Genomic DNA, 57671 nt, shown 5'->3' with positions numbered 1-57671 from the left:
CAGCGGCGCGCCGCCGACCATCTGGATCAGGTCGCCGATGTCGTCGGCCGCCCGCGCGAAGCCGGTGACCGGCAGGCCGATGCCGCGGCGCGACAGCAGCTGCAGTGCGCGCAGCTTGTCGCGTGAGCGGGTCACGGCCACCGATTCGTTCAGCGGGAAGGTGCCCATCATCTCGAACTGGCGCAGCACGGCGGTGCCGTAGAAGGTGATCGACGCGCCGATTCGCGGGATCACGGCGTCGAACTCGCCGAGCGTATCGCCGCGGTAGTGGATGGTCGGGCGATGCGAGGCGATGCTCATGTAGCAGCGCAGCGTGTCGACGACCTTGACTTCATGGCCGCGCTCCTCGGCGGCCTCGACCAGGCGCTTGGTCGAGTAGATGCTTCGGCTTCGGGAAAGAATCGCGATGCGCATGGTAGGTCCTGTCAGTCGAGGCGGGGCTTGCCCTGCAGGAACGCCCGGGCCGGGTACACCAGTGCGTGGTGTTCCATGGCCGTGCGTCCCAGCAGCATTCGGTACCTCATCTTCTCACGGTCGGCCAGGGTGATGTCGACCTGCCAGCGCGCGTGGCCGATGACGATCGATGTTCGGATCGTGAACCGCTGCTGACCCTTCCCGGAGCTGGAGCGCACGCGGCGGGTGCCGACCAGTCGGGCCTCGCAGGGGTGCCAGCCGTCGGGCTCGGGGTGGCCGGTGTAGACGTTGAAGCGGACCCGATCCTGGCCGTCGACGCTGAAGGTCTCGATCGCCTCGGCGTGCAGGGCGCAGCTCTTGGCGCCGGTATCCACGCGCGCACGCAAACGGTGGATACCGAGTTCCGGCAGCGCCACCCATTCGCAGGCGCCGATGATCATGGTCGGGGATTCGTGGGTGCCGATCACGTGAAGTGCTCGTCGAGGTAGCGATGGATCTCCTTCTCCACCGCCGGTTTGAGAAACGAGGCAAAGAAATCCAGCCGCGCGACCACGTGCACGCACTGCTCATCGACCTCGATGTGGCCGTCGCAGCCGCTGCGCTGGAAGTGCAGTACGTCGCCCTCCCAGCCGTAGTCGACCGAGAATTTCTCGGCAAGGTCCCGGGCCAGGTCGTCGGCGACCTGCTGGGCCTGCGCCAGGTCGTACTTGTGTTCCTTGCGGATATCGATCGTGCTCATGGGCGAAGTGTACCGTCAGGTCCGTCGGAAACGCGAACGAACATCGAACGCCCGTTCTGGCCGAGGCGCAGAGAGATTCACGAGCCAGGGAACGAGGCGACGGCCGCTCCGGGCGGCCGGCCCGTTTCCCTGCACCGTCTGCAGTGGAATGGCCCGACAGGCGTCATCTCAACGTTGTTGGAGTGCCGCGAAACGCCCCTACAAGCTGATTCGCGGCGGCACCAGGACGCTGGCCAGGATCATCCCGGCGGTCAGGGCCACGGCGATCATGCCGGCGAGGAAGGCGGTTTCGAGCCCGGACAGGATGTCGTGGCCGACGACCGAGGCAAGACTGCGCATGCCGATGCTGCCCGGTACGAGCAGGATCAGGCCCGGCAGCTGCATGACCGAACCGGGGCGGCCGGTGATGCGGGCGAACAGGTTGCCCGAAATCGCGACGAACAGTCCGCCGAGGAACGCGCCCATCACCGGCGAACCGGTCAGACTGCCGAGACTGGAGGCGCCGAACGCGATCATGCAGGCGAGCAGGATCCAGATCCAGTCGCGCAGGAAGGCCTGGAACAGCGCCACGAAGCCGATCGCGGCCATGCCGAAGCCGATGAACAGGACCCCCGGCGGCAGTGCGGAGGGCTCGACCAGCGCGACCGGACCGACCAGCGCCTGGCCGGCCGCACCGCCGGCGGCCAGGCCGAAGCTGAGGAAGGCGAACACCATGATCGTCGCCGCCAGCCGGGCCGCCCCGGCGACCAGGTGACCGGTGGCCAGTTCGCGGGTGGAGATGGTCAGGTCCATGCCGGGGATCAGCGCGATCATGCCTGCGATCACGGCGGGCATCAGCGCGGTCCGCTCATCGAAACCGCACCACAGCGTTCCGGCGAAGGTGACCAGGAAGGCCGCGACCGGCGCGATCAGCCGAGCCAGGTCCGGACCGCGCCGGAGCAGCAACACGCACAGACCGGTCACGCCGCCGAGTACGCCGGCCGTGATCATTTCCCGGAGCCCCCCGCCGATCAGGGTGCAGGCGCCGGCCGACACGGCCATGAAGGCGGCCAGCAGCGCAACGCCGCGGTAGGTCGGTGGCCGGGCGTCGATTTCGCGCACCTGGCGGTCGGCTTCGATCGGGTCGAGTTCGCCGGAGGCCAGCTGCTCCATGATGGCGGTCAGCTCCGAGAGCTTGGCCAGGTTCGGATCGCCGGGCTCGACCCGGGCCAGGTAGACCTGCTGCCGGTTGCCGTCGCCCAGCGAAATCATCAGCGCGGTGGGGGTCGAGAAGAACTCCGCGGTCAGTCCCAGCCGGTCGGCCATGACCTGCATCGCGGTTTCCAGCCGGTGCGAGGGCGAACCGGCATGCATCAGCGCCCGGCCGAGGTTCAGCACCAGGGTCGCGTAGGGACTGGACTCGAACGGCTGGATGTCGTCGTTGCCGAACGGGCGGGTGGGCTGCATCGCAGGTCGACGTCGGATCGGATGTGGGTCGGATCATACGTCACGTCTGCGCAACGCGCCGCCTCATGACCGCTACCATGGGTGGAACCCCAGCCAACGGCCGCTCGCCATGAAGCGCGAAGACATCGATTTTCCGTCCGAACACGAAGCCCTGCGCGAAGATGTCGGCACGCTCGGGCGGATGGTCGGCGACCTGCTGCTCGAGCAGGGCGGCGAGCGCTTGTTCCAGCGCGTCGAGGCCGCCCGCGAGGCGGCCATCGTGCGCCGCGCCGGCGAGACCCACCCGCCGTTGCTGGAGGCGCTGTGCCGGTTCGACGATGCGGCCGCGGCCGCGGCCTTCGCGCGCGCCTTCTCGGCCTGGTTCCGGGTCGTCAACCTGGCCGAGCAGGTGCACCGCATCCGGCGCGGCGCCGATCACTCGGTGGCCGGCGAGGTGCAGGCCGAGAGCCTCGAGGCGGTGCTGACCGGCTTGCGTGATGCCGGTCGCAGCTGGGACGAGGTGGCGCCGACGCTGGACACGCTGCGGATCGAGCCGGTGCTGACCGCGCACCCGACCGAGGCCACCCGCCGCTCGATCCTGGAAAAGGAGCAGCGCATGGCGCGCTACCTGGTCCAGCGCATGAACCCGCGGATCGGCGCGCGCGCCGCGGCCCGGCTGATCGACCGCGTGCAGATGGAGATGACGATTGCCTGGCAGACCGCCGAGCAGTCGGACCAGCGCCCGACGGTGGCCGACGAGGCCGAACATGCCCATTACTACCTGGCCAACGTGTTGTACCGGGTTGCCCCGGTGCTGCACGAGAACCTGGCCGAGGCCGTTCACGCCGTCTGGGGCGTGGACCTGCATCCGTCGGCGGTACCGACGCTGCTGCGCTTCGGCTCCTGGGTCGGCGGCGACATGGACGGCAACCCCAATGTCGGGCCGGACACCGTGCTCGATACGCTGGCCGAACAGCGCCGTCAGGTCATCGGCAACTACCTGCGCGAGGTCCGACGGCTGAACCGCTTGCTGAGCCAGACGGCTCGTCGGGTGAGCGTTTCCGAGGAGGTGTCCGAGCGCATCGCCGCCACGCGCGAACGCCTGCCGGAGGTCTTCGAGGCCATCCCGGCCCGGCATGCCGACATGCCGTATCGGGTGATGCTGTACCTGGTCGAGGCGCGCCTGGAGCGCACCCGCGACGATGTCGAACACGGCTACGCCACGCCCGAGGCCTTTTCCGACGAACTCGAGGCGATCGCCGCCAGCCTGCTCGGGCACCGCGGCGAACGGGCCGGGCTGTTCCCGCTGCAGCGCCTCATTCGTCGGGTCGCGATCTTCGGCTTTCACCTTGCTGCACTGGACCTGCGCGTGGATTCCGGCGATCTGCACGCGGCGGTGGCCGAACAGCTCGATGAACCCGACTGGCCGGAACGCGATCCGGACGCACGGCGCGCGGCGTTGGTCGAACGTCTGGCAGGACACGACGATGCGGTCGCCGCGGGCCGGCACCCGGTGTTCCGGCTGCTGGCGGCGGCCGCCGAAGCTCGCCGCCGGTTCGGGCGGCGGGCGGTGGAAACCCTGATCGTCAGCATGAGCCGCAATGCCGACGACGTGCTGGCCGCGTGGTGGATCGCTCGCCGGGCCGGGCTGGAGGACGGCGCGATGGATTTCGTGCCGCTGTTCGAGACCGTCGCCGACCTGCAGGCCGCCGAAGGAGTGATGCAGGGCCTGCTCGCGAGCCCGCCGTGGCGCCGGCTGCTGTCGCTGCGCGACGATCGCCAGACCATCATGCTCGGGTATTCCGACAGCAACAAGGACGGTGGGCTGGTCGCTTCGCGCTGGTCGTTGCAGGACGCGCAGCGCCGGCTGACCGAGGCCTTCGCCGAGGCCGGCATCCGGCTGACCCTGTTCCACGGCCGCGGCGGCAGCATCGGCCGGGGCGGCGGCAAGACCCATCGGGCGATCCTGGCCGCGCCGCCGGGCAGCGTCGGCGGACGGCTGCGGCTGACCGAGCAGGGCGAGGTGATCCACCGGAAGTACGCGCTGCGGCCGATCGCGGTGCGCAACCTCGAGCAGATGACCGGCGCGGTGCTGCAGGCCAGTCTTCCAGGTGCCGGGCACGGGCCGCTGCCGACGACGTGGTGCGAGACCATGCAACGGCTGGCCGAGCACAGCCGGGACGCCTACCGCGCGCGGGTCCATGACAGCGAGGATTTCGCCGAGTATTTCCGCGCGGCCACGCCGATCGACGTGATCGAGCGGATGCGGATCGGCTCGCGCCCGGCTTCGCGCCGGCCCGATGCCGGCATCGGCGGCCTGCGCGCGATCCCGTGGGTGTTCGCGTGGGGCCAGAGCCGGCACGCGCTGCCGGGCTGGTTCGGGCTGGGCAGCGGTCTGGAAGCGGTGGCCGACGAGGTCGGGGAGGACCGCCTGCACGAAATGCTCGACGGTTGGCTGTTCTTCCGCACCGTGCTCGACGATGCCGAGATGGCGATGGCCAAGGCCGACCTCGACATCGCGGCGCGCTATGCGGCGCTGGCCGGTGCGGTCGGTGAACGGCAGTTCCCGGAAATCCGCGCCGAGTTCGACCGCACCCGTGACTGGATCTGCCGCCTGAAGGGCCAGGCCCAGTTGCTCGACGGCGATCCGACGCTGCGCCGCTCGATCCTGCTTCGCAACCCCTACGTCGATCCGATGAGCTATGTGCAGGTCGACCTGCTGGCGCGCTGGCGCGACGGCGGCCGGGAGGACGCCGCGCTGGAGCAGGCGCTGGTCACCACGGTGCACGGAATCGCGCAGGGCCTGCAGAACACGGGGTGACGGGTCAGGGACCAGGGCCGAGTGGGGCCGTGACAGTGCCGGACGGACTCGTCCCTTGCCCCTTTTTCCTGGTCCCCGGCTACGCCGGTGCCGAGCCCTTGAAGGTACCGAGCACGACCACGGTCTTGCCCGAAGCGCGGAGCATGCCTTCCTCTTCGAGCGACTTCATCACCCGGCCGGCCATTTCGCGCGAGCAGCCGACGATGCGCGACAGTTCCTGGCGGGTGATCTTGATCTGGGTCCCTTCCGGGTGCGAGACCGCGTCGGGTTCGCCGCACAGGTCGATCAGCGTGCGCGCGACCCGGCCCTGGGTGTCGAGGAAGGCCAGGTGTTCGACCTTGCGGCGGGTCTGCAGCAGGCGCTGGGCCAGCTTCGCGCCGATCGCGGTCATGACTTCCAGCGCGTGATCCTTCAGGTCGCCTTCCAGCAGCTCGCGCAGCTGGGCGTAGGAAATCTCGGCCAGCTCGCACTTGGTCCGGGTGCGGACCATGACTTCGCGCTTGCCGGGCCGCATGAACAGGCCCATTTCGCCGATGAAGTCGCCGGGGTTCAGGTAGCTGAGGATCAGCTCCCGACCATCGTCTCCCTCGGTCGAAACGGTGACCGAGCCCTCGACGACGTACCACATGGTCTGACCGTTGTCGCCCGGGCGCATGACCGTGGCCCGCGCCGGAAAATGCTGGCGCTTGCAGTGATCGAGGAAATGATCCATCGCCACACGATCGACCGGGTAGAACTGGAAATCACGCATGCGTACATCCTGAAGACGAGTCGATGGGCGCTGCTCCCCGCGCCACGGGTACCCATTATGGAAGGACGGTCACGCTTGTCAATCAGGCCCGATCCTATCATCGGTGCCCGCCGAGTGACCATCGAGCTTCGATCTGGGGGATAATGGGCATCCGGGCTTGCTGGCCCGTTCACCCCGCCCGATCGAAATCCGGTTGCCCAATTATGGCAAAACGTCGCATCCAGCTGCACGGTTTCAACAACCTGACCAAGGCGCTGAGCTTCAACATCTACGACCTCTGCTATGCCACCAACGAGGAGCAGCGCGAGGATTACATCGCCTACATCGACGAGGCCTACAACGCCGAGCGATTGACGCAGATCCTGACCGATGTGTCGCAGATCATCGGGGCGAACATCCTCAACATCGCGCGCCAGGATTACGACCCCCAGGGCGCCAGCGTGACCATCCTGATCGCCGAGGGGCCGGTCGAGCCGGGCACGACGATCACTTCGGCCGCGCCGGGCCCGCTTCCGGAAACGGTGCTGGCCCACCTCGACAAGAGCCACATCACGGTCCATACCTACCCGGAAAGCCATCCGCACGACGGCATCTGTACGTTCCGGGCCGATATCGACGTGGCGACCTGTGGCGTGATCTCGCCGCTGAAGGCACTGAACTACCTGATCCACAGCTTCGAGTCCGACATCGTCACGGTCGATTACCGGGTGCGCGGATTCACCCGCGACGTTCGCGGCCGCAAGCACTTCATCGATCACAAGATCACGTCGATCCAGGACTACTTCAGCCGCGACACCAAGAATTCCTACGAGATGATCGACGTCAACGTGTACCAGGAAAACCTGTTCCACACGAAGATGTGCCTGAAGGAATTCGAGCTGGACAACTACCTGTTCGGGCTCCACGCCGACGACCTGCCGATGCAGCAGCGCCGCAGGATCGAGCGCCGGTTGCGCAAGGAAATGCAGGAGCTGTTCTACGGCCGGAATCTCTGAGCGTCGATCCGGTCCCTGCCGGGTTGCCCGGCGCTCAGACTCGGTAGGCGACGGCCTTCATCAGGTCCGCGGTCACGGCCATCAGGCCCTGGACCGGCCGCGGCAGGCGGGCCGCGCCGGCCTGATGCGCCAGTTCGGCATGCCGGGCTTCGTCGATCTTCATCTGGGTCACGATCGCGCGCGATCGCTCATCGGCGGCAGGAAGCCGGTCGAGGTGCGACTCCAGATGGGCTTCGACCTGGCGCTCGGTGGCTTCGACGAAGCCCAGGCTCCAGCGATCGCCGGCGGCACCGGCCAGCGCGCCGATCGCGAACGAGCCGGCATACCACAGCGGATTGAGTCGGCTGGGCCGGGCGTCGAGTTCGCGCAGGCGATCGGCGCACCAGCTCAGGTGATCGACCTCCTCGTCGGCGGCCTGCTGCATCTCGGCGCGGACGCCGGCGGTGCGCGCGGTCGCCGCCTGGCCGGCATACAACGCCTGGGCGCAGACTTCGCCGGTGTGGTTGATCCGCATCAGGCCGGCCACGTCGCGGCGCTCGTGTTCATCGAGCTCGGCTTCGGGCGCATCGGCGCCGGGGCGGCTGCGTTCGGCGGCCGGCGCGGGCGCGAAACTCACGCGCAGGGCCTGGTCGAGGTGGCTGAACAAGCGATCGATCGGAGAGCTGGTCACGGGCACGTCCCGATGTTGGAATCGAGTTTCGATTCTAGCGTGGGGCCGTCAGCGGCGGTTCGGCGTCGGCGACGGTTTGCTACCATCTGCGCTCGGACGATTCGGCACCGACGACGGCCTGCCCGGATCGCGGTGTTTCATGAACGATCCTGGCGGTGCGGCCGCCGTTCATCCCGGAGGAAGACACGTGAATCGTACCCCCCGCTTTTCGCTTCGCGCACACGGTCCCGCGGTCGTCGTGCTGTCGGCGCTGATGCTTCCGCTGCCCGCCCTGGCCGACTGGACCGGGTCCGGCGAGCTGGGGCTGGTCTTCGCACGCGGCAACAGCGACACGGAAACCATCAACGCCAAGCTCGGGCTGGTCTACACGCAGGACCGCTGGAGTAACGAAACCGAGTTGAGCTACCTGCGATCGGAGAACGAGGGCTCGCTGGACGCCAGTCGGTTCCTGGCCTCGAACCTGACCCGCTACGACCTGAACGACCGCAGCTACCTGATCGGCTCGGCGCGCTACGATGCCGACAAGTTCTCTTCGTTCGAATACCAGGCCTCGGCCGCGCTGGGCTGGGGCTATCGCGTCCTGACCGGCGAGACCCACGTCCTCAAGATCGAGGCCGGGCCGGGCGTGCGCTTCACCGAGGCGCGCGACAGCGGCGACTCCGAGACCGATTTCATCGGCCGCGGGGCGGTGGACTATCTGTGGAACCTGTCCGAAACCGCCAGGCTGGAGAACAAGTTCCTGGTCGAAACGGGCGCTTCGAATACCTTTCTCGAAAACGACCTGGCGCTGACCGTGGCGATCAACGGGGCCTTGTCGCTGAAGACCGGCGTCGCGGTGCGCCACAACACCGACGTGGAGCCGGGCCGCGACAACACCGATGTGCTCAGCACCGTCAACCTGGTCTACAGCTTCGACTGATGGCGACGGCCCCAGCGATGTCCTATTACCGCAAGCATCTGTTCTTCTGCACCAACCAGCGCGAGCCGGGCGCCGACCGCCCGTCGTGCCAGCAGTGCGGTGCTGCCGAGATGCGCGGCTGGCTGAAGGCGCGGGTCAAGGCGCTGGACCTGGCCGGGCCCGGCGGGGTGCGGATCAATACCGCCGGCTGCCTCGACCGCTGCGAGCTCGGCCCGGTGCTGGTGGTCTACCCCGAGGGCGTCTGGTATACCTACATCGACGAGCAGGACCTGGAAGAGATCCTCCAGTCGCACGTCATCGAGGGCCGCCCCGTCGAGCGACTCCGCCTGCCCGACGACCCCGGCGCCTGAGCCCGGTCGCCCGACGATGCCGATCCGCGCGCTGCCCGAGCATCTGGTCAACCAGATCGCCGCCGGCGAGGTCGTCGAGCGGCCGGCCTCGGTGGTCAAGGAGCTGGTCGAGAACAGCCTCGACGCGGGCGCGCGCCGGGTCAAGGTCGAGATCGAGGGCGGCGGTCAGCGCCGGATCCGGATCACCGACGACGGCCACGGCATTCCGGCCGAGGAGCTGCCGCTGGCGCTGCATCCGCACGCGACCAGCAAGATCGAGCGGCTCGAGGACCTCGAGGCGGTGGCCAGCCTGGGCTTCCGCGGCGAAGCGCTGGCCAGCATCGGATCGGTCGCCCGGCTGTCGCTGGCCAGCCGCGCGCTCGGCGCCGACAGCGGCACCCGGCTGGTCGCCGAGGGCGGTCGCCGCGAACCGTCCGAGCCGTGCCCGATGCCGCCGGGCACCGTCATCGATGTGCGCGACCTCTTCTTCAACACCCCGGCGCGGCGCAAGTTCCTGAAGACCGAGCGGACCGAGTTCGGTCACATCGACGAGTGCATCCGGCGGTTGGCGCTGGCCCGGATGGACTGTGCCTTCGAACTGCACCACAACGGCCGCGCGGTCCGCCGGCTGCCGACCGCCGACAGTGACGCGGCCCGCCAGCGCCGGGTCGAGGACGTCTGCGGCAACGGCTTCATCGATCATGCGCTGACGATCGAGGCCGAGCACGACGGGATGCGGCTGACCGGCTGGGTCGCCCGGCCCAGCTTCTCGCGCAGCCAGGCCGACATGCAGTTCTTCTTCGTCAACGGCCGGCTGGTCCGCGATCGGCTGGTCACCCACGCCGTTCGCCAGGCCTATTCCGACGTGCTGTATTCCGGCCGTCACCCGGCCTACGTGCTGATGCTGGAACTGGATCCGGCGCGGGTCGACGTCAATGTCCATCCGCAGAAGACCGAGGTCCGGTTTCGCGACGGCCGGACCGTCCACGGTTTCCTGTTCACCAAGATCCATCGTGCGCTGGCCGAAACGCGGGCCGGTTCGGACAGCGCGCAGGCCGGCCCGGCGGCCGGACGGGTCGATCTGCCGGCCTACGGCGCGGGCGGCGGTCAAGGCGCCGGACGGCTCGGCGAGGCCGGGCAGGGCGGGCTGGGGCTGCCGGTCGCCGAGGCCATCCAGCGCTATGCCGAGCTGGCGCGTCCGGCCGCCGGCGGAGAGGGCCCGCGTCCGCTGCCGGCCGACGGAGGGACTGCCGAAGTCCCGCCGCTGGGCTTCGCGCTGGCCCAGGTCCACGGCATCTACGTGCTGGCCCAGAACGCCCGCGGCCTGGTCCTGGTCGACATGCACGCCGCCCACGAGCGGATCGTCTACGAGCGGATGAAGTTGGCCTGGGCCGAGGACCGGATCCGGTCCCAGCCCTTGCTTGTTCCCGAGACGCTCGCGGTCTCCGCGCGCGAAGTCCGGGCGCTGGAGCAGCACCAGGACTCGCTGCACCGGCTGGGCTTCGAACTGCAGCCGGCCGGGCCGGAGAGTGTGCTGATCCGGGCCGTGCCGACGCTGCTGGCTCGGGCCGACGTTCACGCCCTGGTTCGCGATGTCCTGGCCGACCTGGTCGAACTGGGGGATACGAAGCGGGTCGAGCAGGCCATCGACGAGCTGCTGTCGACCGCCGCCTGCCACGGCTCGGTGCGCGCCAACCGGCGGCTGAACCTCGACGAGATGAACGCGCTGCTGCGCGACATGGAGCGCACCGAGCGCTCCGACCAGTGCAACCACGGCCGGCCGACCTGGGTCGAGCTGGACCTGCAGCAGCTGGACCGCTTGTTCCTGCGCGGGCGCTAGCCCGCATTATTCATGAATGAGCTCGCGCCCTTGCCTGGTCCTTGTCCGCACAGCGAATCTTTCTCGCTCGGAAATACAGCATGGTAGTCCGCTCGGTCGGAAAATCTCCTGTGCGAACGATTCCCGGCGCAATCATCGCGGCGATTCATGATTGATGCGGGCGAGTGGGCCATGCGGATCGTTCGGTAACGCTCGGAGCCGCTGTGCCGGTGCGAATCAAGGCGCGTTCCGCAGGAAATGGCCGCTTCCTTGCCAGGAAACGCAACGCCGAGTCGCGCCGGCAGAGTGGCTCCCGAAGGGCCGCCGCACGAGCACCGTGGGCTGCGTTCCGCTCGCTTGAATCGGCTACGGCCCGTCCTGCACTCGCGTGCCTTGCCCACCGCGCTCGTGCGGCGTCTGAGTGGTACCGAACGATCCGCATGGCCCACTGGTGCACCCCGCCACTCATCGTGTGACGTATGGCGTGCGCCTGAATCGACAGGGCAAGGCGCGGCCCGCAGTGAATGGCAGCGTCCTTTCCAAGAGACGCAAGGCCGCAATGTCGGTTCAGGCGCGCTCCTGGAAGGGCGAGCCGGAGCGCCTTGATCTGCGGCGTTCTTTCCCCGGGACAGGACGATGCCATTCCCTGTGAGACAGGCCTTGCAGCCAAACGCTTTCCGATTTGCCATACGTTACACGACGAATGGCGGGGTACACGGGGACGACGATCGGCTCAGGGCGTGTCCGTGGCCTGTTCGTCGCGGGTCGGCGAGGCTGTCGCTCCCGGTCCGGCGGGCTGGCTTGACGAATCCTCGTTGTGGGCGATCAACGGATGGCCGCGCTGTTCCATCCAGACCAGGATCTCGTAGAAGGTCCGGATGTTCTCCACGTAGCTGTAGGCCTCGTAGCCGCGCGCGTAGCCGAAGCGGGTCTGCGAGAAGAAGCGCTCCTGGGTCAGCAGCGGCAGGCGGTCGCGGACATCGACCCAGCGGTCCGGGTCGCCGCCCTGGGCCTCGGTCAGCACGCGGGCGTCTTCCAGGTGGCCCAGCCCGATGTTGTAGGCCGCCAGCGCCAGCCACAGTCGGTCGGGCTGCTCGATCCGGTCGGGCAGACGGTCCATCAGCGAGACCAGGTAGCGGGCGCCGCCGAACACGCTCTGTTCCGGGTCGCGCCGGTCCTCGATGCCGACCTGGCGGGCGGTCTGCCGGGTCAGCATCATCAGGCCGCGCACCCCCGTGCGCGACACCGCGTCCGGATCCCAGTGCGATTCCTGGTAGCTGACCGCGGCCAGCAGCCGCCAGTCCAGCTCGGTCCGTTCGGCGGCCCGTTCGAACAGCGGCCGGATCGCCGGCAGGCGCTCGCGCATCTGCTGCATGAAGTTGAAGGTGCCGACCGGCTCGTAGTTCTCGACGTGGCTGTAGTAGCGCTCGCGCAGGTCGGTGATCAGCGGCCCGCTGGGATCGCCGGCGAAGAACTCGCGCATCGCCTGGACCAGGCTGTCGTCGTCGCCGAGCCGGGTGGCCCAGGCCAGCGGCTGCGGCGGGCCGATCTCGAAGGCCGGCCGAACGGCAGGGAAGTAGCGGCGGTTCAGGTCGAGGATGTTCGAATCGAGGATCGTGAACTCCAGCTCCTCGTTGCTGATCGCCTCGAGCAGGTCCTCGATGCTGGCTTCCGGAAAGACCTCCCATTCCACGCCGTGATCCCTGGCCATCGGCTCCAGGAAGTGGGCATAGCTGGTGCCGTCCAGAACCCCGAGCCGGCCGTCGGCGAGGTCGGCCGGCTCGCGCGGTCGCCGCGAGCCCCGTCGGTAGACGACGACCGGTTCGACCTGCTCGTAGACCGGGCCGAAGCGCAGCTCGTCGAGCCGGTCCGGTGAACGCGACAGGTTGGCGGCGATGAAATCACCGCGGCCGGCCTGCAGGGCGGGTACCAGCCGCTCGATCGACGGCAGCACGACGACCTCCAGCGGCAGGTCCAGCGCCCCGGCGAAGGCACGGGCCAGGTCGTATTCGAAGCCGGCCTCGCCGTTGGGGCCCAGGTAATAGGTCGTCGCGCCGTTGATGGTCAGCATGACCAGCCGGCCGCGCTCCTGGATCCGCTCCAGCTCGCTGCGCGGGTCGTGCCCCGACAGCGCCGCCAGCAGCACGGCCCCGGCCAACAGGCCGCGCAACAACGGCCGGCCGCGCAGGACGCGCAGCACCGGGTACGCGTCGTCGTAACCAGGCGAGTCGAGCACTGCGGACATCCGGCCTTCCCGAGGGCATGGAATCGGACCTCGTTATACTGCAAGCCGCCGCGGTCGTGAGGCCGGGACGATCTGCTAGACTGTCGCGCTTTTTCGCGGACGCCCGAGGCAAGCCGGGTGCCCGCCCGCGGCGGGCCGCCCGTTACGCGCGGTCCACGCCGCCCACCTCCAGGACCTGTCATGACCACGCCCATCCGAACCCGTTTCGCTCCGAGCCCGACCGGCTACCTGCACATCGGCGGTGCCCGGACCGCGCTGTTCTGCTGGCTGGCGGCTCGCGCCACCGGCGGCGAATTCGTCCTGCGCGTCGAAGATACCGACCGCGAGCGCTCCACCGCCGAGTCCGTCCAGGCCATTCTCGACGGCCTGGCCTGGCTGGAGCTCGATCCCGACGAGGGGCCGATCTATCAGTCCGAGCGCCTGGCGCTGTACCGAGAGACCGCCCAGCGCCTGGTCGACGAGGGCAAGGCCTACCGCTGCTACTGCTCGAAGGAGCGCCTGGAGACACTGCGCGAGGAGGCGATGGCCAGGGGCGAAAAGCCTCGCTACGACGGCCGCTGCCGCGACCGAACCGATGCGCCCGAGGGCGTCGAGCCGGTGCTGCGCTTCCGCAATCCCGACGAAGGCACCGTGCGCTTCACCGATCGCGTGCGCGGCGAGATCGAGATTGCCAATGCCGAGCTCGATGACCTGGTCATCCAGCGCAGCGACGGCACGCCGACCTACAACTTCGCCGTGGTCGTCGACGACCTGGACATGAAGATCAACCTGGTCATCCGCGGCGATGACCACATCAACAACACGCCGCGCCAGATCAACCTGTACCGCGCGCTCGGCGCCCCGGTGCCGGAGTTCGCCCACGTGCCGATGATCCTCGGCGACGACGGCGCCCGGCTGTCCAAGCGCCACGGCGCGGTCAGCGTGCTGGCCTGGCGCGAGCAGGGCTACCTGCCGGATGCGTTGGTCAACTACCTGGCCCGTCTCGGCTGGTCCTACGGCGACCGCGAACAGTTCTCGCGCGACGACCTGGTCCGGCTGTTCCGGATCGAAGACGTCAATCGCAAGGCGTCGCGCTTCGACACCGAGAAGCTCAACTGGCTGAACCAGCACTACCTGAAGACCGAACCGGTCGCGCGCATCCTGCCGGAGCTGAAGTGGCATTTTGCCCATCACGGCCTGGATCCGTCGCGGGGACCGGCGCTGGAAGACCTGCTGACCGTGCAGCGCGAGCGCTTCGAGACCCTGGCCGAGCTGGTCGAACAGAGTCGCGCGTTCTACGCCGATTTCGAGACCTTCGAGTCCGGCGCGGCGAAGAAGCACCTGCGGCCGGTGGCCGCCGAGCCGCTGCAGGCGGTCCGCGATCGGCTGGAGCACTGCACCTGGGAGGTCGACGCGCTGGGCCGGGCCGTTCACGACACCGCCGAGTCGCTCGCCGTCGGCATGGGCAAGATCGGCCAGCCGCTGCGCGTGGCGCTGATGGGCCACGGCAGTTCGCCGTCGATCGACCAGACGCTGTGGCTGGTCGGACGCGGGCGGGTGCTGGACCGGATCGACCGGGCGCTGGCCTTCATCGAGGAGCGCGCCGGCCAGACCGGTTGAGCGGCCTCCGGTGATCCACCGGCCCGGACCGGTCTCGAGCCGAGGGGACAGGACCACGCCCGTTCGCGAAACATCCCGGTCCGTCGGGCCGGTCGCGGCGGGCTGCGTTAGAATCCTGCTCATGCAGCCTGCCGATCACGTCATCGAAGAAATCGAGCAGCGCTGCGCCAAGGACAGCCTGCGGCTGACTCCGACGCGCAGACGCGTGCTGGAACTGGTGCTGGCCGCCGACGGCCCGGTCAAGGCCTATGAGCTGCTCGACCAGCTCAAGGCCGAGCAGCCCTCGGCCGCTCCGCCGACCGTCTACCGCGCCCTGGAGTTCCTGCTCGAGCACCATTTCATCCACCGGCTGGAAACGCTCAACGCGTTCGTCAGCTGCTTCCACCCCGAGCACCGCCACCAGGGACGCTTCCTGATCTGCGAGCACTGCGACTCGGTCATCGAGCTGCCCGAACGGGTCGCCACGCCCGAGCTGGAGGCGTTCGCCGCCCAGCAGGACTTCGAGCCGACCCGCCAGGTGCTGGAAATCTACGGCCGCTGCCGCGACTGCCGGAACCGCGGCACCTGAGGGCCCGCCTGGCATGTCGCGCCGCGAGAAGCTCTATCACCTCCACGACATCCTCCGGCAGCGCCGCACGCCGGTGTCGCGCCAGCAATTGATGGAGGAACTGGGTTGCAGCCAGGCCACGCTGTACCGCTTGATTGCCGAACTGCGCGACGTGCTCGGCGCGCCGCTGGAGCAGGACCCGGACACCCGGTATTTCTTCTACGACCGCTCGCTGGCCGGCAACTTCGAACTGCCGGGGCTGTGGATCAGCCCGGAGGAACTGCAGGCGCTGCTGACCGCTCGCCAGATCCTGGCCAATGTGCAACCGGGCCTGCTGCAGGACGAGCTGGACATGCTGCAGCAGCGCATGAGCCAGCTGATCGACCAGGAAGGCATCGATTTCTCGGCCCATCCCGAGCGCATCCACATCCGGCACGATGCCGGTCGCCCGGTGCCGGGCCGGCTGTTCGAGGACCTGCTGCGGGCGCTGTTCCAGCGCCAACGGCTCAGGATCCGCTACCACGGCCGCCGCCGCGACGAGGTCAGTGAGCGGACCGTCTCGCCGCAGCGGCTGACCGCCTACCGCGATCGCTGGTACCTCGACGCCTGGTGCCACGATGCCGATGGGTTGAGAAGCTTCGCCGTGGAGCGCATCCAGGCGCTGCAGCCGCTCGAGCAGGCCACCGTGGAGCTCGACGCCGCGGCGCTGCGCGATCATTTCGACGGCGCCTACGGCATCTTCTCCGGGCCGGCCGAACACCGCGCCCGGCTCCGCTTCAACGCCGAGGCGGCGCGCTGGGCCGCCGACGAACAATGGCATGCCGAGCAGCAGGCCGAGCGCGCCGCGGACGGCACGCTGGAGCTGAGTTTTCCGTTCGGCTCGAGCCGCGAGCTGGTCATGGACGTGCTGCGCTACGGCGCCGACGTCGAGGTGCTGGCACCGGCGTTCCTGCGCGAGCAGGTGGCCGACGCGGCCCGCCGGCTGCGGGCGGTCTACGACGCCGCGTCATGATCGTGCCGCGCGCCCGACCCGGAACTGTCATGGATCGGTCATCGTCGCTTGGTCCAATGCCCAGGAGGTTCACGGCGTGAGCAACAAGGCGATGGAAAAGAAGGTTCTGGTGGTCGAGGACGACGACGCGATCCGCGACATGATCGTCTTCAACCTGAAGCGATCCGGCTACGAGGTGATCGAGGCCGGCGACTGTCAGACCGCGCGGGTCCGGATCGCCGATCATCGGCCGGACCTGATCCTGCTCGACTGGATGTTGCCCGACACCAGCGGGGTCGAGTTCGCGCGCAGCCTGAACCGCGACGAGTTGACCCGCACCGTTCCGGTCATCATGCTGACCGCGCGCTCGACCGAGGACGACAAGGTCCGCGGCCTCGACAGCGGCGTCGACGACTACATCACCAAGCCGTTCTCGGCCCGCGAGTTGCTGGCCCGGATGCGCGCGGTGCTCCGCCGGGCCGCGCCCGAGGGCGACAGCGACGAGGTCGCCGCCGGCCAGCTGGTCCTGAATCTCGCCTCGCATCGCGTGCTGGCCGATGGCCAGCCGGTCGAACTCGGGCCGACCGAGTTCCGCATGCTGAAGTTCTTCATGACCCACCAGGATCGCGTCTACAGCCGGTCGCAGCTGCTCGACCACGTCTGGGGCGGGGGGGTCTACGTCGAGGAGCGGACCGTCGATGTGCACGTACTGCGCTTGCGCAAGGCGCTTGCGCCGTTCGGTTTCGACAAGTTCCTGCAGACCGTGCGCGGGGCCGGCTACCGGTTCTCCCCGGAGGCGCCGGGCGCCTGATGCGCACGGCCTGGCTGACCGAATTCCTGTTCCTCGGCCTGTGGGTCGGGCTGGCCGGCCTGGTCTGGCTGCTGTTCGGCGGTGCGTTCGGCTGGTGGCTGGCGGTCGCGCTCGCCATCACCGGCCTGCGCCACATCCGCCAGATGCAGCGCCTCGAGGGCTGGCTGCGCAGCGGTCGCCAGAGTCAGCCGCCGCAGTCCTGGGGTGTCTGGGGGGAGGTGTTCGAGCACTACTACCGGCTGCAACGGCGCTACGCCAAGCGCAAGAAGCGACTGGCCCGGGTCATCCGGGAGTTCCGCGAGTCCACCGCCGCGATGCCCGACGGCACGCTGGTGCTGGACGCCGACTGGCGGATTACCTGGTTCAACAGCGCCTCGGTCCGGCTGCTGGGGCTGGCCGGCAACCGCGACCTCGGCCAGCCGGTCACCAGCCTGCTGCGCGCCCCGGCCTTCGACGCCTACATGCGCTCGGGCGATTTCGGCCGCCCGGTCGACGTGGCTTCGCCGACCCAGCTCGGTCACACCCTGTCGGTTCGCATCGTGCCGTACGGCAGGGGGCAGTACCTGATGCTGGTGCGCGACATCACCCGGATCCAGCGGCTCCAGAACATGCGGCGCGACTTCGTCGCCAACGCCTCGCACGAGCTGCGCTCGCCGCTGACGGTGCTCGGCGGCTATCTCGAGCACCTGGCCGAGGACGAGGCCGTGCCCGAGATCTGGGACGGTCCGCTGCAGGAGATGCAGGTCCAGTGCACGAGGATGGCCACGCTGGTCAACGACCTGCTGGAGCTGTCCCGGCTCGAGACCGATTCCCCGGGCGAGCCGGACGAACAGCCGGTCCCGGTCCCGGACCTGGTGCGCCGGATCGTCGCCGATGCCGAGGCCCAGGCCGGCGGCGAACGCACGATCGAAGTCGACCTCGACGAGTCCCTCGGCCTGGCCGGCATCGAAAACGAGCTCTACAGCGCCTTTTCCAACCTGGTCTTCAACGCGGTCCGCTACACCGACCGCGGCGGCCGCATCCGCGTGCGCTGGTACCGGGATCGCGACGGAACGGCCCGGTTCTGCGTGGTCGACGACGGCATCGGCATCGATGCCAGGCACCTGCCGTTCATCACCCAGCGCTTCTATCGCGTCGACCCGTCGCGCAGCCGATCGCAGGGCGGCACCGGGCTGGGTCTGGCGATCGTCAAGCACGTGCTGCAGCGCCACGACAGCCGCCTGACGGTCGAGTCGGAGCCGGGCGAGGGCAGCGAATTCTGCTGCGTGTTTCCGGCCCATCGGACCCGGGGCCTGATCGACGCCGAAGGCGCGGCCTGATCCGGTATCCTTAACCGCACTGTCATTTTTCTGCCACATACTTCGCCGGCGCGTGGATCACGCGTCCCCGCGGGCTTCGATGCGTCATCAGGTCGTCATCGATGACCGCTACGTTTCAGTCATCCAGACTCATGAGGTCAACCGTATGAATTTCAGGCAGATCAGCATCGGGCTGGCGGCTGCGCTCGCCCTGTCCGCGGCCCCGCATCTCCGTGCCGAGGTCGACCCGGCGCTTCCCGACTACGAGCCGGTCTCCGGCGTGTCCGGCAACCTGTCGTCGATCGGTTCCGACACGCTGAACAACCTGATGACCCTGTGGGCCGAGGAATTCGCGAAGATCTACCCGAACGTCAACATCCAGATCCAGGGCGCCGGCTCGTCGACCGCGCCGCCGGCGCTGACCGAAGGTACGGCCAACTTCGGCCCGATGAGCCGCCTGATGCGCTCCAACGAGATCCAGGAGTTCGAGGAACGCTTCGGCTATCCGCCGACCCCGGTCGGCGTCGGCATCGACGCGATCGTGGTGCTGGTCAACAAGGACAACCCGGTCGACTGTCTGTCGATTCCTCAGATCGACGCGGTGTTCTCGGTCAGCCGCCGCTGCGGTGCGCCGAACGACGTGTCCCGCTGGGGCGACCTGGGCCTGGAAGGCGCCTGGGCCAACCGCGACTTCACCCTCTACAGCCGCAACGCGGTGTCCGGGACCTACGGGTTCTTCAAGGACAATGCGCTGTGCGGTGGCGACTTCAAGCCGGGCATCAACGAGCAGCCGGGCTCGGCCTCGGTGGTGCAGGGCGTGTCGGAGTCGCTCAACGGCATCGGCTATTCCGGCATCGGCTACATGACCGCCAGCGTCAAGATGCTGAAGGTCGCCTCCGAGAGCGGTGGTGCCTGCGTCTACCCGGATGCAGAAACCGCGGTCACCGGCGACTACCCGCTGGCTCGTCTGCTGTACGTCTACGTGAACAAGCCGCCGACCGCGCCGCTGAATCCGCTGGAGCGCGAGTTCTTCCGGTTGGTGCTGTCGCGCCAGGGCCAGGAAGTGGTTGCCCGCGACGGCTACGTGCCGCTGCCGGCGCCGGTGGCCGAGCGCATCCGCGAGCAGCTCGGGCTCTGACGGCCCGACGCTGATCCGAACGGTGCGGCGCGCCCGATCGGCGCGCCGCTTTTTCGAAGGTCCCCCTCGATGAGCACACCCGGTTCGCCCGTTCTGACCCCGGCTTCGAGTTCGCTGCCCAGCGCCGAAGCGATGGCGCGTCGTCGCCGGCGGCGCTATCTTGCCGACGGTGCCGCGCGCTGGATGGTGCGCGCCGGCGGCGGCGGCGTGGTCGTGGCGCTGACGCTGATCTTCGTATACCTGTTCAGCGAGGTGCTGCCGATGCTGCGCGGCGCCGACGTCGAGCCGGTCGCCGGCTACAGCGTCGCGCCGCGGTTCGACGGCGAAGTCGCCGGCATGATGCTGGAGCGGTACGACGAGCTCGGCATGCGCTACAGCCGCAGCGGTACCTTGAGTTATTTCTCGCTGGCCAGCGGCGAGGTGCTGCAGCGGGTCGAGCTGGACGTGCCGGACGGCACGGAAGTCACCACCGTGGCGATGGCCGAGCCGCGCGCCCGCCGGGTGGCTTACGGCCTGTCCGACGGTACGGCGCTGGTCGTGGACCACGAGATCCGGCTGGATTTCGAGGGCGAACAGCGCCGGGTACTGCCCGACCCGCAGTTCCCGCTCGGCGAGGATCCGCTGGTGATCGATCCGCAGGGCCGGCCGCTGGTTGCTCTGGCGGTGCAGAAGGCCGGCGAGGACACCGGCATCGCCGCGCAGACCGACGACGGCCGGCTGCTGCTGGTCCGCTTCCGTACGCGCACCTCGTTCTTGACCGGCGAGACCGAGGTCAGTCGCCAGGCCTGGACGCTTCCCGAGCTCGAGGGTCGGCTCGACCTGCTGGAGCTGACCGCGAACCTGTGGACCCTGATCGGCGCCGACCGCAGCGGCCGGCTGCTGTATTTCGATATCTCCGATCCGGCCTCGGCCGTGCTGCGCGATGAAGCCCGGGCCGTCGAGGGCGGCGAACAACTGACCGCGCTCAGGATGCTCAACGGGACCTTTTCGTGGATCATCGGCACCTCCGAGGGTCGGCTCAGCCAGTGGTTCCTGGTCCGCGACGAGAACCAGGACGCCGGGGACAATGTCTTCCGGCTGACCCGGGTCCGCGACTTCGAGCAGCACCCCGGCGCGATCACGCGGATCCAGCCGGAGTACACCCGCAAGGGCTTCGCGGCCGTCGACGATTCCGGGGCGCTGGGGCTCCACTACGGCACCTCGGCGCGGACGATGTTCCTGGAGTCGATTTCCGATGCGCCGCTGGTCTCGGTCGGCATCTCGCCGGTCGACGACAAGCTGGTCGTGGAGTCCGCCGACGGCCGGCTGAGTGTCCACGACGTGCGCAACAACCATCCCGAAGCGTCGCTGAAGGCGCTGTGGGGCAAGGTCTGGTACGAAGGGCGGGGCGGTCCGGACTATGTCTGGCAGGCCTCGTCGGGGGCCGACAGCTTCGAGCCGAAGTTCTCGCTGGTCCCGCTGACGATCGGCACGATCAAGGCGGCGCTGTTCGCGATGCTGTTCGCCACTCCGCTGGCGATTGCCGGTGCGATCTACACCGCGTACTTCATGGCGCCGCGACTGCGCGGCTACGTCAAGCCGACGATCGAGGTCATGGAAGCCCTGCCGACGGTCATCCTCGGTTTCCTCGCCGGCCTGTGGCTGGCGCCGTTCATCGAAAACCACATCCCGGCGGTGTTCACCGTGCTGATCGGCCTGCCGGCCGCGTTTCTGGGGATGGCCTGGGCATTCAGCCGCCTGCCGCGCGCGATCCGGCTGCGGATTCCGCCGGGCTGGGAGGCGGTGATCCTGATCCCGGTCATCGCGCTGGTGGTCTGGGGCCTGGTCCAGCTCTCGCCGCTGATCGAGATCTGGTTCTTCGATGGCTCGATGCGGCAGTGGTTTACCGACATCGGCATTACCTACGACCAGCGCAATGCCCTGGTGGTCGGCATCGCGATGGGCTTTGCCGTCATCCCGACGATCTTCTCGATCGCCGAGGACGCGGTGTTCACCGTGCCCAGGCACCTCACCCAGGGTTCGCTGGCGCTCGGCGCAACGCCGTGGCAGACGGTCACCCGGGTGGTGCTGCTGACCGCCAGTCCGGGCATCTTCTCGGCGGTGATGATCGGCTTCGGTCGCGCCGTCGGCGAAACCATGATCGTGCTGATGGCCACCGGCAACAGCCCGGTCGTCAACTTCAACATCTTCGAGGGCATGCGCACGCTGTCGGCCAACATCGCCGTGGAACTGCCGGAAACCGCGGTCGGCTCGACCCACTACCGGATCCTGTTCCTGGCCGGGCTGGTGCTGTTCGCGCTGACCTTCCTGGTCAACACCATCGCCGAGCTGGTCCGCCAGCGCCTGCGCGCCCGGTACAGCAGCCTGTGAGTCCGCGATGAGCAAGGTTCCCGAAACGTCGAGCACGCGCGCCTGGATCAAGTCCGGCGATCCCTGGATCTGGATGATCGGCGGCGGCCTGGCCATTTCGCTGATCATGGTCGTCGGCCTGTTCCTGCTGATCGCGGTGCGCGGCTTCGGTCATTTCTGGCCGGCGCCGTTGATCCAGACCAGCGTGTCGGTCGACGGCGAGATCCGTCCGGTGCTCGGGGTCCAGACCGACGTCGAAACCCTGCCTGCCCAGCGCATCCGCGAGGCCGGCACGGAGATCCCCGACGACCAGGCGCTGGTCACCCGCTACCTGTTCAAGCTCGGCAACCGCGACGTGACCGGTCGCGACTTCGTGTGGTTCCTCGAGTCGCAGCTCGGCGAGCGCAGCTACCCCGAGGATGCGATGCGGGTCGAGCGCCGCGAGTGGGGCAACTTCTACGGCTTCCCCGTCGCGCTGGAGTCGGGCGAGCGGCGGATCGAGGGCGAGGCGCTGTGGCCGGCGCTGCAGGACGCCATCCGCCGCTCCAACGAGCTGCACCAGCGGATCCGCCGGCTCGAGAAGGTCGACATCGGCGCGATCAACAGCGGCATCGAGAAGATCCGCCTCGAGCGTCGCCGGATGGACCTGCAGGGCATCGACGGCGCCGAGCGCAGCGCGCGCGAGGCCGACCTCGAGGCCCGGAGCGAAGAGCTCGATCGCCGCTTCGCCGATATCCGGGTCGAGCGCAATCAGCTGTTCGAACAGAACGAGCGGGACACCCTGATCGCCCGGACCGCCGACGGCACCGAGGTGCGGATTCCGCTGGCCACTGTCGTGATGGCGTCGAAGAACAACGCGCTCGGCCTGCCCGGCAAGATCGCGTTCTACGGCCACCGGATCAAGGACTTCCTGACCGGATTCCCGCGCGAGGCCAACACCGAGGGCGGGATCTTCCCGGCGATCTTCGGCACGGTCGTCATGGTGCTGATCATGTCGGTGCTGGTGACGCCGTTCGGCGTGCTGGCCGCGATCTACCTGCGCGAGTACGCCCGCCAGGGCACCTTGTTGAAGATCATCCGCGTGTCGGTCTACAACCTGGCCGGCGTGCCGTCGATCGTGTTCGGCGTGTTCGGTCTCGGCTTCTTCGTCTACCTGCTCGGCGGCACCATCGACGACCTGTTCTATCCCGAGCGGCTGCCGGCGCCGACCTTCGGTACGCCCGGCCTGTTCTGGGCCTCGTTGACCCTGGCGCTGCTGACGCTGCCGGTGGTCATCGTCTCGACCGAGGAGGGCCTGGCCAGGATTCCTCGGACCATCCGCGAAGGCTCGCTGGCGCTGGGCGCAACCAAGTGGGAAACGCTGTGGAAGGTGGTCGTGCCGCTGTCGGCCCCGGCGATGATGACCGGGCTGATCCTGGCCGTGGCGCGTGCGGCCGGCGAGGTCGCGCCGCTGATGCTGGTCGGCGTGGTCAAGCTCGCGCCCAGCCTGCCGGTCGATGGCGAGTTCCCGTATGTGCACCTGGAACGCAAGATCATGCACCTGGGCTTCCACATCTACGATGTCGGCTTCCAGAGCCCGAACGTCGAGGCGGCGCGGCCGCTGGTCTACGCCACCGCGTTGACGCTGGTGCTGCTGATCCTCATCCTGAACCTCACCGCGATCGCCATCCGCAACCGGCTGCGCGAGAAGTACCGCGCGGAAAGCGACTGAAGCGAGAACGACTATGGAAACGAGCGCAAGCAACGAACCCCGGGGCAGCGACGCTGGATCGGTCTCGTCGGGCCTGTTCGACGAGAACCGCCAGACCCTGGACATCAAGCGGGAGAAGGTCTGCATCGAGGTGCGGGACCTGGACCTGTACTACGGCAACGACCAGGCGCTGAAGAACGTCAATCTCAAGATCGCGCACAATCGCGTGACCGCGTTCATCGGCCCGTCCGGCTGCGGCAAGTCGACCCTGCTGCGCTGCTTCAACCGGATGAACGACCTGATCGACATCTGCCGCATCGAAGGCGAGATCCTGATCGACGGCAAGAACATCCACGATCGCGACGTCGATGTCGCCGAGCATCGCCGGCGGGTCGGCATGGTGTTCCAGAAGCCGAATCCGTTTCCGAAGTCGATCTTCGAGAACGTCGCCTACGGGCTACGCCTGCAGGGCGTCAACGACAAGCGGCGGCTGGCCGAGGTCGTCGAGCGATCGCTGCGCGCCGCCGCGTTGTGGGACGAAGTCAAGGATCGGCTCGACGACAACGCCTTCGGCCTGTCGGGCGGCCAGCAGCAGCGCCTGGTGATCGCCCGGGCCGTCGCGATCGAGCCCGAAGTCATCCTGCTCGACGAGCCGTGTTCGGCGCTGGATCCGATTTCCACGGCCAAGGTCGAGGAGCTGATCCAGGAACTGAAGAACGACTACACCATCGTGATCGTGACCCACAACATGCAGCAGGCCGCGCGCGTATCGGATTTCACCGCCTACATGTACATGGGCGAGTTGATCGAATTCGACGATACCGCCAGACTGTTCACCAATCCCCGGCGCAAGGCGACCGAGGACTACATCACCGGCCGCTACGGCTGAACGGCGCTGCTTCCGCGTCCGTCGGGACCGCACGCGCCGCAGGAGGAATCCAGGCATGGAAAAGAATTTCGATCAGCACATCTCGCGCCAGTTCAACCAGGAACTGGAGAATCTCCGTCAGAAGATGATGTCGATGGGGGGCATGGTCGAGGAGATGCTGCAGAACGCCGTCCGCGCCGTGGTCAGCGGCGACACGGCCCTGGCCGAGCGGGTCATCCAGGCCGACGATCGGGTCAACGCCATCGAGAAGAGCCTCGACGAGGAATGCACCCTGATCATCGCCCGCCGCCAGCCCACGGCCAGCGACCTGCGCCTGATCTTCGCCATCATCAAGGCCATCTCCGACCTGGAGCGGATCGGCGACGAGGCCGAGAAGATCGCGCGCTGGGCGATCGCGCTGGCCGACCTGCACCGGCCGCGCAACGACTACCGCGAACTCGAGCAGATGGGCGTGACCGTGCTCGGCATGCTGCGCAAGGGCCTGGACGGGTTCACCCGGATGGCCCCGGAAACCGCCGTGGAGATCATCCAGCAGGACAAGAAGGTCGACCAGGACTACGAGGCGATCTTTCGCCAGTACTACTCCTACATGGTCGAAGACGCCAAGAGCATCCGGCGCATCCTCGATGCGCTGCTGATCGCCAAGGCCCTGGAACGCATCGGCGACCACTGCAAGAACCTCGGCGAGTACATCGTCTACCTGGTCGAAGGCCGCGACCTGCGCCACGAAACGGCGTCGGAGTTCGTCCGGCAGGTGACCGAAGAATAGGTCCGATCGAACGAAGCCCGGGCGAGCGACCAGGAGCGAGTATCGACCTCGATCCACGGCAGGCTCGCCCCTCGTCCCTGACGTCTGCTCCCGGCTTCGGTATTCTCGAGTTCTGAGAAGGGCAGCCGCCACGCTGGTCTCCACGTTCAACGATGGAGATCGACATGGGACACGCCCTGTGCACCCGGAACGAAACCGATGCTCGCAGCCGATGGGAGCGTTGCCGCGTCCTGTTGCCCGCGCTGATGCGTGATGCACTCGGCCTGGCTGGGGTCGCGCTGTGGGCCTGGGCCTGGCTGAACTGGATGGGATCGATCTGAGCGCACGCCGGGGCGGGGCGCTCGAACGGTCAGAGCGGGACGTCGGCCAGGTTGCCGTGGGTTTCCAGCCAGGCGCGCCGATCGCCCGAGCGCTTGCGGGCCAGCAGCATGTCCATCAGTTCCTGCGTTACCGCGTCGTCGTCGACGGTCAGCTGCAGCAGGCGGCGGGTGTCGGGATCGATGGTCGATTCACGCAGCTGCAGCGGGTTCATCTCGCCGAGGCCCTTGAAACGGGTCTCGGACACCTTGCCTTTCATGCCCTCGGCCTGGATACGCGCCATCAGGCCTGCACGCTCGCCGGCGTCCAGTGCGTAGAAGGTCTGCTTGCCGACGTCGATGCGGTACAGCGGCGGCATCGCGATGAAGATGCGGCCGGCATCGACCAGCGCCCGGAAGTGGCGCAGGAACAGTGCCGAGAGCAGGGTGGCGATGTGCAGGCCGTCGGAATCGGCATCGGCCAGCACGATGATCTTGCCGTAGCGCAACTTGCTCAGGTCGTCGCTGCCCGGATCGACGCCGATCGCGATGGCCAGGTCGTGGATCTCCTGGCTGGCCAGGACCTGGCCGGGGTCGGTTTCCCAGGTGTTCAGGATCTTGCCCCGCAGCGGCATGATGGCCTGGAACTCGCGGTTGCGGGCCTGCTTGGCCGAGCCGCCGGCCGAGTCGCCTTCGACGAGGAACAGCTCGGTTTCCTCGAGATCGGTCGATGCACAGTCGGCCAGCTTGCCGGGCAGGGCGGGGCCGGCGGTGACCTTGCGCCGGGCCACCTGCTTGCGTGCCTTGCTACGCTTGACGGCATGCTCGATGGCCAGCCGGGCGATCGCCTCGCCGTCGGTGGTGTTCCGGTTCAGCCACAGCGAGAAGGCGTCCTTGACCAGGCCGGACACGAAGCTCGAGGCCTCGCGGGAGGACAGCCGCTCCTTGGTCTGGCCCGAGAACTGGGGCTCGCGCAGCTTCACCGATAGCACGAAGCTCAGCCGCTCCCAGGCGTCTTCCGGCGCCAGCCGCACACCGCGGGGAAGCAGGTTGCGGATGTCGCAGAACTCGCGCAGCGCCTCGATCAGCCCGGTCCGCAGTCCGTTGACGTGGGTGCCGCCCTGCGGGGTCGGGATCAGGTTGACGTAGCTCTCGGTGACCAGCTCGCCCTCGGGCACCCAGGCCAGCGCCCAGGCCGCCTCGGTGTCCTCGCCGCTGAACGTGCCGACGAACGGGGATTCGGGCACCCGTTCCAGCTCGGCCAGCGATTCGGTCAGGTAGTCGGTCAGGCCGTCTTCGTAGTACCACTCGATCCGTTCGCCGGTGGCACCGCCCTGCTGGCGATCTTCGAGCGTGATGGTCAGGCCCGGGCACAGGATGGCCTTGGCCCGCAGCAGGTGCTTGAGTCGCGGACGCGAGATGTTCGGCGAGTCGAAGTAGCCGGGGTCGGGCCAGAACCGGACCGACGTGCCGGTGTTGCGCTTGCCGACGCTGCCGACGACCTCGAGCGGCTCGGCGGTCTCGCCGGAGGCAAAGGCAATGGCGTATTCCTGGCCGCCCCGGCGGATCCGGCATTCCAGCCGCCTCGACAGCGCGTTGACCACCGACACGCCGACGCCGTGCAGACCGCCGGAGAAGGTGTAGTTCCTGCCCGAGAACTTGCCGCCGGCGTGCAGCCGGGTCAGGATCAGCTCCACACCGGGCAGCTTGTGCTCCGGGTGCGGATCGACCGGCATGCCGCGGCCGTCGTCGCTGACCTGCACCGATCCGTCCTCGTCGAGCACCACGTCGATCCGGCGGGCATGGCCGGCCAGCGCCTCGTCGACGGCGTTGTCGACGACCTCGGCGACCAGGTGGTTGGGCCGGGTCGTCTCGGTGTACATGCCCGGTCGCCGGCGGACCGGTTCCAGGCCCTGGAGGACCTCGATGTCGGAAGCTTGGTACTGATCGGCCATGCGTGCTCGAATCGATTCTGGGGAACTCCCGGAAAGCCTACAGCAATCCCTGCCGGCCCGGTCCGCTACCGACGCTCGGCGTCGATGACCTTCTCCACGGCGGGCTCGCGCAGGTTGTAGCGCGAGGCCATCGCCGCCCCGTAGGCGCCTGCATTCGCGATCAGCAGCACGTCGCCCTCGCGGCTCTCGGGCAACAGGCGGTCCAGGCCGAGCACATCGCCGGTCTCGCAGATCGGGCCGACCACGTTGTAGGCGTGTTCGCCGGCCTTGCCGAGTCGACTCAGGTTGACGATCTCGTGCCAGGCCCCGTACAGCGCCGGCCGGATCAGCGAGTTCATGCCGGTGGCCACGCCGACATAGCGGACCTCGCCCTTGCCCTTGAGCTGGGTCACGCGGGCCAGCAGCACGCCGGCGGCGGCGACCAGGTAGCGCCCGGGCTCGAGCCAGATCTGCACGTCGCGGTTCAGCGCCCGCTTGATCCGGGCCAGGCCGGCGTCCAGCGCCATCAGGTCCAGCGGCAGCTCGTCGCTGCGGTCGGGCACGCCGAGCCCGCCGCCGAGGTTGATCACCTCGACGCTGGGAAGCTCGGTGGCGATGCCGGTCAACACCTCGAGGCTGCGCTCCCAGTTGTCGGGGTGCAGGATGCCGGAGCCGGTATGGGCATGCAGGCCGCGGATCGTGATGTCGTGGGCGCGGGCCAGCCGGAGCGTGCGTTCCAGTTCGTCCAGCGGCACGCCGAACTTGGCGTTGGATCCGGCCGTGCGGACCATCTTGTGATGCCCCAGGCCCGAGCCCGGGTCGATCCGCAGGAACACCGAGCGACCAGCCAGGTCGGCGCCCCAGTGCTCGAGGAGCCACGGGTTGTCGATGGTCAGCGGTATGCCGGCGTCCAGCGCTTCGCGGTACTCGGCCCGCGGCGCGAAGTTCGGGGTCAGCAGCAGGTCCTCGGCGGCCAGTTCCGGCACGGCGGCGAGCACGTGGCGCGCCTCGGCCATCGACACGCACTCCACGCCGAGGCCCTCGCCGACGATCGCGCGCAGCAGATCGGGATGCGGGTTGGCCTTCATCGAGTACAGCACCCGGTCGACGGTGCGCAGCGTCTTCAGCCGAGCGGCCGCGGCGCGCACCTGGTCGAGCGCGTAGACATAGGCCGCGTCGTCGTCGCCGAGCGTTTCGAGCAGGTCGTCGGCCCGCTGCGACCACCACGGCGGGACGGCCCGGATCGCGGCCTCGTCGCGGTTGAGCCGGTCCCAGCTGGGGCCGAACACCGAGTCACCGCCGACCCCGCCCGGGATGATCTGCTGGTGCAGCTGCTGGACCAGCTTCTCGGCGTGGCGGGCTTCGACCACGAAGGTCAGGTTCAGGTCGTTGGCGGCCTGGCTGACCAGGAAGATCCGGCGCTGTTCGAACACCTCCAGGGCCGGGCCGATGCGGTGCAGGATCGTGCGGATGCCCAGGCCCACCAGGCTGACGCTGGCGCAGTCGCTGCGGACGTCGACCTGGCAGAACCGGCCCAGGTCGGCAGCCAGCCGGTCCAGCGTGGCGCGGTCGGTCGGGTTGGCGCCGGGATCCAGGGTGACGGTGACGTTGGATTCGGAGGTGGAAACCAGGTCGACCGACAGCCCGTGATCGCGGAACACGCCGAACACGTCGGCCAGGAAACCGACCTGCTGCCACATGTCCAGGCCTTCCATGGTGACCAGCGTGATGCCGCGGCGCTGGACGATGGCCTTGACCTGGGCGCCGTGCTCGTGGGCTTCGGGCGTGATCCGGGTGCCGTCGATGTCGGGCCGCTCGGTCTGGCACAGCCACAGCGGGATCCGGTGGCGTTTCAGCGGGATCAGCGCGCGCGGATGCAGCGCCTTGGCGCCCATCGCGGCCAGCTCCATGGCTTCGCGGTAGCTGACGTTCCTGAGCAGCCTGGCGGCCGGAATGCGACGCGGGTCGGCGGTGAACAGGCCGGGCACGTCGGAATGGATCTCGACCCGTTCCGCGCCGAGCCGGGTGCCGATCAGCGCGGCGCTGACGTCGGAGCCGCCGCGGCCGAGCAGCACGGTGTCGCCGTTCTCGCCGCGGGCGATGAATCCCGGCGCGATCCAGGCCGCTCCGCGATCGCCCAGCGCGGCCGCGAAGGCGGGATCCGGCGCCACGGTGCAGTCGGCCGAAAGCCAGCGGGCGCGCTCGTTGCGTCGGCTGTCGTCATCGGCACGCAGCACCTCGCGGCTGTCGAGCCAGTCCACCGCGACACCCTGCGCGGCCAGGATGGCGTGGCCGAGCCGGCTGCTGAGCAGTTCGCCAAAGCCGAGAACCCGGGCCCCATGGCGGGCGTCTTCGGGTGCTGCGGCCTGTTCGCGAAGGGCCGCGGCCAGGTCGTCGAGCAGCGGGTCCAGTGCCCCGGACTGTATGCCCGTGGCCCGGGCCAGCCGCGCGTGCCGGTCGCGCAGCTCATCGATCAGCGCGGCGGTGGCCTCGGGCGATCGCCCCTCCAGGGCCCGGACCGCCTGCTCGAGCCGGTCGGTCACGCCCTTGAGTGCCGACACCACGATCACGAACCGGCGGGCTTCCCCGGCCGCGGCGCGCGCGGCGTCGGCGATCCGGTCCCAGCCCGTGGCGGTGGCCACGGAGCTGCCGCCGAATTTCAGCACCCGCCACTGAATCGGCCCGTTTCCGGGCGTGGCATCGAGCGGCTGGGCGGGCTTCACATCTGTCATCGCGTTCAACCTCGGGTTGTCGGTATGCTGGCAGGGGTTTGGGACTGACCACCGCAATCGGTATCAGTTGCACCGATCGCCTGCTTGCGGCAACATGCTGCAGGGTTCCGGCCCGGCTCGACCCACTCTGCCGGCGCTGAACGTCGACCGTGGACGCAGGGTACGGTTGATGGAGCAAGCAATCTTCGCATGAAACTGAGGATCCACTAGACCATGAAAACTCCGAATTTCCGTCGAACAGCGCCATGGGTGGCTCTGATTGCGGCAGCCGCACTGCTGGCTCCCATGGCGTCGTTCGCCAACAACGAATTGTCTCCGGCCGACGAGCAGGGTCGGTATCGCTACCTGGTCACACTCGGTGACGATGGGCTGTTGCAGCGCGGCCTGCTGCCACGAAAGGGTCAGGCGGCCGCAACTCGTTCGGCCGAATTCCTCAGCGCGCAGAGCGAGCTGGCGACCCAACAGGCCGACGCGCTCGATCGGATCTCGCTCGCGGTCGGACGTCAGGTCGAGGCCTCGCATCATTTTCTCGTGATGTCCAACGCGATCGGCGTTCGCCTGACGCAGGCCGAGGCGGAGCGAGTTCGGTCGCTTCCGGACGTGCGCTCGGTGGAGCGCGAGCGGCTCTACGAACTGGACACCTATCGCGGACCGGGATTCATCGGTGCGGCAAGCCTGTGGGATGGAACCGCTGCGCCGCAGCCGGGGCAGTATCGGGGCGAAGGCATGGTGGCGGGCGTGATCGACTCCGGCGTGAACCTGGACCACCCGATGTACGCCGATGACCCGTCCTGCGGGTTCGGCGTGGGGGGTACGCCGAGCAAGCTGCTCGCGGCGCTCGATTGCTCCTCGACGGATGACGGCACCATCGGCGGGCGCTGCAACGGCCCCGATCCGGAAGGCGCAAGCGGAAGCCACGGGAGTCATACGGCCAGCACGGTGGCCGGTAACCTGATCGACGAGACGGCCGACCCCGCACCGACGATTCCCGAGCCCTTCGACCAGATGTCCGGCGTGGCGCCCTGTGCGCACATCCGGACGTACAACACCTGCCCGGACAGCTGCCCGGGGTTCGATATCCAGGCGGCCATGTCGACGATCCTGCTCGACGGGGACGTCGATGTCATGAACTTCTCGATCTCTGGCGGGAACAATCCGTGGGTCGATAACGATCGGCGCAAGCTCGATCTGGTGGACGCGGGAATCTTCGTTGCGGCATCTGCCGGCAACACCCGGGCCGGTACACCGGACCCGGTCGGTGAAGTCAATCACTACGGGCCCTGGGTCATGAGCGTGGCAGCATCGACTCGCGATGGCGATTTCGAAGGCGTCATGTCGGTCACCGGGCCGGGCTCGCCGCCGCCGGCGACCCAGGCGGTCGACATGCTGCCGGGCAGCAATTCGCCGATCGGCTCGCAGCTGATCGACCACCCGATCCGGCGAGACACGGCCCAGCCCGCCGGCATCGAGGGCTGCGAAAATGCCGACCCGCCGGTGGCCGGTGCGGTCGCTTTCCCGGCCAGTTTCTTCGACGGCGCAGTCGCGCTGATCCAGCGCGGAGGCTGTGCGTTCACGACCAAGATCAACAACGCCGCGGCCGCCGGTGCCGACATGGTCATCATCTGGAACAACACCACCGGCACCATCAGCATGTCGACACCGGGTCAGGACGCGGTGCCGGCCTACAGCATCCAGCAGGCGCCGGGCCAGGCGATTGCCGATTTCGTCGACCTCAACCCGACCACGGCGACGATGGACTTCGACCTGATCGCGAGTCCGGGCGACGTGCTGGCCGACTTCAGCCTGCGCGGACCGTCGCAGGCACCGCTGCAGAACCTGCAGAAGCCCAACATCACGGCACCCGGTGTCGGAATCTATGCGGCCGTTGCCGATCCGACCCAGTACGGGGTCCTCAGTGGGACGTCGATGTCCAGCCCCCATGTCGCCGGCGCGGCCCTGCTGGTGCGACAGGCACAGCCGGACTGGGGGCCGATGGAAGTCAAATCGGCCCTGCAGATGACGGCGACCGGCGACTCGGGAACCAAGGAAGACGGGGTCACACCGTGGGACTGGGATGATGTCGGGTCCGGCCGGGTCGACCTGACCGCGGCCGCCTTGGCCGGCCTGGTGATGGACGAAATCTTCGACAACTTCCTGGCCGCCAATCCGGCCGCCGGCGGTGACGTGCGGATGTTGAACCTGCCGTCGGTGCGCGACATGGACTGTTCGCCGGAGTGCACCTTTACGCGCACGGTCCGGGCCGGCCGGGACTTCCCGACCGCCTGGACGGTCACCACCGACGGCGCCGGCATGGACATCCTGGTGACGCCGTCCTCGTTCAGCCTCGATGCCCGCAGCGACTTCATCTTCGCCGACGGCCTCGAGATCGATCCGATCGAGGTGCCGGTGGATACCCAGGAACTTACGATCACCATCTCCAACGTCAGCCCCGGGGCCATCCGGTTCGGTGAAATCCTGCTGACCGAGGACGGCGGTCTGACGCCTCCGGCCCGGATCACGGCTGCAGCGTCCGATTGATTCGAATCGAAGGCACTACGAACGGCGCCCCCCCCGGGCGCCGTTTTTTTTTGGCGGATTCCGGCCCGGAATCCGTTACAACCCTGTAACAACAGACCAATGAGCGGTCCTGGGGTGCGATACTGCGCGAGTGACCGGAAGGGAACGGAGTCGATGACGGACCGGTATTACGCCGTGACCCACCTGGGCCGCGTGCGCTCGAGCAACCAGGATCGCGTCCTGACGCGCCCCGATGCAGGACTCTGGGTGGTGGCCGATGGAATGGGGGGGCATGCCGGGGGCGCCGAGGCCAGCCGGATCGCCGCCGAAGCCGTCGAACAGGCGGTGACCCACGGCATGGAGCTGGCCGATGCCTTCGAGGTCGCGCACTCGCAGGTGCGCATGGCCCAGGCCGACGACCCGGAACTCAGCGAGATGGGCACGACGCTGGTCGCCGTGCGCGAAAACGGCGACGGCTTCGAACTGGCCTGGGTCGGCGACAGCCGCATCTATCGCTATTCGCCGGCGACCGATCGCTTCCAGTGCCTGACCCGCGACCACAATGTGGCGTCGCGGCTGCTGGATTCGGGCCGGATCACCGCCGAACAGGCGCGCTCCCACCCCCAGCGCCACATGCTGACCGACTGCATCGGCCAGCGCGAGGGCCTGCCTACGATCGAGACGGCCCGCTACGCCTGGCAGGCCGGCGATCGCCTGCTGCTGTGCACGGACGGCCTGACCGGCGAGGTCGAGGACGCCGACATCCTCGACGCGCTGAAGACCAGCGACGACCTGGAAGCCATCGGCGTTTCGCTGGCCGACCAGGCGCTCGAGGCGGGCGGCCGCGACAACATCACCCTGATCGTGCTCGACGCGCCGGAGTGAGTCAGGCCCCGGCCTGCGGCGGCACGTCGGGGGCGAAGTCGAACGAGTCGTAGTGCAGGTGGTCCTCGCTGACGCCGCGCTCGAGGAACGCGGTGCGCGCGCCGTGGACCATGGCCGGCGGGCCGGACATGTAGATCTCGTAGGCGGTCAGGTTCCGGTGGTCGGCCAGCAGCGCCTCGTGGACAAAGCCCGTGCGACCGTCCCAGCCGGCGTCCGGTTCGCTGAGCACGGGCACGAAGCGGAAATCGTGGTGGCGCTCGGCGATTTCGTCGATCAGCGCCTTCGCGTACAGGTCGGCTTCCGTGCGCACGCCCCAGTACAGCGTGATCGGCCGGTCGTCGCCGGCGGCGAGCAGGTCCTCGATCATCGCCTTGAGCGGCGCGAAGCCGGTGCCGCCGCCCATCATCAGGATCGGTCGCGGGCTGCCCAGTCGGACGAAGAAGGTCCCCAGCGGGCCCTCGAAGCGGACGATCTCGCCGACCTGCATGCCGTCGAAGACGTGGCCGGTGAAGCCGCCGCCGTCGACGTACTTGACGTGCAGCTCGATGAAGTCCGTCTCCGCCGGCGTCGAGGCGATCGAGAAGGCGCGACGCTTGCCGCCGGGCAGCAGAATGTCGATGTACTGGCCGGCCAGGAACTGCAGCCGCTGGCCGCGCGGCAGCTTCAGGCGCAGCCGGCGCACGTCCGGCGTGAGGTCCTCGATCGATTCGACCCGGGCCGGCATCATCCGGACCGGAAGATCGGCGACCTGCTCGATCTCGCGCGCTTCGAGCACCACCGGTCCGTCGGCCACGGCCTGGCAGGCCAGCACCTGGCCGTCGGCCACGTCGTCGGCGCCGAGCGCATCGGGCGGATTGAACGGATAGCGAACCCGACCCTCGACCAGCCGGCACTTGCAGCTGGCGCAGGTCCCGTTCTTGCAGCTGTAGGGCAGCATGACGCCCTGGCGCAGCGCGGCGGCCAGCAGGGTTTCGTCGGGCTGTGCGTCGAAGGCACGGTGGCTGGGCGACAGCGTGACGGTCGCGGGTTTCGGGGCGTGGGCGGACATGGTACTCCTGGGGCTGATCGCGGCCTGACCGGTGCTGGGCCGGAGCAGGGGTGCGGTGCGCGGTGAACGAGGCCGTTAAAATACCGGATTCCGCATCAAGGCGGCGTCCGCCGTCCCTGCAGCCACGCGTGCATTCCGATCCATCCATCTTCGATGCCGTTCCCGAGGCCGATCCGGCGACGCCGCGGGCATGGCGGATGCTGCTCCGGCTGCCGCTGCTGCTGGTCGTGGCGGTCATCGGGCTTCCGGTGCTGCTGCTGGCGCTGCTGCCCGGCGTTCGCGACCTCGAAGTGGCCGGGCAGCCGGTCGCGCTGCGGGTCCAGCGGGGCTACGCCCGGATCCTGCTGCGCGTACTCGGCTACCGGCTGCGCATCCACGGCACGCTGCCCGAACGACCGGGCCTGATCGTCGCCAATCACATCAGCGGCTTCGACATTCCGGTGCTGCACGCCGTGGCGCCGCTGTGGCTGGTCGCCAAGCACGACATCCGCGAGTGGCCGCTGGTCGGCTTCCTGGCGCGCGCGGTCGGCACGATCTTCATCCGGCGCGGGTCGGAGGAATCGCGCCGGCGCGCGGCCCGGCGGATGGCCGCACTGCTGCGCGCCGGCCGGATCGTCGGCGTCTTTCCCGAGGGCGGCATCCACCTGGCGCGCGGCGTCGGCCGGTTCCACCCGCGCCTGTTCGGTCCGGCGATCCGCGCCGGCGCGCCGGTGCTGCCGGTGGCCATCCGCTACTGGCGCGACGGCGACCTGCACGGCGAACAGGTGTTCGGCCCGGGCACGAGCTTTGCCGGGCTGGTCGTCGGCGCCCTCGGTCGGCCGGCCTGCGAGGTCCAGGTTCGAATCGGTTCGCCGATGGCCAGCCGCGGCGCCGGACGCAACGAACTGGCCCGCGAAGCCCAGCGCCAGGTGACCGAGATGTACTGTGATGTCGATGCCGACTGATTCCCCGATCCGCGATCCCGGGCCCTACGCGCCGGCCGGCTGGCTGGCCAATGCGCACGTGCAGTCCATCCTGACCTCGAGTCCGCTGCGCAAGCTCGGGCTGCGACGCCGATCGCGGGCCTACCGAACGGCCAGTCGCGACGAGATCCTGACGGCCTCCGACGGCACCCGGCTGCTCGGCCACCACAGCGTGCCGGCCCGTCCCAACGGCGGCCTGGCGATCCTGCTCCACGGCTGGGAGGGCAGTGCCGAGTCGAACTACCTGCTCGACGCCGCGCTGGCGCTGGACGCGGCGGGCTTCGAGACCTTCCGGCTGAATTTCCGTGACCACGGGCCGTCGCACCACCTCAACGAGGGCCTGTTCCATTCCTGCCTGCTCGACGAGGTGCTCGACGCGGTGGGCCAGCTGGCCGATCGCCACCGGCCGGGTCCCGTGTTCCTGGTCGGCTTCTCGCTCGGCGGCAATTTCGCGCTGCGCGTGGCGCGCAACGCGCCGGCGCACGGCTTCGAGCTCGACCGCGTCGTCGCCGTCAGTCCCGTGATCCGGCCCAAGCACGTGCTGAAGGCGCTGGAAGAGGGACTGTCGGTCTACGAGCAGTACTTCGTCCGGAAGTGGCGCCGGAGCCTGAAGCGCAAGCAGGCGCTGTATCCGGAGCGGTACAATCTCGACCCGTGGCTTCGGCACCGGAACCTGAACGACCAGACTCGCTGGCTGGTCGAGGCCTATACCGAGTTTCCGGACCTGGACGCCTACCTCGAGGGGTATTCGATCGCCGGGGACTACCTGGACGGCCTGACCGTCTCCAGCCTCGTCGTGACCGCCGCCGACGATCCGATCATCCCCGTGGGGGATTTCGAAGCGCTGCCGCGGCCGCCCGCCCTCGATCTCGAGATTCTCGAGCACGGCGGGCATTGCGGATTCCTGAGCAGCTGGCGGATGGAATCCTGGATCCAACAACGAATCGTGAGTGAACTATGTCTGCACCTGAACCGGACCTGAGTCGTCAGGCCGCGAAACTCTTCTCCGATGGCCGCTACAACGAAGCCGAGCGCTTGTTCGAACGCATTGTCGAGGCCGAGCCCGAGAACTGGCAGGCGCTGATGATGCTGGGTCTGTGTCGGCGCGCGCTGAACAAGTACGAAGCCGCGCTGAAGAGCCTGTCGCGCGCCGCCGAACTCGGCGACGGCAGCGCCGCGGCCCACTACTACCACGGGCGCCTGCTGGCCGAACTGGGGCGGGAGGACGAGGCGCGCGAAGCCCTGGCGCAGGCCGTGGCGCTGGATCCGAACCACGTCGAGGCCCGGACCATGATGGGCGTGATGTCGATCCACCGCGGCGACCTGACGCGCGCGATCTCCGAGCTGCGGGTGGCGTTGCGCGCGCGCGCCGACCACGTCCCGGCTCTTGCGGCGCTTGGCCGTGCGCTGGTCCAGGCCGGGCAGGTCGACGAGGCCCATTCGCTGGCCAGCCAGGCGGTGAAACTCGACCCCGACCACCCGTCGGCCCAGGACGCGATGGCCCGGGTCTACCTTGCCCAGGGCCACGTCGATTTCGCCGAGCAGGCATTGCGCAATGCGCTGAAGAAAGCGCCGGACTCCGGCGAACTGCACGGCGGACTGGCCGCGGTGCTGCGCACCAAGGGCCAGGACCGCGAGGCGCTCACCCATTATCGCGAAGCGATCCGACGCAACTACGGCGGCGCCAGCAGCGTGCTCGGTGCCGTGACCTGCCTGACCCGGCTCGGCGACCAGCAGCAGGCCTGGCAGCTGCTCGAGCAGGCGCGCGAGAAGTGGCCGACCGACCGTACGCTGGCGCTGCGCTCGGCCGAGATGCAGCTGCTGGCCGGTGATCCGGCCGCGGCGCGCGAGCGGATCGCCGAGGTCGACGACGGCATGGCCGACGTCGCCCTGCTGAAGGCGCGCACGGCCCACGCGCTGGGCGAAACCGACGAGGCCCATGCGCAGCTCGGCGAGCTGCAGGCCAGTCCGCAGCCCCGGGTCGCCCGCGAGGCGCGCCTGATGGCGGGACGGCTCGGGATGCTCGACGGCGACCTCGACGGCGTGGCCAGGGCGCTGAACCCGCTGATGGAATCGGCCACGCCGGATCCGGACGCGGTCTTCGTCTGGGTCGAGGCCTGTCGTGCGCTCGAGCGCTTCGACGACGCCTGCGAGCCGCTGGAACGCTTGCTTGCCTCGCCGGAGGTCGATGCCGCAAACCATCCGCGGCTTCATCAGATGCTGGCCAGTCTCTACGACCGGGCCGATCGTCCGGACGCGGCCATGCGGCATCTCGACCAGGCCGCCTGGGTCGCCGCCCCGCATGCCCGGGTGCTGGCGCCGCAGCACGGCACCGGTCTGATCGAGCAGTGGCTCGATCACGAGTGGCGTGCCGAGGAATTCGAGGTTCCGGACGACGACCTGCCGCCGCCGGTGCTGCTGGCCGGCTGGCCCGGAGCGGGGCGCGAGCTGATCGCGGCGGCGATTGCCGCCGATCCGTCGTTCCGTCCGCTGGACCCGGAAGGCGCGCGCCGCCGACGCGAAGCGCTGGATATCCCGATGCCGCCGAGCGAAGCCGAGGGCCTTCCGGAGGCCACGCTCCACACCGGCCGCCGCCGCTTCCTGCGCGGCTTCGAAAACAGCCGCGCGGCCGGTCCGGTGATCGATTTCGGTTGGTGGGAGGCGACCGCCATCCCGGTGCTGGCGCGCTATTTCCCGGAGCTGATCGTGCTGATGCCGGAGGCCGACGAGCGCGATCTCGAACTGTACTGGCGCTTGAGCGGCTACGCCGCGATCGATGAACTGCGCGCCGCGTGGCGCCAGGAACAGGCGCTGTGGGCGCAGGTCGAGGCGCATCTGCCGCTCCGCATCGTGCGGATTCCGCGCGGCCAGCTGCGCGATGCGCCCGACCGGGCGGTCGCCGCGATCCGCGCAGCGCTGGGCCAGGGCGCCGAATCGACGATGCTCGAGGGGCTGCAGGCCGCGTCCCGGCGCCAGTCGTTTCCGCCCGAGGGCCGCTGGGCCGCCTACCCGGGGCTGTTCGAAGCGGACGCCGGCCAGTGAACCGCGCCCCGGCCGTCAACGTGCTCGGCGGCGAACTGGCCGAGTGCGGCCGCGATCCGGTCACCGGCTTCTACCGCGACGGCTGCTGCAACACCTCCGCCGAAGACGCCGGCTGTCACACGGTCTGCTCGGTCATGACCCGCGAGTTCCTCGAATTCAGCGCCGCGCGCGGCAACGACCTGATGACACCGCGGCCGGAGTTCGGCTTTCCGGGGCTCCGCCCCGGCCAGCGCTGGTGCCTGTGCGCGCTGCGCTGGCTGGAAGCGGCGCGGGCCGGCTGCGCGCCGCGCGTGGCGCTCGCGGCCACCCACCAGCGCACCCTGGAGCACGTGCCGTTGGACCTGCTCCGCGCGCACGCCATCGAGGCCACGCACTGACCGTCATGCGAATGCAACATTCCCCCGGAAAGCTTCGGGTATGCTCGGGCGCGATGAGTCCAGCCGTTCGTTCCCGCCGTGTCCTGCGCCTGCTCGGTGCCGCCATGCTGGCCCTGATGCTGGCCGGCTGCTGCCCGGGCGAGCCGGTCGACGAGCGCGGCTGGCCGAAGGAGCTGGTGCTCGGCCTGGTGCCGGCACTGGAGGCCGATGCGCTGGTCGACAACCTCGATCCGCTGGCCGAGTACCTCGAGGCCGAGCTGGGCGTGCCGGTGACCTCGTTCGTGCCGCAGGACTACACCGGCCTGGTCGAGGCGCTGGGCGCCGGCCGGGCCGATATCGGCATGCTGCCGCCGTTCGCGGCGATGCTGGGCGAGCGGCGCTACGACCTCGAACCGATCCTGATTTCCACCCGCCGCGGCGAAACCGGCTACCGGACCCAGTGGATGACCAACGACCCGTCGGTGTGCCGCACGCCGCCGGTGGCCGTCGAACGGATCTGCGAATCGCGCGTGGCCGGCCGCCAGAACGTGACCCGCACCTTCCTGCAGTGCGAGGGCGACCTCGAACAGGTCCGCGGCGAGACGGTCGCTTTCGTCGACCCGAACAGCACCTCGGGCTACCTCTTCCCGGCCGTCCAGCTGATGGACATGGGCATCGACCCGGAGCGCGACGTCAACGGGCTGTTCGTCGGCGGCCACGACGCGGCGGTGCTGGCCGTCTACGCCGGCGATACCCGCTTCGGCGTGGCCTACGAGGACGCCCGCAACATGATCTGCGGCCAGTACCCGGACATCGGCGAGAAGGCGATCGTGTTCGATTACGCACCGATGATCCCGAACGACGGTGTCCAGCTGCGGCCGGGACTGCCCGACGACCTGAGGGAAGCCATCATCCGGGCCTTCCTGAAACTGACCGAAGAACAGGCGCACCTGCCGGACGACCAGAAGATCCTGTGGGTTCTCTACGAGATCGACGGGTTCCAGCGCTTCGAGCCCGGCATGTACGACCCGGTCCGGTCGGCCTACGAAATCATCCGCCAGTAGCGCGCCCGCACGAGGACTTCCATGAGCGAACGCCCAATGACTTCGCGCTCCGGCGCCATCCGCTTCCACGACGCCGGCATCGTCTATCCCAACGGCGTGGTCGGCATGAAGGACCTCGATCTCGAGATCCAGCCGGGCGAGTTCGTCGTCATCGTCGGCTCGTCGGGCGCCGGCAAGTCGACGCTGCTGCGCGCGATCAACGGCCTGAACACGCTGACCAGCGGTCGGGTCGAGATCAACGGCGAGGCCCTGAACACCGGTTCGACTCGACAGCTGCGCCGGGTCCGCAAGAACATCGGCATGATCTTTCAGGATTTCCGGCTGGTCAAACGCCTGTCGGTGATGTCCAACGTGCTGATCGGTCGGCTGGCCCATGTCCCGGCCTGGCGCTCGATGCTGGGCCTGTGGCCGCGCGAGGACCGTGAGATCGCCGCCGATGCGCTGAAGCGGGTCGGGATCACCGACAAGGCCTGGGTCAAGGCCAGCCAGCTGTCCGGCGGCCAGCAGCAGCGGGTCGGCATCGCCCGGGCGCTGGCCCAGCAGCCGGCCATCATCCTGGCCGACGAGCCGGTCGCGTCGCTCGATCCGGTGACCACCCACCAGATCATGCGCGACCTGGTCCGGATCAACCGCGAGCTGGGCATCACCACCCTGGTCAATCTGCACTTTCTCGACCTGGCCCGCGAGTACGGCGATCGGATCATCGGGCTGCGCTTCGGCGAACTGGTCTATGACGGCTCGGCCAGGACCGTGACCGACGAGGACTTCCGCGACATCTACGGTCGCGACCTGACCGCCGACGACGTGGTCGAGGACGAGGCGGTCGAAGGCGGCGAGGGGGGCGGAGAATGATCCCGGCGCGGCCGTCGCCGAACTGGCCGCTGTGGATCGGCGTGGTCGGGTTCCTGGCCGCGATGACCGTGTGGTCGGCCTACGGCATCGGGTTCTCGGCCAGTGAACTGGCCTGCAACATCGCCGGCGGCACGCGCCTGCTCGAGGAATCCTGGCCGCCCGATTTCGGTTTCCTGCCGCGCCTGGCCGGGCCGATGATGGAAACGGTCTACATCGCGATCATCGGCACGGTGGTCGGCGGCATCCTGGCCATTCCGGTGGCGGTGCTGGCCGCGCGCAACCTGACCCCGAACCGACCGACCTGGTTCGTCGACCGCAACTTCATGAACATCCTGCGCACGCTGCCCGACCTGTTCTGGGCCATGCTGTTCGCGACCGCGGTCGGCTTCGGTCCGGTCGCCGGGGCGCTGGCGCTGACCGTGTTCACGGTGGCGGTGATCTCGAAGCTGTATTCGGAGTCGCTGGAGTCGATCGACATGGGCCTGCCCGAGGCGATCCGCGCCGCCGGCGGCAACTGGCTGCAGATGATCCAGTTCGGCGCGCTGCCGCAGGCCATGCAGCAGTACGTCAGCTACGCCCTCTACGCCTTCGAGCTGAACATCCGCGCCTCGGTGGTGCTCGGCCTGGTCGGGGCCGGCGGCATCGGCATGATCCTCGAGACCCAGCGCGCCAACTTCGAGTACGAGCGGGTGACCATGATCATCCTCGCCGTGCTGGTCGCGGTGCTGATCATCGAGGAGATCAGCGAATCGATCCGGAAGCGACTGACATGACCGCGCCGAAACCGCCCGTGAGTATCGATCCGCTGAAGCGCCCGGGACCGCCGATCGGTTTCGGCACCATGGTGACCTTCGTCATCGGCGTGCTGTTCTTCGGCTCGCTGGCGGCGATCGGGTTCACCCCGGACCGGCTGATCGAAGTCCCGGCCGGCGTGGCCCGGGTGCTTTCGTTCTTCTGGCCGGCCGACATGGCCTACGGCTGGGACCGGGTGCTGCCGGCGATCGTGGAGTCGATCCAGATCGCCTGGATCGGGACCATCATCGCCGCGATCCTGTCGCTGCCGCTGGCCCTGATCGGGTCGCGCGTGCTGTTTCCCCGCCTGGCGCGTGGTGTCAAGCTGATCTCGGCCACGGCCCGCGCGTTTCCCGAGATCCTGCTGGCGATCTACTTCGTGCCGATCGTCGGCCTCGGCGCCTTCGCCGGCGCGCTGGCCATCGGTATTTCGTCGGTGGGCATGCTGACCAAGCTCGGCGCCGAGGTCGTCGACTCGCTGGACTTCGGTACCGTCGAAGCGGTCGAGGCCGCCGGCGGTTCGCGCCTGCTGGCGCTGCGTTGGGCGGTGCTGCCGGCGGTGCTGCCGGAAATCGTCGCGCACTGGTTGTTCCGGTTCGAACTCAACATCCGCGCCTCGGCGGTGCTCGGCGTGGTCGGGGCCGGCGGGGTCGGCGGCGTGCTGCTGAACACCCTGCGCTATCGACACTTCGACAAGGCCGCAGCGGTGCTGATCCTGACCATTCTGGTGGTGCTGCTGATCGACATGCTGTCGGGTGAAATCCGGCGCCGGATCATCCGCAGCTGACCGGCCCGGCCCGGCCTCGACGCGGCCGGGGTAGAATGGCCCCATGTCTTCTACTGCTGAACAGACGCGTCCCGGCGTCCGCCGGGTCACGCGGGCGATGCGCGAGGAGCGGGAAGCGCTGCTGTCGCCGCTGGCGACGCGATCGGTGGAGTCGCGCGGCCGCGAACGCGACGAGCTGCCCGACCCGTTGCGTACCGTGTTCGAAGTCGATCGGGACCGGATCGCTCATTCCAAGGCGTTCCGGCGGCTCAAACACAAGACCCAGGTGTTCATCAATCCCGAGGGGGATCATTTCGTCACCCGGATGAGCCATACCCTGCAGGTCACCCAGATCGCCCGTGCCATCGCCCGTGCACTGGACCTGAACGAGGACCTGACCGAGGCGATCTGCCTCGGCCACGATTGCGGTCACACGCCGTTCGGACACACCGGCGAGGCTGCACTGTCGGAGTACGTCGAGCACGGCGAGTGGTTGCATTCGGAGCAGGGGGTGCGCATCTTCCGCCTCCTCGAGCCGAAGAACCTGAGCTGGGAAGTGCTCGACGGCATCCGGGCCCACACCTGGCGCGTCGATCCGCCGCCGCACACCCCGGAGGGCTGGGTCTGCCGCTTTGCCGACCGCATCGCCTACCTGAATCACGACCTGCTCGACGCTGTCCGGGCCGGCCTGGTCACGCACAAGGACCTGCCCGGCGAGGTCACCGCGGTGCTCGGCGACTTCGTCGATGATTCCTGGATCGGCCGCATGATCGACGCGGTGATCGACGAATCGATCGCTCGCGGCCGGGTGCTGATGCGCGCCGACGTGCTGCAGGCCATGCGGGTCTTCCGCGACTTCATGTTCGAGCGCGTCTACCTGCGCCCCGAATCCCGCGCCCAGGCCGAACGGGCCCGCGTGGTCATCCACCAGCTGGTCGAACACCTGTGCAGCAACCCCGACCAGATTCCCGACAGCTACCGCCGCGACGACGATCCCGTGCAGCTCCAGGCAATCGACTTCGTGGCGGGCATGACCGATCGGTACGCGCTCAACCTGCACGATCGCTGGTTCCGACCCCGCGGACTGGTCTGATGCAGTCGGCCCGGCACAACCGGGTCCTCGTTCGATCCCGGCCGCTCGTCGGTCGTTGCAGGATCGCCATTCCCCTGACCCATCTCCGGAGAGCCAGGTGCATGAACAAAGCACAGACGCCGAACAGCTGATCGCCGACCTCGAAGAGGTCTACGAGACCGACTACGAGGTCGGCCAGGACAATATCGAGCGCTTCGGGCTCGATATGCACAACCCGGTGTTCTTCATCAGCGCGAGCCTGATCGTGCTGTTCGTCGCGCTGTCGTTGCTGTTCCCCGAAGCGGCCAAGGACGGGCTGGAATCGACCAAGGCGTGGATCCAGGTGGTGTTCGACTGGGTGCTGCTGTCGGCCGGCAATGTCTTCGTGCTGTTCTGCATTGCCCTGATCCTGCTGCCGGTCGGCCGCATCCGCATCGGCGGCGACGACGCCGAGCCGGACTTTTCGCTGGTCTCGTGGTTCGCGATGCTGTTTGCTGCCGGCATCGGCATCGGACTGATGTTCTGGGGCGTGGCCGAACCGGCCGCGTACTACACCGACTGGTACGGCACACCGCTGGACATCGAGGGCTACACCGAACAGGCGCGTCCGGCCGCGCTGGGCGCGACGATGTATCACTGGGGCCTGCATCCATGGGCGATCTACGCCGTGGTGGCGCTGGCGCTGGCCTTCTTCAGCTACAACAAGGGCCTGCCGCTGACCATCCGGTCGACCTTCTACCCGCTGCTCGGTGATCGGGTCTGGGGGCCGATCGGCAATGTCATCGACATCCTCGCGGTGCTGGCCACCATCTTCGGGCTTGCCACGTCGCTGGGCTTCGGAGCGCAGCAGGCGGCGGCCGGTATCGGCTTCCTGTTCGACCTCGAAGGCGGGCTGCCGACCCAGTTGGTCATCATCGGCTGCGTGACCGCGCTGGCGCTGATCTCGGTGCTGCGCGGCATCGACGGCGGGGTCAAGCTGCTGTCGAACATCAACATGTCGCTGGCGCTGGTGCTGCTTCTGTTCGTGATCGTTGCCGGTTCGCTGTCGGCATTCGTCGTCAATTACGGCCAGACCCTGAGCGGCTATTTCCAGTCCATCCTGCCGCTGAGCAACCCGGTCGGCCGCACCGACGACACGTTCTATCACGAGTGGACGATTTTCTACTGGGCCTGGTGGATTTCCTGGTCGCCGTTCGTCGGCATGTTCATTGCCCGCGTCTCGCGCGGCCGGACCGTTCGCCAGTTCCTGACCGCCGTGCTGGTCGTTCCGACGCTGGTCACGACCGTCTGGATGGCCGCGTTCGGAGGCAGCGGGCTGGACCAGATCGAACAGGGCATCGGCCAGCTGGCCGACGGCATCGGCGACGAAGCCCTGGTGCTGTTCCAGATGCTCGACAACCTGCCGCTGGCCTCGCTGACCTCGCTGCTCGGAATCTGCCTGGTGCTGGTGTTCTTCGTCACCTCATCGGATTCCGGCTCGCTGGTCATCGATTCCATTACGTCCGGCGGCAAGACCGACGCACCGGTGACCCAGCGCGTGTTCTGGGCGATCATGCAGGGCGTGATCGCCGCCGTGCTGCTTTCGATCGGCGGGACCGCCGCGCTCGATGCGCTGCAGGCCGGCGCGGTCAGCACCGGGCTTCCGTTCACCTTCGTGCTGCTGGCGATGTGCGTGAGTCTCGCGCTCGGGCTCTGGCACGAACACCAGCTCAACCAGGCCATCGAGGCCGTCGAGGTCTGAGTCGAGGAGGGAGGAAAGCGACATGTTCGAACGAATCATGGTGCCGGTGGCGCTCGACCACGCCGACCGGATGGAACGCACACTCGACGCCGCCGCCGACCTGGCGCGACAGTACGAGGCCCCCGTGACCTACGTGGCCGTGTCCGGCAAGGTGCCGAACGCCGTGGCCCGCACACCGGAAAAATTCGCCGCCGAGCTCGACATGTTCGCGCGCGAGCAGGGCAGCCGCGCCGGCATCACCACCGAGGCGCTGACCCTGACCAGTAACGACCCGGGTGCGGAACTCGAGAAGCGCCTGCTCGAGGGCATCGAGAAGACCGGCGCCGATCTCGTCGTCATGGGCTCGCATCCGCCGGGCGTGGCCGACGCGCTGCACCTGATCGGCTCGCACGCCGCCTGGCTGGTCCGACACAGCGACGTGTCGGTGTTCGTGGTTCGCTGAGACGGCTTGCCAGCCGATTTTCCCGCGGCGATAATGGGGGCCGAAGCGGGCGTCGTATAATGGTGATTACCCGAGCTTCCCAAGCTCGTGATGACGGTTCGATTCCGTTCGCCCGCTCCATTTCCTCTTTTTCGATGGTTCAAAGGGCTTCCTGATCAGGCACGTTTCTCAGCCGGTAGTACAGCCTTCCGGAGGCGTGCAGGAAACTCGAGAACAGCAAGCCAGGACCCTTCGAAAGCGCTTTTTGCCCGGGTTCGACTGTTGGAGGGCGCCTGCGCGCGAAGGGTGGCCGCTTCCGAAGTCGTTCGCGCGCAAGCGCCCTCCAACAGGCGGTCTTTCTGCCAGTCCGGCGTCGGGCTGGAATCTCGCTTGTGATGGAAGCCCGTCCTTCGAATCCGATCGGATGATCCAACGGCTTGCCTGTATCGCCTGCCGCGACGCTCCGATGTCGGGACGCTACCCGACCGTGGCCGAGGTTCATGCGTAATCAGGAAGGGCTTTCGCCGCCTGCTTCGCCAGCTGATGCGCGTGTCTCTTGTGGCGACGATCGTCATGACCAGCACAAGCAAGAGCGCTTTTCCCGCAATGGCGCCCGAGCTTCGCTCGGGTTCCCTGCGATGCTCGGTGCGAGTGGGGTCCGCTGAACTCGCTTCGTTCGCTTGCGCTCGCTACGCTCAGACATGCAGCGGCGGATTGTGATGGCAATCGTTCCACTCGTCCCTGCGCTTTTCGGTACCCTCGAGACAGATTCAACCCATCGCCACGGAAAGGCGGGCGCCATCGCTGGCCTGTTGGAGGCCGCTTGCGGGCGAAGGGTGGCCCCGGCAGAACCCGTTCGCGCGCAAGCGCCCTCCAACAGGTGGAACGGAGTGCGGGTCGGCGTTTGACGTGCCCCGCCGTCAGCGCCGCCGAGAAGCGCAGGGGCGAGCGCGCTTGTCATGACAATCGGGCCGGAAGGTGTCCGAGCGAAGCGCCGAAGGCGCGCAGCGAGTTCTTCTGGCCCCGCTCGCACCGAGCATTCCAGGGCACCCGGCCGCAGGCCGGGCGGCGATGTTCGCGCAGCCATTCCGGGTACTTTCGGGGCCTCAGAAGTACCTCGCATCAGCTGGCGCAGCCAGCCGCGAAACGCCTTTGACGTCAAGAACGCAAGCGAAAACCCCGGGTGCGCTTTGCTGACCCGGGCGACAGGAACTGCACTTTCGTGTACTTCCTGTCGCCACGAACCACCTCGCGATCAGCCCGTGAAGCAGGCGGGCAAAACGCTATTCGATTTCTGTGTTGAGGTCTGACTCGGGCCAGGCAAGCCCAGTCGCAAGGGACTCGGCAAGACACAGGCAGAACGCCGGACCGACTTTCAATGCTCGAACGTGATCCCCTCGGCGAACGCCAGCACCGAATCGGCCAATGCCTGCAGGTCGTAGCCGCCCTCCAGCGATGCCGCCAGCGCACCACCGCAGTGCGTTCGTGCCAGCCCGAGCAGCTGGTGACCGATCCAGAAATAGTCTTCGTCTTTCAGGTCCAGCTGGGCCAGCGGGTCGCGCCAGTGGGCATCGAAACCGGCCGAGACGAGGATCAGGTGCGGTGCGAAGCGGTCCAGGGCGGGGAGCAGGTCGGCCTGCCAGGCGTCGCGGAACTGGTTGCTGCCCGATCCGGGGGGCAGAGCGGCGTTGTGGACGTTTCGGGCCACGGTCTCGGCCGGATCGCCGGTGCCCGGGTACAGCGGCAGCTGGTGGCTGGACAGGAACAGCACATCGTCCCGCCCGGCGAAGATCGCCTCGGTGCCGTTGCCGTGGTGGACGTCGAAATCGACCACCGCCACGCGCTCGACGCCGGGCCGGGCCAGCGCGGCGTCGGCGGCCAGGGCAATGCTGTTGTAGACGCAGAAGCCCATCGCGCGACCGGCCTCGGCGTGGTGGCCGGGAGGGCGCACGGCGGCGAAGCTGCTGCGGCGCTCGGCGAGGGCGGCCTCGGCAGCCTGGCAGGCTGCACCGGCGGCGCGACGGATGGCGTCGAAGCTGCCGGGGCCGACGTGCGTGTCGGGATCCAGCGCGAAGGCGCGATTCTCGCTGTAGATGCGCCGCTCCAGCGCATCGAGTTCGGCCAGGTAGGGCGCGGTGTGGACGCGGGCCAGGCGCTCGCCGCCGATCGGTTCGGCATCGCGCAGGTCGAGCGCGTCGAGCTGGCCGAGGCCGTCCAGTGCGGCCTGCAGGCGGGCCGGCTGCTCGGCGTGGCCGGGCAGCGGGTCGTGGCCGGCGCAGGCCGGATGGGTGAACACGATCAGTGGCGCCGGATCGACGGAGGTGCGAGCCATGCCGGATTCCTCAGCGGTCGCGGTCGTGGTCCCAGAGGATCTCGCCGGTGCCGGTGGCACGGGCAACGCTCCGGGCCAGCACGAACAACAGGTCCGACAAGCGGTTGAGGTAGCGCAGCAGCGTGTCGCTGACCGCTTCGTGGCGGGCCAGCGCGATGACCCGGCGCTCGGCGCGTCGGCAGATGGTGCGGGCCAGGTGGGCCTGCGCCGCGGCCAGGTTGCCGCCGGGCAGGATGAAGTCCTTCAGCGGCGGCAGGTCGGCGTTGATCCGGTCGAGCTCGTTTTCCAGCCGCTCGATGTGGCGGTCGCCGATCAGCGTGGTATCCGGGATGCACAATTCGCCGCCGATGTCGAACAGGTCGTGCTGTACGTCGAGCAGCATCGAACTGAGCGAACCATCGTCGGTTGCGCCGGGCAATGCGGCGATGACCACGCCGATGGCGCTGTTGAGCTCGTCGACGGTGCCATAGGCCTCGACGCGAAGGCTGTCCTTCTGCGTGCGGGTGCCGTCGCCGAGGCCGGTCGTGCCGTCGTCGCCGGTGCGGGTGTAGATCTTGGAAAGGCGATGGCCCATCGGCGCACTCCGGAGTCGGGAAGGAAATCGGAGCGCCATTCTAATGGACCCCGGCGCTCTTTCCGTGATATTCGGCGAGTCGGGCAGCAGCGGGCCGGGTGTCGGCGGTCGGGATCGCGGGTCGCCGCCGGACGATCGGTTACCCTCTGGGGTTGACGCACACCGCGAGACCCGCCATGACGATCCAGTCTTCGTATCCGTACTATCTGGCCAACCGGGCCGTGGACGCGAACCGCGACCTGGAGGTGATCGACAAACACACCGGCGAGGTCGCCACCCGCGTGGCGCTTGCCGACGACGCGGTCGTCGATCGAGCGATCGCGGCGGCCGTCGAGGCGACGCCGGCGATGGCAAGGCTGCCGGCCCATCGCCGGCGCGACGTCCTGAACGGCTGCGCCGATCGATTCGTCGAGCGCTTCGACGAACTGGCCGAGATCCTCCTCGTCGAGGGCGGCAAGGTCATCAAGGACGCGCGCGGCGAGGTCCAGCGCCTGATCGACACCTTCCGGATCGCCGCCGAGGAAGCGACCCGGATCGGCGGGGAGGTGCTGCCGATGGACATCGCCGAGCGATCCGAGGGCGTCCTCGGATTCTGGAAACGGGTCCCGATCGGCCCGGTGTCGTTCATCACGCCGTTCAATTTCCCGTACAACCTGGTTGCGCACAAGATCGCCCCGGCGATCGCCGCCGGTTGCCCGTTCATCCTGAAGCCGGCCGAAAAGACGCCGATCGGTGCGCTGGTGCTCGGCGAGATCCTGGCCGAGTTCGACCTGCCCGAGGGCGCCTTCTCGATCCTGCCGGTGCCGCGCGAGGACGCGGCCCGGTTCACCGAGGACGAGCGCCTGAAGCTGATGAGCTTCACCGGTTCCGACAAGGTCGGCTGGATGCTCAAGGGCAAGGCCGGCAAGAAACCGGTGGTCATGGAACTCGGCGGCAACGCCGCCTGCCTGGTCGACGCCGACGCCGATCTCGACGACGCCGTCGAACGCCTGGTCTTCGGCGGCTTCTACCAGGCGGGCCAGAGCTGCATTTCGGTTCAGCGAGTGCTGGTCCACGACGCGATCTACGACGCGCTGACCGAACGTCTCGTCGAGCAGGTCGGCGCCTTGCGCGGCGGCGACCCGCGCGATCCCGAGACCTTCGTCGGTCCGCTGATCAGCGAGGACGATGCAAAGCGCGTGGTCCAGTGGATCGAGGAAGCCGAGGCGGCCGGCGCGCGACGGCTGGTCGGCGGCGAGCGCGACGGGGCGGTGGTGCGCCCGGCGCTGCTCGACCGCGTGCCGGATGACTGCAAGCTGTTTTCCGAGGAAGTGTTCGGTCCGGCGATGATTCTCGAGCGATTCGATGACTTCGACGCTGCGCTGGACCGCATCAACCGATCGCGCTACGGCCTGCAGGCCGGGCTGTTCATCCGCGATATCGGCAAGATCCGGCGTGCCTGGGACCGGCTCGAGGTCGGCGGCGTGATCATCAACGACGTTCCCAGTTTCCGTGTCGACCACATGCCCTACGGCGGTGTCAAGGATTCCGGCCTGGGCCGCGAGGGCATCAAGTTCGCGATCGAGGACATGACCGAGATCCGCTTGCTGGCGATCCGGGAGGCGTGAGTCGACCGGGGTCCGATCGCGACGGGTTCGGTCGGTCGATTCACGAGAGACCCCGGCGGAATGCCCCTCGAGGTCGAGGCGTCGTTCCATCCGCGTCGGGCGGGGTACATCGCTCGACGAGCCCGGGCCGTGCGGTCCGGCGAAACGGGCCGCGATCCGACGTTTGATCGGAATCAATCGACCGAGCTGGCCGATGCGGCATAACCCGTCCTGCGCCGTGTCGTGTTCGATCAACGGCCTTGTTCTTCAGGCGGGGTTCCCCGCGTTCGTCCGTCCCGGAATCGGCTTGCCCGGCGGCCGGAGCAGGACGTGATCGGTCCGAAGCCGGTCACGCAAATGTGAATCATTCTCGTTATACTGGGGTTTCCCCGAACCGGAGTTGTTCCAGATGAATCTCGTTACCCGATGGCTCCCGATGCTGCTGGCGGTCGTGCTGCTGGCCGCGTGTTCCAACGACGAATCCGCCGCCCCGTCCGGGGACGATGTCGAACCTGCGGCACCGGCCGGATCCGATGCTGCGCCGGCCGAGGACGGCTCGACCGCCCCGACGTCGCCGGAGCGGTTGGTGGTCTACACCTCGCGCCAGCCGCACCTGGTCGAACCGCTGTTCGACGACTTCACCGAAGAGACCGGGATCGCGATCGACTACATCAGCGACTCCGAGGCTGCGCTGATCGAGCGCCTGGCCGCCGAAGGCGACCGGACCCCGGCCAGCGTCCTGATCACGGTCGATGCCGGCAACCTGTGGCAGGCGGCCGAGCGCGGCCTGCTGCAGCCGATCGACTCCGACGTGCTGGACGAACGCATCCCGGCGGAACTGCGCGATCCGGACGATCAGTGGTTCGGCCTGTCGATCCGCGCCCGGACGCTGGTCTATCACCCCGACCGCGTCGACCCCGCCGACCTGTCGACCTACCAGGCCCTGACCGCGCCGGAGTGGGCCGGACGGCTGTGCCTGCGCACTTCGCGCAAGGTCTACAACCAGTCGCTGGTCGCGATGATGATCGAGCGGCTCGGCGAGGAGCGAACCGAACAGATCGTGGCCGGCTGGCTCGAGAACCTGGCCACCGAACCGTTCTCGTCCGACACGCGCCTGATCGAGGCCGTTGCGGCCGGTCAGTGCGATGTCGGCCTGGTCAACACCTACTACCTCGGCCGCCTGCAGAAGGACGACCCGGACTATCCGGTCGAGCTGTTCTGGGCCAACCAGGACACCAGCGGCGTGCACGTCAACATTTCCGGTGCCGGCCTGACCACGCATGCCCCGGAACCGGCCGCCGGCCGGCAGCTGATCGAGTGGATGACCGGGCTGGACGCCCAGCAGTTCATCGCCGCCAGCAACATGGAATACCCGGTCGTCGACGACGTGCCGCTGGATCCGACCGTGGCCGCCTGGGGCGAGTTCGAGGCCGACTCGATCAACCTGCGCGTGGCCGGTCAGCGCCAGGCCGAGGCCGTGCGTCTGATGGATCGCGCCGGCTGGCGCTGAGTCCGGATCCACGGACTTGAGCGACGCTCGAACCGGCATGGCACCGGCGGGTCTCCCGCCGGTGACCACCCCGCACGCTCGGGTCCGCAGACTGCCGGCCCGGGCCTGGCTCCTTGCGCCGCTGCTGGTGCTGGTCGGCCTGCCGCTGCTGATGCTGGTGTTCAGCTGGGCGTCGATCGATGGCGACATCTGGCGCCACCTCGGCACCTATCTGCTGCCTCGTCTGATCGGCCACAGTCTGCTGCTGATGGTCGTGGTCGGGGCCGGCGCGCTGGTGCTCGGCGTCGGTCTCGCCTGGCTGTCGGCCTGCTGCGAGTATCCGGGGCGACGCTGGCTGGATCCGCTGTTGATCCTGCCGCTGGCGTTTCCGACCTACGTACTGGCCTTCATCTACCTGGGGCTGCTCGATTTCGCCGGACCGCTGCAGACCCAGCTGCGCGAACTGGTCGGGGCGACCCCGGCCTGGATCGCAGCGCTGTCGAAGCCGGTCGGGGTGCTGCCGATCCTGGTCCTGGCGTTCTATCCGTATGTCTACCTGCTGGCTCGCGCGTCGTTCAGCGCCGGCGGGCTGGTGGCGTTCGAGGCCGGCCGCAGCCTCGGCGCCGGGCCGCTGAGGGTGTTTCTCCGGGTCAGCCTGCCGGCGGCCCGGCCGGCAATCATGGCAGGCCTGGCGCTGGCGCTGATGGAGACGCTGGCGGACTTCGGTGCGGTGGCCATCTACGGTTTCGATACCTTCACCACCGCGGTCTACCGGACCTGGCTCGGTCTGTTCGACCTGCGCGCGGCGACCCAACTGGCGTCGCTGCTGATGCTGTTCCTGCTGGCGCTGGTGTTCGCCGAACGGGCCACCCGCTCGGCCCGCGTGCGTCAGGCCGAGCGGCGCAGCGTGCCCAATCGCATCGTGCTGCGCGGGGCCCGCGGCTGGTTGGCCACCGGCGCCCAGCTGCTGGTGCTGATCGTCGCCGTCGTGATTCCGCTGATCCAGCTGCTGGTCTGGTCGCTGCCGTCGCTGGGCCAGCTGTGGAGCACCGATGCCCTGGAGTTGATCGGCAACACCATGCTGCTCGGCACCCTGGGTGCCGCGGGCGTGGTCGTCGGCGGTCTGTTGCTGCTGCTGGCCGGCTACCGCGCGCCGCGTCGCGTGGCGTTGGCCAGCGAGCTGGCGGCCAGCGGCTACGCGATTCCGGGCACCGTGCTCGCCGTGGCCATCATGCTGGCCCTGACCAGCCTGGACCGGGTTCTCGATACCGCCCTGGCCGGTGGCCTGATGGCGCTGCTGCTGGCCTACCTGATCCGTTTCGTGCGGGTGGCCTGGGGGCCGCTGGAAGGCGTCGCGGCGCGGATCCGTCCCGAACTGTTCGAGACGGCCCGCAGCCTCGGTGCAAGTCGCTGGACGCGCCTGTGGCACGTGATGCTGCCGCTGCTTCGCCCGGGGCTGGTCACGGCCTTCCTGCTGGCGCTGGTCGAGATCGCCAAGGAGATGCCGGCGACGCTGATGCTGCGGCCGTTCGGCTGGGACACGCTGGCCATCCGGATCTACGAACTGACCGCCGAAGGGCAGTGGGAGCGGGCCGCCTTGCCGGCCCTGGTGCTGGTCGTGCTCGGCGCGATCCCGGCGGTCCTGCTGATGCGGCGGCTCGGCGGGGCCGCCGGCGCCCGGCCCGGCTGATGAGGCCTCGGCGCGAGCGCGTCCGGCGACGACCCGAGGAGGAAGCATCGGGGCCGGGCCGGGTACACTAGCCAGCTGAGTGGCACACGGTCTTCCACATGGCCCATGAGCCGGCGCTCCCCCGAACCGAACCCGCGAGAATCCGATGACCCGAAAAACGCCCCTGTTCGATGCCCACGAGGCGGCCGGCGGCCGCATGGTCGAATTCGCCGGCTGGACGCTACCGATCCGCTACGGCTCGCTGGTCGAGGAGCACCGCGCGGTGCGCGAGAAGGCCGGCGTGTTCGATGTTTCGCACATGACCGTGGTCGACGTCCGTGGTTCCGGTGCGCGCAGCGCGCTGCGCCGCCTGCTGGCCAATGACGTCGACAGGATCCGCGAGGACGGCCAGGCCATCTACGGCTGCATGCTCGACGACGAGGGCGGCATTCTCGACGACCTGATCACCTACCGGATCGAGGACGGCTTCTACCGCTTGATCGTCAATGCCGCCACCCGCGAGGCCGACCTGGCCTGGATGCGCGAACGGCTGGCCGACGACGACCTGGCGCTTACCGAGCGCGACGACCTGGCGATGCTCGCGGTGCAGGGCCCGCTGGCGCGTGCGGCCGTCGCCGAGTGCATGAACGCACCGGTCCTGGAGTCCCTCAAGCCGTTCCGCGCCGTGGTTCACGGCGACCTGTTCATCGCGCGGACCGGTTACACCGGCGAGGACGGCTGCGAAATCGTGTTGCCGAACGGCCTGGCCGCCGACGCGTTTGCGGCGCTGCTCGACGCCGGTGTCGTGCCCTGCGGCCTCGGCGCGCGCGACTCGCTGCGCCTGGAGGCCGGCCTGAACCTCTACGGCCAGGACATGGACACCACCACCACGCCGCTGGAGTCCAACCTGGCCTGGACCGTGGCGTTCGAGCCGGCCGACCGCGACTTCATCGGCCGGGCCGCGCTGGAGGCCCAGCGGGAAGCCGGTGTACCGCGCCGCCTGGTCGGCCTGGTGCTCGGTGCCGGAGGCATTCCGCGCGCCGGCGCCCGGGTGCTGACGGCCGACGGCGAGGGCGTGGTGACCAGCGGCGGCTTCGGGCCCACCGTCGAGCGGCCGATCGCGATGGCGCGGATCCCGGCCGGCACGGCGACCGCCGTCGAGGTCGAGCTCAGGGGCAGGCGCCTGCCGGCGCGCGTGGTCAAGCTGCCGTTCGTGCGGGGCGGGAAGATACTCGACGGTGTCCTCGACGACTGAGAACGAATTCGGCAACTCGGTGCCGCGGCGATGACAGCACCGGTGCGGTGCGGCTAGAATCGCCCCAGACAGAGCGGCGCGAGCGATCGCGTCGGGCCCCCACATTCGAATCGAGGTCATCGAGATGAGCGAGATCCCGTCGGAACTCAAGTACGCCGATAGTCATGAATGGGCCGAAGCGCTGGACGATGGCCTGGTCCGCGTCGGCATCAGCGACCACGCTCAGGAACAGCTCGGCGACCTGGTGTTCGTCGAGCTGCCCGAAGAAGGCGCAACGGTCACGCGCGGCGAAGCCTGCGCGGTAGTCGAGTCGGTCAAGGCCGCCTCGGACATCTATGCGCCGATCTCGGGCGAAGTGGTCGCGATCAACGACCAGCTCGACGACTCGCCGGAAACCGTCAACAGCGACCCCTACGGCGACGGCTGGCTGTTCAGCGTCAAGCCCGATGACGCCAGCGAGCTCGACGAGCTGATGGACGCCGAAGCCTACGGCGAACACCTCGAGAACAGCTGATCCCTGCGCTCAGCGCGCGGGCAGCGCGCGCGCCCGCTTGACCACGCCGTAGGCGAAGCTGGTATCGATCGACGCGATCCCCGGGATCGCGTGGATCACGTCGCGCACGAAACGCTCGTAGCCGGCCAGGCTGTCGGCGACCACCCGCATCAGGTAGTCGCGCTGACCGGTCATCAGGAAGCAATCCATGATCTCGTCGATGGCCCGCACCCGCCGCTCGAATTCGGCGACCGTTGCGGTGTCGTGGCGAGCGAGCGTGATCCGGACGAACACGGTCAGCGGATAGCCGTAGGCTTCCGGATCGACGATCGCGGTGTAGCCGCGGATGATGCCGCGCTCCTCCAGCTGCCGCACCCGGCGCAGGCACGGCGACGGCGACAGGTTCACGCGCTGGGCCAGGTCCTGGTTGCTGAGTCGGCCGTCCTGTTGCAGTTGATGCAGAATCTGGAAATCCTTCTTGTCCATATGGCGTTGATCCTGGCAGAAGATGCCAATTTCCATCTTACCCGAAGCAGAATAGGCAAGCACCTGCCGCAAGGGCGGTCGTAGTCTGGCGTCATCGCCATCGCGATTCCTTATCGACATGCGCAGGAGCCCACCGATGCACGCCAACGACCGCCGCCCGCCGAAGCCCGGTTTTGCCACCCGCGCGATCCACGCCGGTACCGACGGATCGCCCGACGACCCGCACGGCGCGCTGACCCCGCCGGTCCACATGACCTCGACCTTCGTCTTCGACCGCGTCGCCGAGGGCGCGGCGCGGTTCGCCGGCGAGCAGCCCGGCCACGTCTACTCGCGCATTTCCAACCCGACCGTGGACCTGCTGGAGCGCCGCCTGGCGTCGCTGGAGGGTGGAACAGCCGCACTGGCCACTGCCTCGGGCATGGGTGCGATCACCTCGCTGCTGTGGACACTGCTGTCGCCCGGCGACGAAATCCTGGCCGACGAGGCGCTCTATGGCTGCACCTTCGCGTTCCTGCACCACGGCCTGGCCCGGTTCGGCGTGCACATCCGGCACGCTGATTTCTCCGAACCCCAACGAGTCGCCGATGCGATCGGACCTGCGACCCGGGTGGTCTACTTCGAAACCCCGGCCAACCCGACCATGCGCCTGGTCGACATCGAAGCGGTGGCCGGCGCGGCCCACGCGCGTGGTGCGGCGGTGGTGGTCGACAACACCTATGCCACCCCGGTGCTGACCCGTCCGTTGGAGCACGGTGCCGACTTCGTCGTCCATTCGGCGACCAAGTATCTCGGGGGTCACGGCGACCTCGTTGCCGGGGCGGTGATCGGGCCCGAGGAGGGCATTCATCGTGTTCGCATGGAAGGACTGAAGGATCTCACCGGTGCGGTCATGGCGCCGCTGACCGCCCACCTGGTCATGCGCGGTCTGAAGACCCTGGAACTCCGCATGGAGCGCCACTGTCGCTCGGCCGCGTCGATCGCCGCCTGGCTGGAGCGCCAGCCAGGCGTTGCGAGCGTCCACTATCCCGGCCTGCCGAGCTTCCCGCAGCGCGCCCTGGCGGCCCGCCAGATGCACGACTTCGGCGGCATGATCGCGTTCGAGCTCGACGGTGGGCTCGAGGCGGGCGTGCGGTTCATGGACTCGCTGGGCCTGATCCGACGCGCAGTCTCGCTGGGCGATGCCGAGTCCTTGATCCAGCATCCGGCCAGCATGACCCATTCGACGATGACGCCCGAGGAGCGAGCCCGACACGGCATAGCCGAGGGCCTGATCCGGCTGTCGGTGGGGTTGGAGACCGTCGAGGACCTGGTGGGCGACCTCGAGCGCGCGCTGCGGCTGGCTCACATTCGAGTGGCCTGATTCGATCGCCATTGCCATTGGCACTCCTTTCCGGGAATTGCTTTCTGCGGGAATCATTGGAGCCGGGCCCGGCTGTTTATGCCGGGGTTCTGGCTACAGGCGTTTCGCCACGCGGGCTTGGCCTGCGTTCTGGTGACCTGCTTTTGTCAGTCGCGACAGAAGCAGGCAAAAGCGCTCTTCAACGGCGGCGGAACGGGCCGTGGCTTTCGGGCAGTGACGGTGGACCGGTGGTCGGACCGCGCCCTGGCTCGCTCCGGCTGCGGTTTACAGTGGCCCCGGATGCATCCGCGAAGCCAGGGGCAGGCCGAGCCGTCGCTGGTCGGCCACAGGCTTCGGCTGAGAGGTGGTTTGCTTTCTTCGCGTCTTGCCGGAGCCCTGTCTGGCGGCTCTGCCGGGGTTCTGGCTACAGGCGTTTCGCCACGCGGACTTCGTCCGCTTTCTGGCGACCTGTTTTTGTCAATCGCGACAAAAGTAGGCAAAAGCGCTCTTCAAAGGCGGCGGAACGGGCAGTGGCTTCCGGATTGCGTCGGTGGGCCGATGGTCGGACCGCGCCCTGGCTCACTCCGGCTGCGGGTTACAGTGGCCCCGGATGCATCCTCGAAGCCAGGGCCAGGCCGAGCCGTCGCTGGTCGGCCACAGGCTTCGGCTGAGAGGTGGTTTGCTTTCTTCGCGTATTGCTGGAGCCGCGTCCGGCGGCTGTGCCGGGGTTCTGGCTACAAGCGTTTCGCCACGCGCTTCG

48 protein-coding genes and 1 tRNA gene (1 of these 49 running past the window's edge) are annotated in these 57671 nt (G+C 68.5%); 36 read left to right on the top strand and 13 right to left on the bottom strand.

Annotation, left to right across the window (positions count from 1 at the left end; genetic code table 11):
* From rimK to HFP89_RS05490, 4 genes are all read right to left on the bottom strand, one after another.
* Positions 1-414, bottom strand: partial view of a 30S ribosomal protein S6--L-glutamate ligase gene (gene rimK, locus HFP89_RS05505; RefSeq protein ID WP_168716638.1) — the beginning only. Its footprint begins 492 nt before the window's first position; 414 of the gene's 906 nt are visible here — the first part of the coding sequence; it begins with the start codon at positions 412-414; the stop codon falls past the left edge of the window.
* Between the two features lie 11 nt (positions 415-425).
* Positions 426-881 carry a RimK/LysX family protein gene (locus HFP89_RS05500; protein WP_346775194.1) on the bottom strand — a complete coding sequence of 152 codons (456 nt, stop codon included), beginning with the start codon at positions 879-881 and terminating at the stop codon, positions 426-428.
* On the bottom strand, positions 878-1153 hold the full coding sequence (locus tag HFP89_RS05495) for a polyhydroxyalkanoic acid system family protein (protein WP_168716637.1): 276 nt from the start codon (positions 1151-1153) through the stop codon (positions 878-880). Before HFP89_RS05495 ends, HFP89_RS05500 begins: the two co-directional genes overlap by 4 nt.
* Positions 1154-1351: 198 nt before the next feature.
* The gene (locus tag HFP89_RS05490) at positions 1352-2599 is read right to left on the bottom strand and encodes a threonine/serine exporter family protein (RefSeq protein ID WP_168716636.1); all 1248 of its coding nucleotides are present in this window, start codon (positions 2597-2599) and stop codon (positions 1352-1354) included.
* Positions 2600-2708: 109 nt separating this feature from the next.
* Between HFP89_RS05490 and ppc the strand changes: the two genes are divergently transcribed.
* Complete coding sequence (ppc, locus tag HFP89_RS05485) at positions 2709-5399, top strand: phosphoenolpyruvate carboxylase (protein ID WP_168716635.1); 2691 nt, start codon at positions 2709-2711, stop codon at positions 5397-5399.
* 79 nt (positions 5400-5478) lie between these two features.
* On the opposite strand, the gene crp is transcribed toward ppc, so the two are convergent.
* Positions 5479-6150 (bottom strand): cAMP-activated global transcriptional regulator CRP, encoded by a 672-nt coding sequence (gene crp, locus HFP89_RS05480; protein ID WP_206212235.1) that lies wholly within the window; start codon positions 6148-6150, stop codon positions 5479-5481.
* Positions 6151-6353: 203 nt separating this feature from the next.
* On the opposite strand from crp, the gene speD reads away from it, so the two are divergent.
* On the top strand, positions 6354-7145 hold the full coding sequence (gene speD, locus HFP89_RS05475; protein WP_168716634.1) for an adenosylmethionine decarboxylase: 792 nt from the start codon (positions 6354-6356) through the stop codon (positions 7143-7145).
* 34 nt (positions 7146-7179) lie between these two features.
* Here the strand turns inward: speD and coq7 are convergent, their stop codons facing one another.
* Positions 7180-7815 (bottom strand): 2-polyprenyl-3-methyl-6-methoxy-1,4-benzoquinone monooxygenase, encoded by a 636-nt coding sequence (gene coq7 / locus HFP89_RS05470; protein ID WP_346775193.1) that lies wholly within the window; start codon positions 7813-7815, stop codon positions 7180-7182.
* Positions 7816-8002: 187 nt separating this feature from the next.
* Between coq7 and HFP89_RS05465 the strand changes: the two genes are divergently transcribed.
* The 3 genes from HFP89_RS05465 to mutL are packed head-to-tail and all read left to right on the top strand — an operon-like array spanning position 8003 to position 10903.
* Positions 8003-8734 carry a DUF481 domain-containing protein gene (locus HFP89_RS05465; protein ID WP_168716632.1) on the top strand — a complete coding sequence of 244 codons (732 nt, stop codon included), beginning with the start codon at positions 8003-8005 and terminating at the stop codon, positions 8732-8734.
* 17 nt (positions 8735-8751) lie between these two features.
* Positions 8752-9084 carry a (2Fe-2S) ferredoxin domain-containing protein gene (locus HFP89_RS05460; protein WP_168716631.1) on the top strand — a complete coding sequence of 111 codons (333 nt, stop codon included), beginning with the start codon at positions 8752-8754 and terminating at the stop codon, positions 9082-9084.
* 16 nt (positions 9085-9100) lie between these two features.
* Complete coding sequence (gene mutL / locus HFP89_RS05455; protein WP_168716630.1) at positions 9101-10903, top strand: DNA mismatch repair endonuclease MutL; 1803 nt, start codon at positions 9101-9103, stop codon at positions 10901-10903.
* Between the two features lie 712 nt (positions 10904-11615).
* On the opposite strand, the gene mltF is transcribed toward mutL, so the two are convergent.
* Positions 11616-13127 (bottom strand): membrane-bound lytic murein transglycosylase MltF, encoded by a 1512-nt coding sequence (gene mltF / locus HFP89_RS05450; protein WP_168716629.1) that lies wholly within the window; start codon positions 13125-13127, stop codon positions 11616-11618.
* A gap of 180 nt (positions 13128-13307) precedes the next feature.
* Between mltF and gltX the strand changes: the two genes are divergently transcribed.
* The 11 genes from gltX (at position 13308) to HFP89_RS05395 (ending at position 25528) form a co-directional block, all read left to right on the top strand.
* Positions 13308-14726 (top strand): glutamate--tRNA ligase, encoded by a 1419-nt coding sequence (gene gltX / locus HFP89_RS05445; protein ID WP_168716628.1) that lies wholly within the window; start codon positions 13308-13310, stop codon positions 14724-14726.
* Positions 14727-14847: 121 nt separating this feature from the next.
* On the top strand, positions 14848-15294 hold the full coding sequence (locus HFP89_RS05440) for a Fur family transcriptional regulator (protein WP_168716627.1): 447 nt from the start codon (positions 14848-14850) through the stop codon (positions 15292-15294).
* 13 nt (positions 15295-15307) lie between these two features.
* Positions 15308-16285, top strand: coding sequence for a transcriptional regulator (locus HFP89_RS05435; RefSeq protein ID WP_168716626.1), 978 nt, complete (start codon positions 15308-15310; stop codon positions 16283-16285).
* 91 nt (positions 16286-16376) lie between these two features.
* Entirely contained in the window at positions 16377-17075 is a 699-nt protein-coding gene (gene phoB, locus HFP89_RS05430) for a phosphate regulon transcriptional regulator PhoB (RefSeq protein ID WP_168716653.1), read from the top strand.
* Complete coding sequence (gene phoR, locus HFP89_RS05425; protein ID WP_168716625.1) at positions 17075-18394, top strand: phosphate regulon sensor histidine kinase PhoR; 1320 nt, start codon at positions 17075-17077, stop codon at positions 18392-18394. The genes phoB and phoR overlap by 1 nt, the downstream gene beginning before the upstream one ends.
* A gap of 145 nt (positions 18395-18539) precedes the next feature.
* On the top strand, positions 18540-19511 hold the full coding sequence (locus HFP89_RS05420; RefSeq protein WP_168716624.1) for a phosphate ABC transporter substrate-binding protein PstS family protein: 972 nt from the start codon (positions 18540-18542) through the stop codon (positions 19509-19511).
* A gap of 132 nt (positions 19512-19643) precedes the next feature.
* On the top strand, positions 19644-21881 hold the full coding sequence (locus HFP89_RS05415) for an ABC transporter permease subunit (RefSeq protein ID WP_168716652.1): 2238 nt from the start codon (positions 19644-19646) through the stop codon (positions 21879-21881).
* A 7-nt stretch (positions 21882-21888) separates the two neighbouring features.
* Positions 21889-23571, top strand: coding sequence for a phosphate ABC transporter permease PstA (gene pstA / locus HFP89_RS05410; protein ID WP_168716623.1), 1683 nt, complete (start codon positions 21889-21891; stop codon positions 23569-23571).
* 13 nt (positions 23572-23584) lie between these two features.
* A complete protein-coding gene (pstB, locus tag HFP89_RS05405) occupies positions 23585-24439 on the top strand; it encodes a phosphate ABC transporter ATP-binding protein PstB (RefSeq protein ID WP_168716622.1) in 855 nt (284 codons plus the stop codon).
* A 55-nt stretch (positions 24440-24494) separates the two neighbouring features.
* Positions 24495-25208, top strand: coding sequence for a phosphate signaling complex protein PhoU (phoU, locus tag HFP89_RS05400; protein WP_168716621.1), 714 nt, complete (start codon positions 24495-24497; stop codon positions 25206-25208).
* Positions 25209-25372: 164 nt separating this feature from the next.
* Entirely contained in the window at positions 25373-25528 is a 156-nt protein-coding gene (locus HFP89_RS05395; protein WP_168716620.1) for a hypothetical protein, read from the top strand.
* 29 nt (positions 25529-25557) lie between these two features.
* Here HFP89_RS05395 and parE read toward each other — a convergent pair whose 3' ends face one another.
* Together parE and HFP89_RS05385 are read right to left on the bottom strand one after the other, a co-directional pair.
* The gene (parE, locus tag HFP89_RS05390) at positions 25558-27459 is read right to left on the bottom strand and encodes a DNA topoisomerase IV subunit B (RefSeq protein WP_168716619.1); all 1902 of its coding nucleotides are present in this window, start codon (positions 27457-27459) and stop codon (positions 25558-25560) included.
* 65 nt (positions 27460-27524) lie between these two features.
* Positions 27525-30170 (bottom strand): bifunctional aspartate kinase/diaminopimelate decarboxylase, encoded by a 2646-nt coding sequence (locus tag HFP89_RS05385; RefSeq protein ID WP_206212234.1) that lies wholly within the window; start codon positions 30168-30170, stop codon positions 27525-27527.
* 249 nt (positions 30171-30419) lie between these two features.
* On the opposite strand from HFP89_RS05385, the gene HFP89_RS05380 reads away from it, so the two are divergent.
* Both HFP89_RS05380 and HFP89_RS05375 read left to right on the top strand, forming a co-directional pair.
* Positions 30420-32708, top strand: a complete 2289-nt coding sequence (locus HFP89_RS05380; RefSeq protein ID WP_168716618.1) for a S8 family serine peptidase — start codon at positions 30420-30422, stop codon at positions 32706-32708.
* 153 nt (positions 32709-32861) lie between these two features.
* A complete protein-coding gene (locus HFP89_RS05375) occupies positions 32862-33572 on the top strand; it encodes a protein phosphatase 2C domain-containing protein (protein ID WP_168716617.1) in 711 nt (236 codons plus the stop codon).
* Between the two features lies 1 nt (position 33573).
* On the opposite strand, the gene HFP89_RS05370 is transcribed toward HFP89_RS05375, so the two are convergent.
* A complete protein-coding gene (locus tag HFP89_RS05370; RefSeq protein WP_168716616.1) occupies positions 33574-34620 on the bottom strand; it encodes a CDP-6-deoxy-delta-3,4-glucoseen reductase in 1047 nt (348 codons plus the stop codon).
* Between the two features lie 128 nt (positions 34621-34748).
* On the opposite strand from HFP89_RS05370, the gene HFP89_RS05365 reads away from it, so the two are divergent.
* The 12 genes from HFP89_RS05365 to HFP89_RS05310 all read left to right on the top strand — a co-directional run bounded on the left by HFP89_RS05365 (position 34749) and on the right by HFP89_RS05310 (position 45829).
* Entirely contained in the window at positions 34749-35564 is an 816-nt protein-coding gene (locus tag HFP89_RS05365) for a lysophospholipid acyltransferase family protein (RefSeq protein ID WP_168716615.1), read from the top strand.
* Positions 35554-36564 (top strand): alpha/beta fold hydrolase, encoded by a 1011-nt coding sequence (locus tag HFP89_RS05360; RefSeq protein WP_168716614.1) that lies wholly within the window; start codon positions 35554-35556, stop codon positions 36562-36564. Before HFP89_RS05365 ends, HFP89_RS05360 begins: the two co-directional genes overlap by 11 nt.
* On the top strand, positions 36540-38624 hold the full coding sequence (locus HFP89_RS05355) for a tetratricopeptide repeat protein (protein WP_168716613.1): 2085 nt from the start codon (positions 36540-36542) through the stop codon (positions 38622-38624). The genes HFP89_RS05360 and HFP89_RS05355 overlap by 25 nt, the downstream gene beginning before the upstream one ends.
* Positions 38621-39001: a DUF2237 domain-containing protein gene (locus HFP89_RS05350; protein WP_168716612.1), complete on the top strand. Its 381-nt coding sequence runs from the start codon at positions 38621-38623 to the stop codon at positions 38999-39001. Before HFP89_RS05355 ends, HFP89_RS05350 begins: the two co-directional genes overlap by 4 nt.
* A 53-nt stretch (positions 39002-39054) precedes the next feature.
* A complete protein-coding gene (locus HFP89_RS05345; RefSeq protein WP_168716611.1) occupies positions 39055-40044 on the top strand; it encodes a phosphate/phosphite/phosphonate ABC transporter substrate-binding protein in 990 nt (329 codons plus the stop codon).
* 36 nt (positions 40045-40080) lie between these two features.
* Positions 40081-40896: a phosphonate ABC transporter ATP-binding protein gene (gene phnC, locus HFP89_RS05340; RefSeq protein ID WP_168716650.1), complete on the top strand. Its 816-nt coding sequence runs from the start codon at positions 40081-40083 to the stop codon at positions 40894-40896.
* Positions 40893-41669 carry a phosphonate ABC transporter, permease protein PhnE gene (gene phnE / locus HFP89_RS05335; RefSeq protein WP_168716610.1) on the top strand — a complete coding sequence of 259 codons (777 nt, stop codon included), beginning with the start codon at positions 40893-40895 and terminating at the stop codon, positions 41667-41669. Before phnC ends, phnE (HFP89_RS05335) begins: the two co-directional genes overlap by 4 nt.
* On the top strand, positions 41666-42475 hold the full coding sequence (phnE, locus tag HFP89_RS05330; protein WP_168716609.1) for a phosphonate ABC transporter, permease protein PhnE: 810 nt from the start codon (positions 41666-41668) through the stop codon (positions 42473-42475). The genes phnE (HFP89_RS05335) and phnE (HFP89_RS05330) overlap by 4 nt, the downstream gene beginning before the upstream one ends.
* 43 nt (positions 42476-42518) lie before the next feature.
* Entirely contained in the window at positions 42519-43547 is a 1029-nt protein-coding gene (locus HFP89_RS05325; RefSeq protein WP_206212232.1) for an HD domain-containing protein, read from the top strand.
* Between the two features lie 97 nt (positions 43548-43644).
* Positions 43645-45267: a BCCT family transporter gene (locus tag HFP89_RS05320; RefSeq protein WP_346775192.1), complete on the top strand. Its 1623-nt coding sequence runs from the start codon at positions 43645-43647 to the stop codon at positions 45265-45267.
* Between the two features lie 22 nt (positions 45268-45289).
* Positions 45290-45709 (top strand): universal stress protein, encoded by a 420-nt coding sequence (locus HFP89_RS05315; RefSeq protein WP_168716608.1) that lies wholly within the window; start codon positions 45290-45292, stop codon positions 45707-45709.
* A gap of 45 nt (positions 45710-45754) precedes the next feature.
* A tRNA-Gly gene (locus HFP89_RS05310) sits at positions 45755-45829 on the top strand.
* 1234 nt (positions 45830-47063) lie between these two features.
* Here HFP89_RS05310 and HFP89_RS05305 read toward each other — a convergent pair.
* Together HFP89_RS05305 and HFP89_RS05300 are read right to left on the bottom strand one after the other, a co-directional pair.
* On the bottom strand, positions 47064-48020 hold the full coding sequence (locus HFP89_RS05305; protein WP_168716607.1) for a histone deacetylase family protein: 957 nt from the start codon (positions 48018-48020) through the stop codon (positions 47064-47066).
* Positions 48021-48030: 10 nt separating this feature from the next.
* Positions 48031-48594 carry a cob(I)yrinic acid a,c-diamide adenosyltransferase gene (locus HFP89_RS05300; protein ID WP_168716606.1) on the bottom strand — a complete coding sequence of 188 codons (564 nt, stop codon included), beginning with the start codon at positions 48592-48594 and terminating at the stop codon, positions 48031-48033.
* 176 nt (positions 48595-48770) lie between these two features.
* Between HFP89_RS05300 and HFP89_RS05295 the strand changes: the two genes are divergently transcribed.
* From HFP89_RS05295 to gcvH, 5 genes are all read left to right on the top strand, one after another.
* Positions 48771-50201: an aldehyde dehydrogenase family protein gene (locus HFP89_RS05295; RefSeq protein WP_168716605.1), complete on the top strand. Its 1431-nt coding sequence runs from the start codon at positions 48771-48773 to the stop codon at positions 50199-50201.
* 388 nt (positions 50202-50589) lie between these two features.
* Positions 50590-51690 (top strand): Fe(3+) ABC transporter substrate-binding protein, encoded by a 1101-nt coding sequence (locus HFP89_RS05290; RefSeq protein WP_240956083.1) that lies wholly within the window; start codon positions 50590-50592, stop codon positions 51688-51690.
* A 16-nt stretch (positions 51691-51706) separates the two neighbouring features.
* Positions 51707-53359 carry an iron ABC transporter permease gene (locus HFP89_RS05285; protein WP_240956080.1) on the top strand — a complete coding sequence of 551 codons (1653 nt, stop codon included), beginning with the start codon at positions 51707-51709 and terminating at the stop codon, positions 53357-53359.
* A gap of 145 nt (positions 53360-53504) precedes the next feature.
* Entirely contained in the window at positions 53505-54593 is a 1089-nt protein-coding gene (gcvT, locus tag HFP89_RS05280; RefSeq protein ID WP_168716604.1) for a glycine cleavage system aminomethyltransferase GcvT, read from the top strand.
* Between the two features lie 124 nt (positions 54594-54717).
* Positions 54718-55107, top strand: coding sequence for a glycine cleavage system protein GcvH (gene gcvH / locus HFP89_RS05275; protein WP_168716603.1), 390 nt, complete (start codon positions 54718-54720; stop codon positions 55105-55107).
* A 9-nt stretch (positions 55108-55116) separates the two neighbouring features.
* Here the strand turns inward: gcvH and HFP89_RS05270 are convergent, their stop codons facing one another.
* Positions 55117-55572 (bottom strand): Lrp/AsnC family transcriptional regulator, encoded by a 456-nt coding sequence (locus HFP89_RS05270; protein WP_168716602.1) that lies wholly within the window; start codon positions 55570-55572, stop codon positions 55117-55119.
* Between the two features lie 136 nt (positions 55573-55708).
* Here HFP89_RS05270 and HFP89_RS05265 point away from each other — a divergent pair, with 136 nt between their 5' ends.
* Entirely contained in the window at positions 55709-56932 is a 1224-nt protein-coding gene (locus HFP89_RS05265; protein WP_168716601.1) for a methionine gamma-lyase, read from the top strand.
* Positions 56933-57671 lie beyond the last annotated feature (739 nt).

This window comes from Wenzhouxiangella sp. XN79A (assembly GCF_012272825.1).
Taxonomy (GTDB): domain Bacteria; phylum Pseudomonadota; class Gammaproteobacteria; order Xanthomonadales; family Wenzhouxiangellaceae.
The sequence above is the reverse complement of the archived record's forward strand: the minus strand, read 5'-3'. Positions and strand labels throughout refer to the sequence as shown.

Excerpts from the sequence above, each read along its gene's own strand:
- HFP89_RS05395 (WP_168716620.1), top strand. The coding sequence starts at position 25,373 with ATGGGACACGCCCTGTGCACCCGGAACGAAACCGATGCTCGCAGCCGA.
- HFP89_RS05270 (WP_168716602.1), bottom strand. The coding sequence starts at position 55,572 with ATGGACAAGAAGGATTTCCAGATTCTGCATCAACTGCAACAGGACGGC.
- gcvT (WP_168716604.1), top strand. The coding sequence starts at position 53,505 with ATGACCCGAAAAACGCCCCTGTTCGATGCCCACGAGGCGGCCGGCGGC.
- HFP89_RS05440 (WP_168716627.1), top strand. The coding sequence starts at position 14,848 with ATGCAGCCTGCCGATCACGTCATCGAAGAAATCGAGCAGCGCTGCGCC.
- HFP89_RS05490 (WP_168716636.1), bottom strand. The coding sequence starts at position 2,599 with ATGCAGCCCACCCGCCCGTTCGGCAACGACGACATCCAGCCGTTCGAG.
- HFP89_RS05325 (WP_206212232.1), top strand. The coding sequence starts at position 42,519 with ATGTCTTCTACTGCTGAACAGACGCGTCCCGGCGTCCGCCGGGTCACG.
- parE (WP_168716619.1), bottom strand. The coding sequence starts at position 27,459 with ATGGCCGATCAGTACCAAGCTTCCGACATCGAGGTCCTCCAGGGCCTG.
- phoB (WP_168716653.1), top strand. The coding sequence starts at position 16,377 with ATGGAAAAGAAGGTTCTGGTGGTCGAGGACGACGACGCGATCCGCGAC.
- HFP89_RS05345 (WP_168716611.1), top strand. The coding sequence starts at position 39,055 with ATGAGTCCAGCCGTTCGTTCCCGCCGTGTCCTGCGCCTGCTCGGTGCC.
- HFP89_RS05305 (WP_168716607.1), bottom strand. The coding sequence starts at position 48,020 with ATGGCTCGCACCTCCGTCGATCCGGCGCCACTGATCGTGTTCACCCAT.
- HFP89_RS05300 (WP_168716606.1), bottom strand. The coding sequence starts at position 48,594 with ATGGGCCATCGCCTTTCCAAGATCTACACCCGCACCGGCGACGACGGC.
- gltX (WP_168716628.1), top strand. The coding sequence starts at position 13,308 with ATGACCACGCCCATCCGAACCCGTTTCGCTCCGAGCCCGACCGGCTAC.
- HFP89_RS05360 (WP_168716614.1), top strand. The coding sequence starts at position 35,554 with ATGCCGACTGATTCCCCGATCCGCGATCCCGGGCCCTACGCGCCGGCC.
- phnE (WP_168716609.1), top strand. The coding sequence starts at position 41,666 with ATGACCGCGCCGAAACCGCCCGTGAGTATCGATCCGCTGAAGCGCCCG.
- phnE (WP_168716610.1), top strand. The coding sequence starts at position 40,893 with ATGATCCCGGCGCGGCCGTCGCCGAACTGGCCGCTGTGGATCGGCGTG.
- ppc (WP_168716635.1), top strand. The coding sequence starts at position 2,709 with ATGAAGCGCGAAGACATCGATTTTCCGTCCGAACACGAAGCCCTGCGC.
- HFP89_RS05265 (WP_168716601.1), top strand. The coding sequence starts at position 55,709 with ATGCACGCCAACGACCGCCGCCCGCCGAAGCCCGGTTTTGCCACCCGC.
- HFP89_RS05495 (WP_168716637.1), bottom strand. The coding sequence starts at position 1,153 with ATGAGCACGATCGATATCCGCAAGGAACACAAGTACGACCTGGCGCAG.
- HFP89_RS05290 (WP_240956083.1), top strand. The coding sequence starts at position 50,590 with ATGAATCTCGTTACCCGATGGCTCCCGATGCTGCTGGCGGTCGTGCTG.
- crp (WP_206212235.1), bottom strand. The coding sequence starts at position 6,150 with ATGCGTGATTTCCAGTTCTACCCGGTCGATCGTGTGGCGATGGATCAT.
- HFP89_RS05385 (WP_206212234.1), bottom strand. The coding sequence starts at position 30,170 with ATGACAGATGTGAAGCCCGCCCAGCCGCTCGATGCCACGCCCGGAAAC.
- HFP89_RS05415 (WP_168716652.1), top strand. The coding sequence starts at position 19,644 with ATGGCGCGTCGTCGCCGGCGGCGCTATCTTGCCGACGGTGCCGCGCGC.
- gcvH (WP_168716603.1), top strand. The coding sequence starts at position 54,718 with ATGAGCGAGATCCCGTCGGAACTCAAGTACGCCGATAGTCATGAATGG.
- HFP89_RS05355 (WP_168716613.1), top strand. The coding sequence starts at position 36,540 with ATGTCTGCACCTGAACCGGACCTGAGTCGTCAGGCCGCGAAACTCTTC.
- pstB (WP_168716622.1), top strand. The coding sequence starts at position 23,585 with ATGGAAACGAGCGCAAGCAACGAACCCCGGGGCAGCGACGCTGGATCG.
- HFP89_RS05420 (WP_168716624.1), top strand. The coding sequence starts at position 18,540 with ATGAATTTCAGGCAGATCAGCATCGGGCTGGCGGCTGCGCTCGCCCTG.
- phoR (WP_168716625.1), top strand. The coding sequence starts at position 17,075 with ATGCGCACGGCCTGGCTGACCGAATTCCTGTTCCTCGGCCTGTGGGTC.
- HFP89_RS05435 (WP_168716626.1), top strand. The coding sequence starts at position 15,308 with ATGTCGCGCCGCGAGAAGCTCTATCACCTCCACGACATCCTCCGGCAG.
- HFP89_RS05375 (WP_168716617.1), top strand. The coding sequence starts at position 32,862 with ATGACGGACCGGTATTACGCCGTGACCCACCTGGGCCGCGTGCGCTCG.
- HFP89_RS05315 (WP_168716608.1), top strand. The coding sequence starts at position 45,290 with ATGTTCGAACGAATCATGGTGCCGGTGGCGCTCGACCACGCCGACCGG.
- HFP89_RS05295 (WP_168716605.1), top strand. The coding sequence starts at position 48,771 with ATGACGATCCAGTCTTCGTATCCGTACTATCTGGCCAACCGGGCCGTG.
- mltF (WP_168716629.1), bottom strand. The coding sequence starts at position 13,127 with ATGTCCGCAGTGCTCGACTCGCCTGGTTACGACGACGCGTACCCGGTG.
- phnC (WP_168716650.1), top strand. The coding sequence starts at position 40,081 with ATGACTTCGCGCTCCGGCGCCATCCGCTTCCACGACGCCGGCATCGTC.
- speD (WP_168716634.1), top strand. The coding sequence starts at position 6,354 with ATGGCAAAACGTCGCATCCAGCTGCACGGTTTCAACAACCTGACCAAG.
- mutL (WP_168716630.1), top strand. The coding sequence starts at position 9,101 with ATGCCGATCCGCGCGCTGCCCGAGCATCTGGTCAACCAGATCGCCGCC.
- HFP89_RS05370 (WP_168716616.1), bottom strand. The coding sequence starts at position 34,620 with ATGTCCGCCCACGCCCCGAAACCCGCGACCGTCACGCTGTCGCCCAGC.
- phoU (WP_168716621.1), top strand. The coding sequence starts at position 24,495 with ATGGAAAAGAATTTCGATCAGCACATCTCGCGCCAGTTCAACCAGGAA.
- HFP89_RS05460 (WP_168716631.1), top strand. The coding sequence starts at position 8,752 with ATGTCCTATTACCGCAAGCATCTGTTCTTCTGCACCAACCAGCGCGAG.
- pstA (WP_168716623.1), top strand. The coding sequence starts at position 21,889 with ATGAGCAAGGTTCCCGAAACGTCGAGCACGCGCGCCTGGATCAAGTCC.